At 59.5% G+C, this 56,032-nt stretch carries 54 protein-coding genes and 1 pseudogene (1 of these 55 cut by a window edge); 24 read left to right on the top strand and 31 right to left on the bottom strand.

All coding sequences use genetic code 11. From position 1 onward, the window contains the following. On the top strand, positions 1–1,221 hold the 3' portion of the coding sequence (locus AAFM31_RS13790) for an ATP-binding protein (RefSeq protein ID WP_341708507.1). It extends 1,122 nt beyond the left edge of the window; the window shows 1,221 of its 2,343 coding nt (coding positions 1,123–2,343); its start codon lies beyond the left edge, outside the window; its stop codon occupies positions 1,219–1,221. 1 nt (position 1,222) lies between these two features. Here the strand turns inward: AAFM31_RS13790 and AAFM31_RS13785 are convergent, their stop codons facing one another. The 3 genes from AAFM31_RS13785 to msrB form a co-directional block, all read right to left on the bottom strand. After that, entirely contained in the window at positions 1,223–1,696 is a 474-nt protein-coding gene (locus tag AAFM31_RS13785; RefSeq protein ID WP_341708506.1) for a MarR family transcriptional regulator, read from the bottom strand. Beyond that, the gene (locus AAFM31_RS13780; RefSeq protein WP_341708505.1) at positions 1,693–2,175 is read right to left on the bottom strand and encodes a glutathione peroxidase; all 483 of its coding nucleotides are present in this window, start codon (positions 2,173–2,175) and stop codon (positions 1,693–1,695) included. Before AAFM31_RS13780 ends, AAFM31_RS13785 begins: the two co-directional genes overlap by 4 nt. An 87-nt stretch (positions 2,176–2,262) precedes the next feature. After that, on the bottom strand, positions 2,263–2,661 hold the full coding sequence (gene msrB, locus AAFM31_RS13775; protein ID WP_341708504.1) for a peptide-methionine (R)-S-oxide reductase MsrB: 399 nt from the start codon (positions 2,659–2,661) through the stop codon (positions 2,263–2,265). Between the two features lie 143 nt (positions 2,662–2,804). On the opposite strand from msrB, the gene AAFM31_RS13770 reads away from it, so the two are divergent. The 3 genes from AAFM31_RS13770 to htpX all read left to right on the top strand — a co-directional run bounded on the left by AAFM31_RS13770 (position 2,805) and on the right by htpX (position 5,502). After that, positions 2,805–4,016, top strand: coding sequence for a pyridoxal phosphate-dependent aminotransferase (locus AAFM31_RS13770; RefSeq protein WP_341708503.1), 1,212 nt, complete (start codon positions 2,805–2,807; stop codon positions 4,014–4,016). 5 nt (positions 4,017–4,021) lie between these two features. Next, positions 4,022–4,447 carry a hypothetical protein gene (locus tag AAFM31_RS13765; protein ID WP_341708502.1) on the top strand — a complete coding sequence of 142 codons (426 nt, stop codon included), beginning with the start codon at positions 4,022–4,024 and terminating at the stop codon, positions 4,445–4,447. Between the two features lie 161 nt (positions 4,448–4,608). Next, on the top strand, positions 4,609–5,502 hold the full coding sequence (gene htpX / locus AAFM31_RS13760; protein ID WP_341708501.1) for a protease HtpX: 894 nt from the start codon (positions 4,609–4,611) through the stop codon (positions 5,500–5,502). Positions 5,503–5,571: 69 nt separating this feature from the next. Here htpX and AAFM31_RS13755 read toward each other — a convergent pair whose 3' ends face one another. The 8 genes from AAFM31_RS13755 to AAFM31_RS13720 form a co-directional block, all read right to left on the bottom strand. Next, complete coding sequence (locus tag AAFM31_RS13755) at positions 5,572–5,943, bottom strand: DoxX family protein (RefSeq protein WP_341708500.1); 372 nt, start codon at positions 5,941–5,943, stop codon at positions 5,572–5,574. A 34-nt stretch (positions 5,944–5,977) separates the two neighbouring features. Further along, positions 5,978–6,235: a ribosomal protein L7/L12 gene (locus AAFM31_RS13750; protein WP_341708499.1), complete on the bottom strand. Its 258-nt coding sequence runs from the start codon at positions 6,233–6,235 to the stop codon at positions 5,978–5,980. A gap of 242 nt (positions 6,236–6,477) precedes the next feature. Continuing rightward, positions 6,478–6,870, bottom strand: a complete 393-nt coding sequence (locus AAFM31_RS13745; protein WP_341708498.1) for a DUF6559 family protein — start codon at positions 6,868–6,870, stop codon at positions 6,478–6,480. A gap of 295 nt (positions 6,871–7,165) precedes the next feature. Next, entirely contained in the window at positions 7,166–8,185 is a 1,020-nt protein-coding gene (locus AAFM31_RS13740) for an autotransporter outer membrane beta-barrel domain-containing protein (RefSeq protein ID WP_341708497.1), read from the bottom strand. 16 nt (positions 8,186–8,201) lie between these two features. Continuing rightward, on the bottom strand, positions 8,202–8,633 hold the full coding sequence (locus AAFM31_RS13735) for a hypothetical protein (RefSeq protein ID WP_341708496.1): 432 nt from the start codon (positions 8,631–8,633) through the stop codon (positions 8,202–8,204). Positions 8,634–8,844: 211 nt separating this feature from the next. Then, entirely contained in the window at positions 8,845–9,543 is a 699-nt protein-coding gene (locus AAFM31_RS13730; protein ID WP_341708495.1) for a hypothetical protein, read from the bottom strand. A gap of 12 nt (positions 9,544–9,555) precedes the next feature. Further along, complete coding sequence (locus tag AAFM31_RS13725) at positions 9,556–10,062, bottom strand: hypothetical protein (protein WP_341708494.1); 507 nt, start codon at positions 10,060–10,062, stop codon at positions 9,556–9,558. A gap of 101 nt (positions 10,063–10,163) precedes the next feature. Next, on the bottom strand, positions 10,164–11,321 hold the full coding sequence (locus AAFM31_RS13720; protein WP_341708493.1) for an ATP-NAD kinase family protein: 1,158 nt from the start codon (positions 11,319–11,321) through the stop codon (positions 10,164–10,166). Positions 11,322–11,402: 81 nt separating this feature from the next. Between AAFM31_RS13720 and AAFM31_RS13715 the strand changes: the two genes are divergently transcribed. Next, positions 11,403–11,591, top strand: a complete 189-nt coding sequence (locus AAFM31_RS13715) for a PA1571 family protein (protein ID WP_341708492.1) — start codon at positions 11,403–11,405, stop codon at positions 11,589–11,591. Here the strand turns inward: AAFM31_RS13715 and pdxB are convergent. Continuing rightward, positions 11,581–12,720 (bottom strand): 4-phosphoerythronate dehydrogenase PdxB, encoded by a 1,140-nt coding sequence (pdxB, locus tag AAFM31_RS13710; protein WP_341708491.1) that lies wholly within the window; start codon positions 12,718–12,720, stop codon positions 11,581–11,583. The two genes, AAFM31_RS13715 and pdxB, sit on opposite strands and share 11 nt — an antisense overlap. Before the next feature lie 414 nt (positions 12,721–13,134). On the opposite strand from pdxB, the gene AAFM31_RS13705 reads away from it, so the two are divergent. Beyond that, entirely contained in the window at positions 13,135–14,031 is an 897-nt protein-coding gene (locus AAFM31_RS13705; protein WP_341708490.1) for an alpha/beta hydrolase, read from the top strand. Here AAFM31_RS13705 and AAFM31_RS13700 read toward each other — a convergent pair. Continuing rightward, positions 14,028–14,567, bottom strand: a complete 540-nt coding sequence (locus AAFM31_RS13700) for an elongation factor P hydroxylase (RefSeq protein ID WP_341708489.1) — start codon at positions 14,565–14,567, stop codon at positions 14,028–14,030. The genes AAFM31_RS13705 and AAFM31_RS13700 overlap by 4 nt on opposite strands. Before the next feature lie 144 nt (positions 14,568–14,711). On the opposite strand from AAFM31_RS13700, the gene AAFM31_RS13695 reads away from it, so the two are divergent. Together AAFM31_RS13695 and AAFM31_RS13690 are read left to right on the top strand one after the other, a co-directional pair. Then, complete coding sequence (locus AAFM31_RS13695) at positions 14,712–16,103, top strand: MATE family efflux transporter (protein ID WP_341708488.1); 1,392 nt, start codon at positions 14,712–14,714, stop codon at positions 16,101–16,103. A gap of 20 nt (positions 16,104–16,123) precedes the next feature. Beyond that, positions 16,124–17,194, top strand: a complete 1,071-nt coding sequence (locus AAFM31_RS13690) for a DUF3080 family protein (protein WP_341708487.1) — start codon at positions 16,124–16,126, stop codon at positions 17,192–17,194. A gap of 7 nt (positions 17,195–17,201) precedes the next feature. On the opposite strand, the gene tusA is transcribed toward AAFM31_RS13690, so the two are convergent. Then, entirely contained in the window at positions 17,202–17,435 is a 234-nt protein-coding gene (gene tusA / locus AAFM31_RS13685) for a sulfurtransferase TusA (protein ID WP_341708486.1), read from the bottom strand. A gap of 130 nt (positions 17,436–17,565) precedes the next feature. Here tusA and AAFM31_RS13680 point away from each other — a divergent pair, with 130 nt between their 5' ends. The 4 genes from AAFM31_RS13680 to AAFM31_RS13665 all read left to right on the top strand — a co-directional run bounded on the left by AAFM31_RS13680 (position 17,566) and on the right by AAFM31_RS13665 (position 23,149). Then, the gene (locus AAFM31_RS13680; protein WP_341708485.1) at positions 17,566–17,850 is read left to right on the top strand and encodes an antibiotic biosynthesis monooxygenase family protein; all 285 of its coding nucleotides are present in this window, start codon (positions 17,566–17,568) and stop codon (positions 17,848–17,850) included. A 299-nt stretch (positions 17,851–18,149) separates the two neighbouring features. Then, positions 18,150–18,992 (top strand): DUF4123 domain-containing protein, encoded by an 843-nt coding sequence (locus AAFM31_RS13675; RefSeq protein ID WP_341708484.1) that lies wholly within the window; start codon positions 18,150–18,152, stop codon positions 18,990–18,992. Positions 18,993–19,016: 24 nt separating this feature from the next. After that, positions 19,017–22,409 carry a T6SS effector BTH_I2691 family protein gene (locus AAFM31_RS13670; protein WP_341708483.1) on the top strand — a complete coding sequence of 1,131 codons (3,393 nt, stop codon included), beginning with the start codon at positions 19,017–19,019 and terminating at the stop codon, positions 22,407–22,409. Between the two features lie 32 nt (positions 22,410–22,441). Then, entirely contained in the window at positions 22,442–23,149 is a 708-nt protein-coding gene (locus tag AAFM31_RS13665; protein WP_341708482.1) for a hypothetical protein, read from the top strand. A gap of 55 nt (positions 23,150–23,204) precedes the next feature. Here AAFM31_RS13665 and rlmM read toward each other — a convergent pair whose 3' ends face one another. Both rlmM and AAFM31_RS13655 read right to left on the bottom strand, forming a co-directional pair. Next, positions 23,205–24,260 (bottom strand): 23S rRNA (cytidine(2498)-2'-O)-methyltransferase RlmM, encoded by a 1,056-nt coding sequence (rlmM, locus tag AAFM31_RS13660; protein ID WP_341708481.1) that lies wholly within the window; start codon positions 24,258–24,260, stop codon positions 23,205–23,207. A 61-nt stretch (positions 24,261–24,321) separates the two neighbouring features. After that, on the bottom strand, positions 24,322–25,041 hold the full coding sequence (locus AAFM31_RS13655) for a 5-methyltetrahydropteroyltriglutamate--homocysteine methyltransferase (protein WP_341708480.1): 720 nt from the start codon (positions 25,039–25,041) through the stop codon (positions 24,322–24,324). Between the two features lie 118 nt (positions 25,042–25,159). On the opposite strand from AAFM31_RS13655, the gene AAFM31_RS13650 reads away from it, so the two are divergent. The 4 genes from AAFM31_RS13650 (at position 25,160) to AAFM31_RS13635 (ending at position 28,880) form a co-directional block, all read left to right on the top strand. Continuing rightward, on the top strand, positions 25,160–26,083 hold the full coding sequence (locus AAFM31_RS13650) for a LysR family transcriptional regulator (protein ID WP_341708511.1): 924 nt from the start codon (positions 25,160–25,162) through the stop codon (positions 26,081–26,083). Positions 26,084–26,311: 228 nt separating this feature from the next. After that, positions 26,312–27,190, top strand: a complete 879-nt coding sequence (locus AAFM31_RS13645) for an alpha/beta hydrolase (RefSeq protein ID WP_341708479.1) — start codon at positions 26,312–26,314, stop codon at positions 27,188–27,190. A 106-nt stretch (positions 27,191–27,296) separates the two neighbouring features. Beyond that, positions 27,297–28,058 carry an SDR family oxidoreductase gene (locus AAFM31_RS13640; protein ID WP_341708478.1) on the top strand — a complete coding sequence of 254 codons (762 nt, stop codon included), beginning with the start codon at positions 27,297–27,299 and terminating at the stop codon, positions 28,056–28,058. Between the two features lie 198 nt (positions 28,059–28,256). After that, a complete protein-coding gene (locus tag AAFM31_RS13635) occupies positions 28,257–28,880 on the top strand; it encodes a QsdR family transcriptional regulator (RefSeq protein ID WP_341708477.1) in 624 nt (207 codons plus the stop codon). Positions 28,881–28,943: 63 nt separating this feature from the next. Here the strand turns inward: AAFM31_RS13635 and AAFM31_RS13630 are convergent, their stop codons facing one another. Beyond that, positions 28,944–30,542 carry an ATP-binding protein gene (locus tag AAFM31_RS13630; protein WP_341708476.1) on the bottom strand — a complete coding sequence of 533 codons (1,599 nt, stop codon included), beginning with the start codon at positions 30,540–30,542 and terminating at the stop codon, positions 28,944–28,946. After that, positions 30,539–31,258, bottom strand: coding sequence for a response regulator (locus tag AAFM31_RS13625; RefSeq protein ID WP_371833038.1), 720 nt, complete (start codon positions 31,256–31,258; stop codon positions 30,539–30,541). The genes AAFM31_RS13630 and AAFM31_RS13625 overlap by 4 nt, the downstream gene beginning before the upstream one ends. A 131-nt stretch (positions 31,259–31,389) precedes the next feature. Between AAFM31_RS13625 and AAFM31_RS13620 the strand changes: the two genes are divergently transcribed. Beyond that, the gene (locus tag AAFM31_RS13620; RefSeq protein ID WP_341708474.1) at positions 31,390–31,668 is read left to right on the top strand and encodes a hypothetical protein; all 279 of its coding nucleotides are present in this window, start codon (positions 31,390–31,392) and stop codon (positions 31,666–31,668) included. Positions 31,669–31,689: 21 nt separating this feature from the next. Beyond that, positions 31,690–34,563: a ribonucleoside-diphosphate reductase subunit alpha gene (locus tag AAFM31_RS13615; protein WP_341708473.1), complete on the top strand. Its 2,874-nt coding sequence runs from the start codon at positions 31,690–31,692 to the stop codon at positions 34,561–34,563. 51 nt (positions 34,564–34,614) lie between these two features. On the opposite strand, the gene AAFM31_RS13610 is transcribed toward AAFM31_RS13615, so the two are convergent. Beyond that, positions 34,615–34,770: a hypothetical protein gene (locus AAFM31_RS13610; RefSeq protein ID WP_341708472.1), complete on the bottom strand. Its 156-nt coding sequence runs from the start codon at positions 34,768–34,770 to the stop codon at positions 34,615–34,617. Between the two features lie 4 nt (positions 34,771–34,774). On the opposite strand from AAFM31_RS13610, the gene AAFM31_RS13605 reads away from it, so the two are divergent. Next, positions 34,775–36,028, top strand: coding sequence for a ribonucleotide-diphosphate reductase subunit beta (locus tag AAFM31_RS13605; RefSeq protein WP_341708471.1), 1,254 nt, complete (start codon positions 34,775–34,777; stop codon positions 36,026–36,028). Positions 36,029–36,441: 413 nt separating this feature from the next. Here the strand turns inward: AAFM31_RS13605 and AAFM31_RS13600 are convergent, their stop codons facing one another. Continuing rightward, positions 36,442–37,185, bottom strand: coding sequence for a class I SAM-dependent methyltransferase (locus AAFM31_RS13600; RefSeq protein ID WP_341708470.1), 744 nt, complete (start codon positions 37,183–37,185; stop codon positions 36,442–36,444). 198 nt (positions 37,186–37,383) lie between these two features. Here AAFM31_RS13600 and trpB point away from each other — a divergent pair, with 198 nt between their 5' ends. Further along, positions 37,384–38,592, top strand: a complete 1,209-nt coding sequence (gene trpB / locus AAFM31_RS13595; RefSeq protein ID WP_341708469.1) for a tryptophan synthase subunit beta — start codon at positions 37,384–37,386, stop codon at positions 38,590–38,592. 70 nt (positions 38,593–38,662) lie between these two features. On the opposite strand, the gene AAFM31_RS13590 is transcribed toward trpB, so the two are convergent. Further along, positions 38,663–39,562 (bottom strand): LysR substrate-binding domain-containing protein, encoded by a 900-nt coding sequence (locus tag AAFM31_RS13590; protein ID WP_341708468.1) that lies wholly within the window; start codon positions 39,560–39,562, stop codon positions 38,663–38,665. 115 nt (positions 39,563–39,677) lie between these two features. Between AAFM31_RS13590 and AAFM31_RS13585 the strand changes: the two genes are divergently transcribed. Then, positions 39,678–40,379, top strand: coding sequence for an NAD(P)H-dependent oxidoreductase (locus AAFM31_RS13585; RefSeq protein ID WP_341708467.1), 702 nt, complete (start codon positions 39,678–39,680; stop codon positions 40,377–40,379). Between the two features lie 152 nt (positions 40,380–40,531). Further along, positions 40,532–41,338 (top strand): transporter substrate-binding domain-containing protein, encoded by an 807-nt coding sequence (locus tag AAFM31_RS13580; protein WP_341708466.1) that lies wholly within the window; start codon positions 40,532–40,534, stop codon positions 41,336–41,338. Between the two features lie 42 nt (positions 41,339–41,380). Here AAFM31_RS13580 and AAFM31_RS13575 read toward each other — a convergent pair whose 3' ends face one another. After that, on the bottom strand, positions 41,381–43,663 hold the full coding sequence (locus AAFM31_RS13575) for an OsmC domain/YcaO domain-containing protein (RefSeq protein ID WP_341708465.1): 2,283 nt from the start codon (positions 43,661–43,663) through the stop codon (positions 41,381–41,383). Between the two features lie 154 nt (positions 43,664–43,817). On the opposite strand from AAFM31_RS13575, the gene AAFM31_RS13570 reads away from it, so the two are divergent. Then, positions 43,818–45,146: a diguanylate cyclase domain-containing protein gene (locus AAFM31_RS13570; protein ID WP_341708464.1), complete on the top strand. Its 1,329-nt coding sequence runs from the start codon at positions 43,818–43,820 to the stop codon at positions 45,144–45,146. Here the strand turns inward: AAFM31_RS13570 and AAFM31_RS13565 are convergent. The 6 genes from AAFM31_RS13565 to AAFM31_RS13540 all read right to left on the bottom strand — a co-directional run bounded on the left by AAFM31_RS13565 (position 45,116) and on the right by AAFM31_RS13540 (position 53,176). Continuing rightward, positions 45,116–46,309 carry an alpha/beta hydrolase gene (locus tag AAFM31_RS13565; RefSeq protein ID WP_341708463.1) on the bottom strand — a complete coding sequence of 398 codons (1,194 nt, stop codon included), beginning with the start codon at positions 46,307–46,309 and terminating at the stop codon, positions 45,116–45,118. The two genes, AAFM31_RS13570 and AAFM31_RS13565, sit on opposite strands and share 31 nt — an antisense overlap. 151 nt (positions 46,310–46,460) lie before the next feature. Continuing rightward, a complete protein-coding gene (locus AAFM31_RS13560; protein ID WP_341708462.1) occupies positions 46,461–47,615 on the bottom strand; it encodes a J domain-containing protein in 1,155 nt (384 codons plus the stop codon). Further along, entirely contained in the window at positions 47,612–49,312 is a 1,701-nt protein-coding gene (locus tag AAFM31_RS13555) for a molecular chaperone HscC (protein WP_341708461.1), read from the bottom strand. Before AAFM31_RS13555 ends, AAFM31_RS13560 begins: the two co-directional genes overlap by 4 nt. 167 nt (positions 49,313–49,479) lie before the next feature. Next, complete coding sequence (gene eat / locus AAFM31_RS13550) at positions 49,480–50,880, bottom strand: ethanolamine permease (protein ID WP_341708460.1); 1,401 nt, start codon at positions 50,878–50,880, stop codon at positions 49,480–49,482. Between the two features lie 47 nt (positions 50,881–50,927). Next, positions 50,928–51,773 carry an ethanolamine ammonia-lyase subunit EutC gene (gene eutC, locus AAFM31_RS13545; protein WP_341708459.1) on the bottom strand — a complete coding sequence of 282 codons (846 nt, stop codon included), beginning with the start codon at positions 51,771–51,773 and terminating at the stop codon, positions 50,928–50,930. After that, positions 51,770–53,176: an ethanolamine ammonia-lyase subunit EutB gene (locus AAFM31_RS13540; RefSeq protein WP_341708458.1), complete on the bottom strand. Its 1,407-nt coding sequence runs from the start codon at positions 53,174–53,176 to the stop codon at positions 51,770–51,772. Before AAFM31_RS13540 ends, eutC begins: the two co-directional genes overlap by 4 nt. Before the next feature lie 210 nt (positions 53,177–53,386). On the opposite strand from AAFM31_RS13540, the gene AAFM31_RS13535 reads away from it, so the two are divergent. Next, the gene (locus AAFM31_RS13535; protein WP_341708457.1) at positions 53,387–54,331 is read left to right on the top strand and encodes a helix-turn-helix domain-containing protein; all 945 of its coding nucleotides are present in this window, start codon (positions 53,387–53,389) and stop codon (positions 54,329–54,331) included. 195 nt (positions 54,332–54,526) lie between these two features. Here the strand turns inward: AAFM31_RS13535 and AAFM31_RS13530 are convergent, their stop codons facing one another. From AAFM31_RS13530 to AAFM31_RS13520, 3 genes and pseudogenes are all read right to left on the bottom strand, one after another. Then, positions 54,527–55,018, bottom strand: coding sequence for a GNAT family N-acetyltransferase (locus AAFM31_RS13530; RefSeq protein ID WP_341708456.1), 492 nt, complete (start codon positions 55,016–55,018; stop codon positions 54,527–54,529). 28 nt (positions 55,019–55,046) lie between these two features. After that, positions 55,047–55,529, bottom strand: a complete 483-nt coding sequence (locus tag AAFM31_RS13525) for a hypothetical protein (protein WP_341708455.1) — start codon at positions 55,527–55,529, stop codon at positions 55,047–55,049. Between the two features lie 159 nt (positions 55,530–55,688). Continuing rightward, a pseudogene (locus AAFM31_RS13520) lies at positions 55,689–55,979 on the bottom strand (IS30 family transposase); the annotation flags it as partial. Positions 55,980–56,032: the final 53 nt, after the last annotated feature.

Below are 56,032 nucleotides of genomic sequence, written 5' to 3'. Positions count from 1 at the left end.
AGCCTGCTATCGCAGAACGCCGGCAAGCAGGATATCGAGCTGATCTGCGAAATCGACCCGGCCTTGCCTGGCCTGCTGCTGGGCGACCCGACGCGCATCCGCCAGATCATCAGCAACCTGTTATCCAACGCGCTGAAGTTCACCGAACAAGGGCACGTTGCCCTGCGCCTCACGGTAGAACGCAGCGAGGGCGAGCAACAGCAGGTCTGCATCAGCGTAAGCGACACGGGTATCGGCATCCCGGAGCAGGCAATCAACGAGATATTCTCACCGTTCACCCAGGCCGACGCGCAGATCTCGCGCCGCTTCGGTGGCACTGGCCTTGGTCTGACACTGTGCAAGAGCTTGACCGAGGCCATGCACGGCGAGCTGGGCGTTGAGTCCACCCAGGGACGAGGCAGCACTTTCAGCGTACGTCTGCCACTGTTGCGGCACGAGCAAGCCCCCCGCTACAAGCGCCCTCAGCCCTGCTCCGTACTCATCTGGAACCAACGCGGCCATTTGCAAGGCGGCACCCTGCAACGGCTGCTAGAAAGCTGGAAGATGGCCTGTCAGCGCGTCGACTACTCTGCGGATGAAGCGCTGCCAACAAGGTTACCAAGCGCAGCTTGCTGGCTGATCGATAGCCCGCTGCTGGCTGAACGGTTACGCGAGGTGGCGCCGGATATCCCGCGCCTGCTGATCTGCAGTTACGGTCAGCAGCTCGATGCGGTTAGGGCTGAGGCCTGCCACGTTCGCCAACAAGTCGCAACGCCGCCGCCGCGCCATCGCCTTGCGCGCGCCATCGACAGTCTGTTTGAAGCGCAACCAAGCGGCGAGCAAAGCGCGGCTCAGCAGCCCCTCGGCACCGGTCAGCGCCTGCTGCTGGTAGAAGACAATGCGGTCAACCAGATGGTCGCCAAGGGGATGCTTAGCCGCCTGGGCTTTGAAGTAGACCTGGCCGAGCACGGTGAGATCGCGCTCGCCAAGTTGGCTGAACAGGACTACGCCCTGGTGCTAATGGACTGCAATATGCCAGTAATGGATGGCTACGAAACCAGCCGCCGGATGCGCGCCGACCCACGCTGGCACAACCTGCCGATCGTAGCCCTGACCGCCAACGCCTTGCACGAGGATCGACAGCGCTGCAAGGATGCGGGAATGGACGACTATCTTGCCAAACCGTTCAAGCGCGAAGATCTGCAAGGCGTACTGCAACGCTGGCTGAAGCCCGCCGAGTGACCTACTCCTGCAGATCCATCAACAACTGATCCAGCCCGCTGCGCAACACCCGCACCTGCTCGGCACTCATACCCATACTGCACATCAACGCCCGCGGTACCTCACCGGCCTGCTCGCGCAGCAGCACTCCCGCGGCCGTCAGGCTGACCTGCAGTTGGCGTTCGTCACCACCCTTGACGCGCTCACGCTGAATCAGCCCTTGGGCTTCCAGTCGTTTGAGCAGCGGTGTGAGCGTACCCGAATCCAGCTGCAGTCGCTCACCGAGCGCCTTGACGCCGGGGTGCGCTGGCGGCTCACGCTGCCACTCCCAGAGCACCAGCATTACCAGATACTGCGGATAGGTCAGCCCGAGTGGTTCAAGCAGTGGGCGGTAAGTACGCATCAGCGCGCGCGAGGCGGCATACAGCGCAAAGCACAGCTGGTTATCCAGCGCCAGCAGCCCATCCAGCTCGTCCGGGTTGCGCGTTGCGCTCACGACAACAGCGCCTCGATATCCGCGCGCAGCTGATCGGGTGCAGTAGTCGGCGCGTAGCGCTTGACTACCTTGCCCTGACCATCAACCAGAAACTTGGTGAAGTTCCATTTGATGCCCTTGCTGCCCAGCAGGCCCGGCGCCTGTTTTTTCAGCTCGACAAACAGCGGGTGGGCGTTGCTGCCGTTAACGTCGACCTTTTTGAACAGCGGGAAACTGACACCGTAATTCAGCTCGCAAAACTGGCTGATCTCGTCGCTGCTGCCAGGCTCCTGAGCGCCAAACTGGTTGCATGGAAAACCGGTCACCTGCAGACCACGATCACGGTAATCCTGCCAGAGCGATTCAAGGCCCTTGTACTGTGGGGTAAAGCCACACTTGCTGGCGGTATTGACCACCAAATAGGCCTTGCCGCCCAACTCGGCGAGGGAAGACTCGCGGTTGTCGATCGTGGTGCAGGGAATGTCCAGCAACGTACTCATGAGCGCTTCCTTGGATAACGTGATTTAAGCCCGAGCCTCAAGCGTAGCGGCAAATCAATTTATGTCAACAAAGTTGCGCACAATCAATCAAGCTTCCCGCGGCTCCAATCGCAAGCAAACCGAGTTGATGCAGTAGCGCAAACCGGTTGGCGGTGGACCGTCCGGGAACACATGCCCAAGATGCGCGTCGCACTGCGCACAGGTGACCTCAATGCGGTGCATACCGTGGCTGAAGTCCTCGTGCTCCTCCACAACGTCGGGCCGCACTGGCTGGTAGTAGCTCGGCCAGCCGCAGCCAGCATCAAACTGCGTGTCTGTATCAAACAACGGCGCTTCGCAGCAGATGCAGTGGTACACCCCAGGGGTGCTGTTGCGGTAGTAGGCACCGGTAAATGGTCGCTCGGTTCCTTTCAGACGGCAGACCTGAAACTGGGTATCTGACAACTGCTCGCGCCACTCGGCTTCGCTCTTGTTGATTTTGTTCATGAATAACACTCCGGATAACCATAATCGGGCTTTCACACTCGCCCACGCACCACGTATGATGAGCGCTTTAAGCGCGCTCAGGGAAGTCTCCACCCGCCTCCCCGACACACCCTACTCAGCCCTGGATTGACAAGGTAAGCACCATGCAGGTTAGCAAGTCCAACAAATTGGCCAATGTCTGCTACGACATTCGCGGGCCCGTTCTGCGGCACGCCAAGCGCCTCGAGGAAGAAGGTCACCGCATTCTCAAGTTGAACATTGGCAACCCTGCACCCTTTGGTTTCGAGGCGCCGGAGGAAATCCTCCAGGACGTCATCCTCAACCTGCCTACCGCCCAGGGTTACAGCGACTCCCGCGGCCTGTTCTCGGCTCGCAAGGCTGTCATGCACTACAGCCAGACCAAGAATATCCCCGGCGTCGGCATTGACGACATCTACCTCGGCAACGGGGTGTCCGAGCTGATTGTCATGGCAATGCAAGGCCTGCTCAACAACGGTGACGAAGTACTGATCCCGGCACCAGATTACCCGCTGTGGACCGCATCGGTCAGTCTGTCCGGCGGCAAGCCTGTGCACTACCTGTGCGACGAGCAATCCGACTGGTACCCGGATATCGACGATATCCGCAGCAAGATCACCCCCAACACCCGGGCGATGGTGGTCATCAACCCGAACAACCCGACCGGCGCGGTATACCCGCGTGAGGTGCTGGAGCAACTGGCTCAGGTGGCTCGAGAGCACAACCTGATTCTGTTTGCCGATGAGATTTACGACAAGATTCTCTACGACGGCGCGGTTCATGAGTCGCTGGCTGCGGTTGCCCCCGATGTGCTTTGCCTCACCTTCAATGGTCTGTCAAAGTCGTACCGGGTTGCCGGTTTCCGCTCTGGCTGGATGATCATCAGCGGGCCGAAACAGCACGCCACCAGTTATCTGGAAGGCCTGGAAATCCTCGCCTCGATGCGTCTGTGTGCCAACGTGCCATCTCAGCACGCTATCCAGACTGCGCTCGGCGGCTACCAGAGCATCAACGATCTAATCCTTCCCGGTGGTCGCCTGCTGGAGCAGCGTGACACCGCATGGGAACTGCTCAACGAGATTCCCGGCGTCAGCTGCACCAAACCCAAGGGCGCGCTGTACCTGTTCCCGCGCCTGGACCCGAAGGTCTATCCGATTCACAACGACGAGAAGATGGTGCTCGACCTGCTACTGCAGGAAAAAATTCTCATCGTTCAAGGTACCGCCTTCAACTGGCCGTGGCCCGACCACTTCCGCATCGTCTCGCTGCCACGCAAGGACGATCTGGAAATGGCTATTGGCCGCATCGCCAACTTCCTCAAGAGTTACCGGCAGTAAGCCCGGTGGCAGCCGACCTGCATATCGAGGACTTCCACCAGGATGTTGCCCGCATCCTGGTGGCGCTGTACAACCGCTTTCCCCAGCCGGGCAGCCTGTTTGTCGTCGACCTGATCGGCGAGCATGAACCAGACCCCTTCGGCGTACCCGCACCACGGCACATGGCCTGTTTCAGCACCATGCTGTGGCTCGCAGATGAGGGGTTTCTGCGTTACACCGACACCATTCGCCAGGAAGCCATCGATCAGTGCTGTTTGACCGAGCGCGCTTTCACGTTGCTCTCGGCTCCGGATCCACAGCGCGTGCAGCCCGAACTGCCAGCCAGTGTCGCACGCCAGCGAGCGACGCTTGCCCAACGCCTGCGCGACGCGCTGCACAGCGGATCAAGCAACGAAATATTCGACGCCGTACAGCAGTGCTTCCGCCGCTGACCACAGGCATTCGCCACGGAACCTGGGCACGACACGTTTTGTCATAGAGTGGCCGTTGAAAGACGCCGGCTTTCGCCCAATATAAGCCTCATGCAAATAGCCATGCCCACGAGTGGGTGGCTGTAACACCCTGATTTCATTCGATAGGACTTGATATCCCCATGATGCGCATACTGTTGTTCCTGGCTACCAACGTAGCAGTCATTCTGGTTGCCAGTGTTACCCTGAGTCTGCTGGGCGTTGGTAGCGTCCATGACGGCCAAGGTGGCATGAACCTGCAGTCGCTGCTGATCTTCTGTGCCGTGTTCGGCTTCGCCGGTTCCTTTGTATCGCTGTTTCTGTCCAAATGGATGGCCAAGCGCAGCACCGGCGCCCGCGTCATTGAACAGCCGCAGACTCAGCAGGAACGCTGGCTGGTCAATACGGTAGAAGAACTGGCGCGCACCGCCGGTATCGGCATGCCGGAAGTGGCGATCTTCCCCTCCCGCGCGCCGAACGCTTTTGCCACCGGCTGGAACAAGAACGCGTCGCTGGTTGCCGTCTCAGAAGGCATGCTGCAGCGCTTCAGCCCCGCCGAGGTTAAGGCGGTCATGGCCCACGAGATCGGTCACGTGGCCAACGGCGATATGGTCACCCTGTCGCTAATTCAGGGCGTGGTGAACACCTTTGTAATGTTCTTCGCCCGCATCATCGGTAACTTCGTCGACCGCGCGGTATTCAAGAACGAAGGCGAAGGCCCGGGCATCGGCTACTTCATCGCGACCATCTTTGCCGAACTGGTCCTGGGCATTCTGGCCAGCATCATCGTCATGTGGTTTTCACGCCAGCGTGAGTTCCGAGCCGATGCCGCCGGCGCCCAGCTGGCAGGTGCAGGCGCCATGATCGCGGCGCTGGAACACCTCAAAGCTGAACAGGGTATTCCGGTCGAGATGCCAGGCGAGATGACCGCCTTCGGCATCAACGGCGGCCTGAAGAACGGTTTGGCGGGCCTGCTGATGAGCCACCCCCCGCTGGATGAGCGCATCGCCGCCCTGCGTGCTGGCAACTACCGTTAAGCCATCAGCGCTAAACAAAAACGGGATCAGGTTTACGCCTGACCCCGTTTTTTATTACCGCGCCTGCCGTTACTTGTCATTGAGAGCCCAGATCCCGGGCCCCTTGGTCGCCATATACAGGAAGGCAAAACAGTAAAACGCAGTGATTTCACCACCATTAACAAGCGGAAACGGATGGTTCAAGCCATGCACCATCCAGTACCCCACTGCCATCGTGCCGCTGGCAATAAATGCCGCGTAGCGGGAATAGAACCCCACCATAATCAGCACGCCGGCAACCAGTTCGATCACGGCCGCACTGGTGGTCATCGCGTTGAGCGGATAGGGAAACTCGGCAGGAAAACCGAACAACTTTTGAGTCCCGTGACACAGGAACAGAAACGCGGTCACGATCCGAAACGCTGCGTAACTGTACTCAGAGTACTTCTGCAGAAACGTCATCTTATGTCTCCTCGCAACCTAGTCCCATATCGTATTAACCCGCGGGCGATCCAAGCACATAGCGGTAGACCAGATAGCCAACGACTACCAACACCCCAACCAGTACCAACCCGCCTGCGCCACCCGAGGTCTGCGAAGAACTGCTCAGGCCATGCTCTTCACAATAGCTGTCGACTATCTCTTTCGCCTCCTTCAAGCCAATTCCGCGTTCCTCGCGCAGCAGCTTGATCGCTTCAACCTTGCGGCCAGCCTGCAAAGCGCTCACGACCTGCAAATCCAGATTGTTCTTCATGTTCCCTTCCTTATGCTGATTCTGTGTTACTGAGTACTTGTGGCGCAGCTCTGCTAAACGGCCGCCCGTAGCTCACTTCCCCGCCGACTCCATTGGCAGTCATCTGTCAGCTCTGTCCGAGCGACCTGCATCGCACGCTTCGACAGTGCAGCTTCTATTGCCCCCCCCCCAATCACCTGCCAGTCCTCATCGAACTCAACATAGGTAATCATGGTCGCCCCGAATACAGCCAACAGGAACTACTAAAGACTGATACGCCCCCGACTGTTCTCCAGCCAGTCCGGCACGGGCCCACCCTGCCATCCAGGTTTTGTGCTGAGCGCCAATACCGCTTGGGCGCTGTAGCCAACATCCCCATCGAAGAATGCTTCGGCAATTTCCGCCCTGAGCAGATCAAGAAACGGCTGATCCAGCCGCAGTAGATTGACGGTGTTTTCCGACGCATCTTGCCGATACAGAGCGACCGCATAGGCAATGAAGCGCAGGTCAAGTTTCAGGCTTCCAGCAGTAGCCTGGATTTGCGCAACGGTAAACTGATCCAGCGGACCATAACGTCTAACCAGCGCAGGACCAAGTATTTGGACGTAACGCTGAAACGCCTTGCGTAGTCGGTAGCGACGCCAGAATTCAAACATATACGCGGACTCGCCGGTTGCCTGAAATCAGCAGATTTGGCCGTGCGCAAACGCTGGAAAACAGATCACATGCTGCACCAGTTCCCGCAGAGGGCACCGTCAGCATGCGCTCAGAACCGAATAAAGCTGGAACGTCACCATCCATGCTGCCGATCCATGTGGTGGAGGTCACCCGACGGTAACCCGGCCGAGCATCCTGGTAAAGCGCCCTTGCGCAGGGCAACGGCAGCACTTCGCAAAAAAAGCCGGGCAGCAAAATGCTGCCCGGCTCAAATGCCACACACAACGGGGAATGTCAGAAAAGCAATCGCCCAGTAACGGCCAGGGAGCGGACCTTCAGCTCACTGCCCCAACGCGTATCGGCAAAGCTGGCCGCAACCGAAAAGGTATCCGATAGCGGGCTATAGACGCCGACCTGATAACCATAAGAAAACTCGTCACGTTCACCTTGGTTCGGCACCTCAGTGGCAGACCAGCCGCCGGGGTTCAACACATCGTCAGGGTCGGCAGCATCCGAGTAGAGGTCGTACCCCACATTGACTCCAGCGTACGGAATGAACCACTCATTGACGCGATAGTTCAGGTTACTGGTGACGCCGAGCGTGCCAACCTGATAATCCTGACCGTCATGCCGGCGGTCGAAGACATCATAAAAGCTATCCTGCTCACCCCAAGCATGGGTAAAAGAAGCTCTTGCGTCCAACCAGATTCGCTCGGCTACCGGCAGTACGGGCGCGCTGATACCAACCGCCAGGGCGTAGTCAGTTGAGTCGGTCGACTTCTGAGTGGGGTCGGCGAAAGCGGATCCGTCGGTAATGCTGACGTTGGTGCGAACGTAGCTGAAGCTGCCGTCCACCAACAACCCGTTGTTCAGGACATAACTGCCATAGAGCATCAAGCCGTTACCGTCGTTGTCCACATCCGTGTAGCCGCCAAGAGGTGCAGGGCTAACGTCCGATTCCATTTCTACATCTTGATGCAAAATACCGATGCCCAGCACGGTACGTGAGTTAAGTCGGTAATCGATACCAGTGGCGTAGGTGTCACTGTCAGCCTCTTTGCCAAGCACGCCTCGGTCATCCTTCACGCTACTGCGCTGGTACTGCGCCCACACCGAATACGGATACTGATTGGTGGATGGCGCCACCAATGCGCGCACCTCGCTCTCAGTCAGTGTACCGTTGGTGATGCCGTCGATCAGGGCGTACATGGCGTCAAGGTTGCCGGACCGCTGAGCGGCGTCTTCTGCTGTCGCTACCGGAACAGTGCCAAGAGCAATGGTGAGCACACCAGCGAGCATAACTTTTGAATTCATGGGGATGTCCCCCTCCTCAACCAAGCGACGAACTGCCAAACGAAGTGGTCATCAACTGCTGAAGATATTGCAGCGGAGTCATGCCATCAGGCGTTTTCAGGTTTTTTGCAGCCGCTACACGAGGGTCGTTGTCATTCTCGCTCTGACGCAACTCGGCGAGCGCAGCCACATTCTGACTGAGGTACAAAAGCTCGTAGGTGGTTTTATCTGTCAGCTGTGCCACTAACTCCTGGCGTTCCGAATCGGTCAGCTGCATATTCATCGCCTCCTCCATCTGCCTAGCGATCTTTTCCGGATCCGTCGACGCCTGCTCCATGTAGGCGCCCGAGCCAGGCGGCACGAGGGCGTAACCTGGGCAGCCGGTCATCAACAAAGTCGCCGGCAATAGCAGCACCAACAGCAAACCATTACGCGTCCTTGGAAGGCGCACAAAAGGTCCGATTTTCATAAACGTCACTCCTGTGTAGCGGGTCTATTCCGCCATGTCATAGCTAAAATACCTGCGGCTTAGTCTCCGCGCGGCCCAAATTAACGTGCTGTCTTTCTCGGCACATCACACTTTTGACGTAAATAGACATGCCAACTTGGTCAAGATCAGCTGCCGATCCTGACGCGAGCACTTAATGGGGGGAGTCGAAACGAACTAACCGAAGAGACGCCTAAAGATTGGCGTGATGATCAAAACGACCAGTTTGCAGATAGATAACAACCTGTTCGATAACCTGCTTGTTGCTCATCATGAAAGTGTGGGTGACCGGTAGCTCGATGTAATCGCGCATCCCTCCGAGCTTGGCGTTTTCCGTCGACACCTTACCGTCGTTTGGTCCCGGAATGAGTGTAGACAGGATCAGATTCACGCTGCGCGTACCGGCGATGATGCCGACATCAAAATTGGCCTTACCCAGACGCCTGGGGACACTCAGTTCGCCGGTACCGAGCTGCATTCCGGCATCACCGTTGATGAAGTGAAATCCGGGAACATCGCCAAGCTCATCAACCACCTCGCTGCCACCATTAGGTGGGCCGAGCATGACAACCCGCCCGAGGTTTTCAATATCATGCTCGCTCAGATACTGACGAACCAAAATCCCGCCCAAAGAATGGGTAACAAAGTGGATTGGCTCTTCGGCGGAGCATTTGGCAATAGCAGGCGCGATGGCCAGTTCAGCAAGTTGTTCAACCGCATGATCGCGCGATGGATAGCCATCGTTGACCGTCTGATAACCCTGCTCCGCCAGCGCCTTCTGCACTGTCTCCATGGAATTCGACGTTCTCGCCAGACCATGCAGTAGCACAACGCAGGCGGCGTTGGACGCCACGGGGTACAGCAGACAAAGTAACAACAGCAGCCGCTTCATCACAGCCTCGACTCAGGGAACCAGAAAAAAGTCATGGACCGCGTTATACACATACAGCTCGCTGAACCGGCCATCGTGCTGCCGCCGTACCGCTGAGAGCAGATCAACAATCTGGGTAACCTCGCGCTCGAAGATAAACGGCGAATACAGACCTACCAGTAGGATGCCCGCGCCGCTGCCCTGGTACACCTCGGTAATCGAGGCCTTTGCGTACTTTTTCTCGACTACTGCGACTACCTCATCGGCAAAGTTTTCTTCCGGGTTAACAGCGGCCTCACGCCCGGCAGGAATGTACTCCACATCGTCAGCCGCAAAACTGGTCAAACTGCGGGCGAAGTCGGCACCGATAAAGGCATCGGTTATCTCGATCCAGCACGGCCTGCCATCAAGCACGACGACCGCATCCGGCGGGTCCGGATAGCCAACAATCTGCAACGCCCGCCCGACACCCTCCAGGTAACGCTTGAAGGAGCGCAGGACGCTCTGCTCATGAGCCTTTTTGATATCGCGTCTATTCATTACTGCCCTGTAACGAAAACGTGCCCTGCCAAGATAACGGGCCAGCGTGTCCGCGGACCGGTTAGCGGAACGCTCCCCCATCCACACCATTGTGTCCCAGCTTACTCGGCCTTCCAGCTAACCGGGTACAGCATTTCCTCACGATAACCACTGAGCACCCGGCGTAAGCCACTCAACTCACTGTCGAGCGCGCTGTCCCCGGTGTCGACCAGAAAGGGGCGTCCGGCGAGGCTGCGCAGTTTGGTCTTGGTGGCAACCACCAGCAGGTTTTCCAATCCAACCGCTCGGATAATGCGCGGCGACAGTTGCTGATTTCCCCGCCCCAGGATATGGCCCTGCCCACCGATGGCGGTCACCAAAATGCGCCAGTCGCCGCCCTGCTCGACCACCCCCCAGAGTTGCTGCTCGGTCGCATCCCGCAAAATAAGTTCGCCGTCGCGCAGAACATCGATACCCAGCAGCGTGCCTTCGAGCCCCATGGCCTCAAGCAAGCCCAGGGTGGTCGAGCCCGGCCCGAGAATCCAGCCGGTGCCGTCGTCCTGTTCTTCCTGTAGACCCGCCGCGATATCGTCGAGTACGAGCGTTTCGACCTCGCGCCCTCCCTGTTTGACCTGCTGCACGAAGCGTCCTTCTTCCGGTACCGATAGCTCGCCGTAATGGCGCGTGCGTACCTGGCCATTGCGAAAGGCCTGTTCGTCGATGTCGCGCACATCGGCTTCACGCAAGCGGATCAGTTCGCCCTGCACCAACAACGCAACCAGCTCACCCGCCGCCCGCGGGTTGACCGCATAGACTCCGGAGTGAATCTTCACCCCAGCCGGAATGCCCAGCACCAGCTGGCGGCCATCGAGCTGATTACAGATATTGCGCGCGGTGCCGTCGCCACCCGCGAACAGCAACAGATCAACGCCCTGCTCGCTCATCTGCCGTGCGATGGCTTCAGTATCTTCTGCCGATGTCTCAGGCGGGCGAGACAACGCCCCCACCACCTCGCAATCAAAACCCATATCGGTGAGCAAGTCGGCGCCCATGACGCCCGGCGCAGCCAACAGTTGGATGCGCCCGCGCAGCGGCAGCAACGGCGCCAGAGCCTGCCGCACACGACTGTGGGCCTGCGGCTCGACGCCCATCGCCAACGCCTGCTCCGCGACACCATCCGAACCCTTGAGGGCTGCGCGACCGCCAACACCGGCCAGTGGATTGATGATCAAGCCAATTCGAAAAAGCGTCTTGTGCTGCTCTGCTACGGGGTTTTCCATGTCACAAATCCGTCATGGCAATGCCATATCCTGCGTTCAGCTGCTCAAGCGGCTGAACCTGACTGATAACGGGAGACAACCATGAACGTGCCTGCCCTGAAACCGAGCCGTGAAAGCGCCGAGATTCTGGTTCACCCGGCCCATAGCGTCGGTGGTTTTATCATCGATGACGCGGGTCGCGAAGTCGCCATCACCGAACAGATGATTCAGCAAGCCTGCGAGGCGCTGGACCGTCAATGGGTGGCAGCGCAACCGCGCTTTACACACTGAATCCGGCGGCCGCCAACAACGCGGCCTGCCCTTCTCCCTCCGCCTGCAGAATCTGTACCTGCGGACATTCGCGGCGCAGCGGGTAATCCTTGCGCAGCGCATCAAATGCAGCGCCTGTGCTCTGACCAGCCAGCGGCATCATCACAGCCCGAAACCGCGCATCGTCATCACGCACGTCGTACACCTGCCGCAAGGCTTTTTCCAGCATCCACTGCGCCGGCGTCTGGGCGCTGAACTGCAACTGCGCACATCCGGCGTCCGGCGCCAGTGCCGGCAAACTCAACCGCGGTTCCTCACCACGGTGGCAACACCAAGCTCGATAAATCTGCTCGGTACCACGCAATTTGCCATCCAGACTGTAGCCTGCGATGTGCGGCGTACCCAACGCGCATTGCTTGAGCAGGGCGATGTCCACCTGCGGCTCCAGCTCCCACACATCCAGCGCTACCTGCAGATCAGACCGTTCAGTCAGCAACGCAGATAACGCATGGTTGTCGATGACCGGGCCGCGGCTGCTGTTAATCAACCAGGTGCCGTGTCGCAGGGCCATCAGTCTTGGCGCATCAAGCAGGTGCCAGGTCGCGTGCGAGCCGCTACGGGTCAGCGGAACGTGACAGCTGACCACATCAACCTGCGCCAGCAAGGTGTCCAGATCGACAAAGCCCGACTCACCACGCGCTGCCCGCGGCGGATCACAGAGAACACATTCCACCCCCAGCGCACCGAGCGTCGCGGCCAGACGACTGCCGACCTCGCCGACGCCGACAATACCGACCCGGCGCTCACGCCATGGCTGGCCGGTGCGCTCGGACAGGGTCAGCAGGCAGCTGAGCACATACTCGACCACCCCGCGCGCATTGCACCCAGGCGCGCTGGCGACCTGAATACCGGCCGCCGCCAACCCCGGCAGATCCAAATGATCGGTACCGATGGTGCAGGTACCCACAAACTGCACCGGTGTGCCTTCGAGCAGCGCCGGATCTACGCGTGTCACCGAGCGTACCAGCAAGGCGTCCGCATCCAGCAGGTGCTCGCGACGAATAGAGCGTCCGGGTAGCGTAGTCAGCCGACCTTGATCAGCAAAGAAGGCCTGCAGCAGGGGGATATTTTCATCGGCAACGATATGCATGAAGGATCACTTGGCAAAAAAGAACGCAGAGCATTGTCGAGGGTCTGCGACGGCGCGTCCACCCGGACGCGCATTTTGTCGCCTTGATGCAACAACTGCTTGCGCCGAGACACCGCCCCTGCTTAACTGAAAACCACAGTCCGAATGTGACTTTTCGGTCTGATAATGATTCCAAGCGTTTTTTGAGGCCATGCCTCACCTTTGCAGGACCTGCCTGAGTAACGGGAGCACCGACGCACCACCCACTGCGCCGCCCCCGGGACTGTCCTCACCACCCTGTCGCCATAACCACAATCACAGCGGTCGAGCTACGACCGGCGTGGCGATTTTGCTTGTTTACGGCCATTTGCCTGCAACTGCCCTGTATGACCCGCCAGCGGCGGCCGGGTCCAGCCAATTCCGGAGACAGGGAACATGAAAGCAGAACACAACGTTGTAGAAACACTAGGACAGTTCAGTATCCACACCCACTATTACGCCAGCCCGGCGCCGCGCGGCACGGTCATTCTGGTCAACGGGTCGCTGGCGACGACGGCATCCTTCGCGCAGACCGTGCGCTACCTGCAGCCACACTTTAATGTGGTGCTGTTTGATGAGCCCTATGCGGGCCAATCCAAACCGCTGAACAGCAACCGCCGACCGATTACCAAGGAACAGGAAGCCGGCATTCTGCTTGAGTTGATTGAGCACTATCAGGCCGATCACCTGATGTCGTTTTCATGGGGCGGAGCCTCAGCCCTGCTGGCCTTGGCCCAACGCCCGGCCCGAATCAAGAAGGCGGTCGTGCTGGCTTTCTCGCCGGTAATCAATTCAGCGATGCGTGCCTATCTGGAGCGCGGCATCGACCTGCTGCTCAATGCCGAGCGCCGCCAACTCGGCGACCTGCTCAACTCGACCATCGGCGAGTACCTGCCCTCACTGGTGAAACGCTTCAACTTCCGCCACATCATCAGCCTCGAAGAGCACGAGTATCAGCAGATGGCTTTCCACGTCAGCCAGGTACTGACCCAGGACACACGCTGCTACCTACGTGGCAGCGCCGATATCGACGTGCCGATTCTGTTCGTCAATGGGGATCTGGACCGTTACACCAGCGTCGAAGACGCGCGTGACTTCAACCGCTATGTTCGCCGAAGCCAGTTCGCCACCGTGCACGGTGCCGGGCATTTTCTGGACATGGAAAGCCGCGAGGCCTGGGTGCAGACCCGCGACGCCGTGTTGCAATACCTGGCGCCCGATGCGCTCAGCGCACCTGAGTCGATTGCGCCGCGCATACCACGCGGCGCCCAGGTTATACCGATGACGGTTTAGGCCGCCGCCACTGTCTGAAAAAGACCGAGGTCGAGCGCACGCCCCGGCTGATAGGCGTCGAGCAGCGCCTGCGCAAACCGGGTCGGGCGCTGCCCCATACCCTCACGCAGATACACCTGCGCCTGGGCGTGTACCTTGGCGCGGAAAGGCGCAGGATCGGTCTGTTCGCCGCTGAGGTTGTCGGTGCTGACGTCAAAGCGATGGCCAGCGGCCAAACAGAAGATCATCTCCAACGCCTGCGGTTTGACCTCAACCTGCTCAAACGTACGCTGCTGATCAGCAGTGCGCCCGTCCGGCGCGTACCAGTAGCCAAAGTCCGGCAGCAGCCGGCGTTCGGGGCCGGCGACACACCAGTGGGCAACTTCGTGCAACGCACTGCGGAAATAATCTCGGGTAAACAGAATACGGTGATGCGGATGCTCAGCGTCGGCAGGCAGATATTCCGGCTCGGGGTAGCCGCCCAACAGGCAGGTATTGAGGTCTGCTAGAAAGCATTCGTCGAACAGACGAATAAGGTCCTGACAGTCGTGATGCATGCTGAAAACCATGGGTACCGGATAACTGGGCACAGGCGCCCAAACAGACGCAAGGCGAAACATCGGCAAGCACCGCGCTAGTGCCGCTGGACAATATTCCGCAAATTGCTAGCATGAGCGGTTTTGACGTCAGGTCCAGCCCGAATGACCAGCACTCCCCCCTTCCCCGCTCGGGCGCGCATTGTAACAGAACTGCGCGCACTGATTGCGTTGGTGCTCCCGATCATCGCGGCGCAGCTGGCGCACACGCTGCTGGGCTTTGTCGACACGGCAATGGCCGGACGCGTCAGCGCCGAGGCGCTGGCGGCCGTGGCACTGGGCAACTCGTTCTGGATTCCGACCCTGCTGTTTCTGACCGGGGTGATGATGATCGTCACCTCCAAGGTCGCCGCAGCCAACGGCGCCGGTCGCATCAGCGAGACCGGCGCACTGGTGCGTCAGGGCGCCTGGCTCGGCCTGATCATCGGTTGCGGCTGCATGGTGTTTCTCAACCTGATGCGGCCGGTACTGGGCTGGATGCAGGTCGACCCTGCGCTGGTACCGGTCACCTTGAACTATCTGCTGGCCATTTCCCTCGGCTTCCCTGCCGTGGGCGTGATGTTGGCACTGCGTGGTCTGAGCGACGGGCTGTCACGCACCAAACCGGCGATGCTGATCGGCTTTATTGGTTTGGCAATCAACGTGCCTGCCAATTACGTGTTGGTCTACGGCAAGCTTGGCTTCCCGGCCATGGGCGCTGTGGGCTGCGGCGTCGCTACGGCCATCGTCATGTGGGCAATGCTCGGCTGCCTGTTGGTCTACCTGCGGCGCTCGCCGCTGTATCGCCAGTGCGGCCTGTTCGATCGCTTTGACTGGCCCAAAGCACGCACCCAAGGCGAGCTGATCGGCCTTGGCTTTCCGATCGGGATGGCACTGTTCGCCGAAACCAGCATGTTTGCGGTCATCGCCCTGCTCATCGGCAGCCTCGGCGCCATCGTGGTCGCCGCGCATCAGGTCACCCTCAACTTTACCTCGCTGGCGTTCATGGTGCCCTTTAGCCTAGGCCTGGCCATCACCGTACGCGTGGGCCATAACCTTGGGCGTGGTGGTGCTCGTGACGCCATGCTGGCAACCAAGGTCGGGCTGGTGCTCGCCCTGCTGTTTGCCGCCATCGCGGCCGCCATCATGTTTACGCTGGCCCGGCAGATCCCGCTGATCTATACCCAGGACCCGCAAGTACTGGCTCTCGCCTCCAGTCTGTTCGCTCTGGCTGCGCTGTACCAGTTTTCCGATGCCGTACAGGTAGCCTGCGCCGGCGCCCTGCGCGGCTTCCAGGACACCCGTTTGCCAATGCTGCTGACCATGATTGCTTACTGGCTGATCGGCCTGCCGACCGGCTATGTGCTGGGCCTGACTGACTGGCTTGGGCCTGCGCGCGGCCCAGCGGGATTCTGGATCGGGTTGATCGTCGGCCTGAGCAGTGCGGCACTATTCCTTGGTTTGCGACTGCTCACCGTCAGCCGCAAACCCGTTTACCAGCAGGGGCTTCATCACTGAGCCCATGGCATACTGGCGCCATGCGCCTATTGCCCGCCTTACTCATTCTGCTGTCCATTACCGCGCTCTGTGTCGGCTGCCAGCCAACGCCCGACGCAGAGCGGCAGATGGACAATTATCTGGAACGCGTTGCCCGCGTCCTAAAGCAAGACGTAGCCCCGTTTGATACCAACCAGCTCAGTCAATACCGGCTGCCCGAACGCCGTGAGCGACTCTACGACATCCCCGCCGAACGCATCAGCCTGCTGGATCTGCTGATCGATGTGAATCAATGCAAGCCGCTGCAGCAGCGCATCGCCGAACGTAACAGCGTGCTTGGCAAGGTCATGCCCTGGAGCAGTCGTCTCGGTTATGAGGGCGAACTGATCCGCGCGCTGGACACCTGCCGGCACACCCTGGAAAACGACCCGCAGCAACAAGACTTGCTGACCAGTCTCAACGACATCGCCGAGCGCAAGCGCAGCCAGCTGCCAGCCGTATTCTGGAATGCAATTAACGCCAGCAGCGAAACAGAAAACTACCTGCGCTTCGCCAACGAGCCACTAGCGGTGAGCGAGATATTGTCTGACGAGGCTCTGCCAGCACTGCAGCAGCTGACGGCCATCGGTAATGCCCTGCCAGAACAGCTTCCCCCACCCACCAGCGAACTGGATCCACTGTTTCAAGCGCTGCAGCGCAGCCCACACAGCAGTCAGCTGATCACCGCGCTCGCGCAAACCCGACACGGCCTGCACCAGGCAACCACAATGCTGCGGGCACGCCCGGCCAACTACCTTTGCCCGATGAATCAGCCGTCAGAGCGATCAAAGATCCTGCTAAACGTTTTTGTGTTGTTCTATGCGGGCGAAATCCAACCCTATTTGGCGCAGTTGCAGCGACTCGGAGAGCCCTGGGCGGAGCAGATCAGGCAGTTGCAGGCCGTGCCGCATATTCCGCCTGCAACGGCGCAGGCGCTGGATCAACTGGCGGGTAAGCCGGCGTCGCTGTGGGAGAGTTACCGGCAAGCGGTCGAAGAGCACACGCGCGCATGGCAGGACGTGCTTGGCGCCTGCCAGTCCGCACCGGGTCAAGCTGGCTGGCAGACACCCTGAGCGCGGGTCAGCCCGCCTTGCGGATCAGGTAGTGAAAAACGCCGCCAGTCTCGTGCTGCTCAACCAGTTCGTGCCCAAGGAAACTGCAAAAGCGCGGGATGTCACGCTGGGTTGACGGATCGGTCGCGAGCACTTGCAGCAGATCACCAACCGTCATATCGCGCACCGCATTGTGCAGCATCATGACCGGTTCAGGGCACATCAAGCCCTGAGTATCGAGGGTGGCAGTGGCGTCAGACATGAGGCGAGTCCCGCATTTAAAAAAAGCGATTATCCCGAAATGCTCTAGTCCTTGCCAGAAGCAGTCTGCCGACCGACACTTGAGGTGAAGGTCGTCAACGACGTAACACCCCAGTGGGTAAGGAACAAGCATGATCAAGGTGTTGATTCAACGGGATATCGCAGAAGGTCTGGAGCAGCCCTACGAAGAGGTTGCGCGCCGCGTGTTATCAGCCGCAATCCAGTCACCGGGCTTCCTCTCGGGCGAGTCATTCCGAGATATGGAACACCCGAATAGACGGGTCATCATAGTGACTTGGCAAAACATTCACTCCTGGCAGCGCTGGGAAGAATCGGAAGCCCGCCGCGACGCAATCAGCAACTTCGCCCCCATTCTGCTTGAAGAAGAGCGAATTACGCTGCTTGAGCCGCTCTAGTCTCGCCAGCGCAGCGAACGCCCACGCCAGACAAGGCTCAGCAATTCTGGCGTGACCGCTGCGTTAATGCATTTTCATCAGCAAATGCGCACTGCCTCGAATTTCTCCGCGCTTTTCACTGTCCATCCGCACGAATGTCCCTAAGCTTTGCCACCTGCATCCGAGCACCGTCCCTCGGACGCTGTATGAATCGCATTGCAAGGAACACGGATGTTCGCCCCACTCGCCACAGAGCTGCTTGCTCTATATCCAAATAACGATGGATCCGCGCAGTATGCGCACACCGCTGGTATCGGGCCATGATCTGTCGATACCTGCTGGTCGACGGCGCCCGTTACCCCAATGCTCTGGCCCGCCTGTACAACCGTCATGAGGCACTGGAAGTCGAGCCACTCTATTTCGACACACCCTGGCACGCAGCAGCCGACCTTGGCCCGTTATTGGTCAGCGCTGACGCCGACTCCGCACTCCTTCGTGACATTGAATCGGACGCAGAACTGCACGCCAGCGCCACCGTGATCTGCAGCCAGGCACCAGGTGCTGCGGTGGTCAGTCACCTGCGTGGTTTCAATCGCGTCGCTGACGTAACTGGTGGGGAAACACTGCTCCGCTATGCCGATCCGCTGGTCGCGTGGTTCTGGTTGAGCAGCTATAGCGCCGAAGCCCTTGGAGCGGTTATGGGGCCGATCAGCGAATGGCATATTGCGGAGCCGTCAGCCGTTTCGGTTCAGCAAGAGTCACCTCGCTGGCGTGTTTTTAGTCACGCTGCCAAGCCAGCAGACCCACAACTGCGCATTTCAATACTCGGCCGCGCACAGCTCTCAGCCCTCGAACAAGCCGGCCAGCTTCAGCTTAAAGGCCGGCTTTACCGCTGGCTGCAACAGCATCGACCTGCGGTGCTGTCGAGCATGCCAGAGGGCGCCCTGGATGACTGGCTTAACGCACGCCTTGCGGACGCCTCAGCCTGCGGCCTGACCACCGAGCGCAGTTTCGCAGTCTGGTGCGACGTCAGCCTGTGTGAAGGCAATGACTTTGCCGCCGCCCCGCAAGGGTCTTATCAGCGATGGCTCGCTGAACAGCAAGTTCCGCCAGCGCAAACACCTGATCAGCAGATACAACACTACTACCGCAGCGTCGTATGAACTGTGCCAAGGAAGGACGAAACCATGACGATCTTGCATAGGGACCAAGCACTACTGGAAAGCCTCTGGGCTGCGTTCGAAGACAAACCTGCCAGCGCCACCGGCCAGTGCCCGCTGCAGCAGCGCGAGGTCGCCATCTTCCCGGTGCGGTATGCGCTTGATCAGGCCGCGGAGAGTCCAGATCAGGCCGGCCCCAACCCTATTCCCTCGGACTGGCAGGGCCATCAAACCTTACCCGCTCTCAGCCAACGCTCCTACACCCTGCGGCAGCTGCGCGATGGCTGGCTGTATGTGTTAGACCACACCACGAACACGCTGGACGAATACCAGATAACCGGCGCTGGCTTCAGCAAAGTGACCAGTGAAGCCGAGCCAAGTGATCAACCACTTGCATGCGGCGTGAGCACAAACCACGTGCTGTATCCGCGCCAGCATCAGCTGCACATCGCCTACTCCAACGCGCAGTGGACCGCTCGGACACGCGAGCGCATGCAGGACCCGGCCAATCAGACCAAGTGGATGCGCCCCCTCGATCTCGCTGCCTACGAGAAAACACTTTCCGCCCCCCACTGCGCGCCACTCAGACAGCTTGGCGACGCTGTCGCCGATATCGACAACGGCGCAGCCATCCCCGGTCAACGCTTCGACAGTACGACCATGCCTACTGAGGGCACGGATATCGATGCCACGCACAAAGCCGCCCTCGGCAGCAACACGGTGCTCGCCAGCGTACCCGATCAGGACTCGGCGCTGTTCATCGCACTCGACGACACCCTCGGCATCCTCGACGACCTCAGCATGCAAAGCGCCGGGCCCGCGCTGGAGTTAAGTCAGTTCGAGGAACAACACCTTCACAAACTGACCATCGCCCAGCACGTCGAACTGCTGGCGGGCGTTGATTTTTCGGCGCTGGAAGCACAGAAGGACCTGTCACCAGAGGCCTTTCATACATTCAAACAGACAGCGCAGGATTACCTGACCGCCAAGGCTCGTTACCTGAGGGAGCTGAACAGACCAGGCGAATTCAGCGTGGTCGCCGCACATGCTGCCCTGGAATATCATAAGCAACAGCTAATTACTGCCCACGGCCAGGATGCACCAGCCAGGCTAGAAACGCTGGTTGAACAATGGGGGGCTCGCGAGCCCCTGCGCGACCAGGTCCGGTTTGAGGAATCACAAGCCTTCGCGCTGGAAAAACAGCAGGCGCTTGAGGATATACACGCAAGACTGACACCCGCCCTGCAAGACTTGATCACCTGGCTCAAGCGGCTGGGGCCTGATCCACTAGGGCTGTTCCTCGATCAGACTGACGAACAGCAGTGCCTCAGTCTGCTCAACCACGCTGATGCCTGGCTAGCGTTCCTGACCCAGGACCAGCAGACTCAGCAGTGGATAGTCATGGACTACGCTGCGCCCAGAACCCTGGTCGGTCTGGCCAACTACAACTTTGATGCCGAGCTGGCCTCCGGCATCGAGCAACTGGTCGAAGAGTTCGTCGAGCACGGTGGCATCTCGATAGCCACCGCCGCCTCAGTTGCCAAACGCACGCAGGAAATCAGCGACGTTCTCAGCAATGAAACCATTCGCAACAGCGCGATCTTTCAGCGCCTGAGCAGGCCAGCGCAGAAGGCCTACGAAACCTTGCTGCGCGTCGCCAGCCAGCACTATGAGAGCGTCTGGCACGCATTCGAATTCAAACTGCTGCCTGCAATCAGTAGTCGCCACGCACCCCGATGGAAAACGCTTGCCCACGCGACCATCTCGGTCTCAATACAAAGTCTGATCAACGAAACCCGCCCGTTTCTGGTGATCGACAGCCAGTACCAGCAAAAGCACGCAGCCTGGATGCAAAGGGTCACGCAGCTAACCCGCCGAATCGATGCTCAGACCCGCGTGGCAACAATGGGCAGAACTCACGATCGGATGGCCGCGGTACGGGACGTCCATCAGCTCAAGCGCCAGCTCGAAACCCTCATGCTGGAGATGCCAAACAAAATACTGGCCAGCGGCGAGGTCAACACCCGAACCCTGCACACCCGGACCGAACAGCGTACTTACTCCATTCAGGCCCACGTCCGCGCCGAACTGGCGCAGCAGCTGGAGCTGAAAGCCAGAGACTACGGCGCCTATCTAAAGCGGGTTAACGAATGGACAAAACGCAACGCCACACAGGGTCTCGCAGGCCTGGTCACAGCACTGAACATCTGGAACTTCCACGAAGCCATGACCACCGCCAGCGCCGATGGCGATTGGAACCAACAGGACCAACTGGCGGTAAGCACAGCAGCCAGCAGCATGCTGGCGAGTTTGACCACAATGACGTTGATTCCGGCTTGGTCGAGGATTAGCAGCCTGACCGGGTCAGTTAAAACTGTTTCAGGAAAGCCGCAGGTCATGCTGCTGACCAAGGCAGCGGCAAACAAATGGAACGGAGGCATGGCCTACAAACATCTATTCAAGAGCTTCGCCGCAAGAGTGATTGCTGTATCGGCGCTCTCGGCAATAGCAGCGGTGTCCGAGACTCTGGCGTTACAGGATCAAATTAACGAATCGGAATCACACGGTAGACACCTAGCCTTACGAACAAAGCAAATATCCACGATCGCTATGGCAGGGGTTTCAATCATCCAGCTAGGGATATCCCTTGGAGCATGGACCGGGGCATTTTCCACGGGAGCGGTTCTCGGACCATGGGTGGTAATAGCACTCCTATTAGCTGGTGCGGTGTACTTCGCGGCCTCACTCTTGGCAGATGCTCTAAAGCTGGAGGGCTTCAAGCTCTGGCTTTATCGCAGCAGTTGGGGCAAAGACAGTCCTAGCTATTGGCCGAGCACTGAAGATGGCCGAAGAAACGAACTTCTTGCTCTCAATGAGACACTGCTCCGCCCGACATTATTGGCAAAAAACCAGACCAATGGACTTTGGCTAAAGCTACTTTTACCACCTGACTTAGCCGGAAAAACCGTAACAATCGAGCCAGCGATGATCACCCGCGGAGGTTGGTTCACTGCAGACAGAGAAGCAGACTACCGCTCTGGCATGTATGCCGGTTACTTCTCTCAAGGTTGCTGGGTCAGCTCTAAGGAAGTTGGAGATTGGGGAGCGCAGGGAGTCCGCAATTCCCCTTGGCCCAGCTACCTCACAAACGAATGGCGCGTATGGCTGGTTTTTCTGCCTCGGTCCGCAGGAATGGACAAAATGGAACTCAGCATCAAATACCCACCGGAGGTTTTGCAGCGGCCTGAGAACCTCGGTTACCGATTCAGCATCGAGCTCATTGGCTTGAGTGCGGGCGATCTGCACGAAAATCCCTACATCACCAACTCGAACGCGGTTCCAGAACCAACGGGAGATCCTCTGCAAGTTGACCTGCGCAGCGAGAACTCTCGGTCGAAGTTTTATCTGGGGGTAATCTGATGAGAAGGACTTCATGGCGCAAGACAAGCGATTTGTCGACCCGCATTGACTGGCAATACCCCAATGAAAAAGCAGCGATGACGTGGACAGTCAAAGCAATCGACAAAAGAATAATGAACGAAGGCGCGGTCATCATTGCTGCCATTCTCATAACAATAGTGCTCGGCCTTTGGATAGGCATGGGAAGCTCAGTATTCCTCGCTACGATTCCCATGATTTTTCTCTTTTACAAACAAGCCATGCAAAAAACCGTCTTTGTCTACCGCGCAACCTCCGAGCACCTGGAAGTTTGTCGCTGGCAAGACATCCCAAACATGGTCTTTATCTTCCTGCGTGTATTCCCTTTCCTAATGATTGGGATTGTCTTGATGTTGCTGATCAACAACCCGGCGCTGTCCATCGCGGCACTGGCCGGCCCAGCCTTGGTAGGGATAGGACTCGCGTCGGTGGGTTCTGACTCCAGTTACCAATCCTACTGGCAAGACTTCCAACACGACGTCTATCGGTGGAGTGAAGTCCTTGAGGCCATGCTCGACGCCAAGCAGGGCCTCATCGTGATCACGCTGCCCTATGAGCTTCCTGCTGAGTATGCGGCGGAGATAGAAAACCCGGAGCAGTACAACAGACAGGATGCCCGCCTGTATTTTCGAAAAGATCAGGAGGCGGAGGTAATTGAAATGGTCAAACAGCGCATTCCTGACATCGACATGACGCCCGGGCGGCAGGTATACGAGTTGTAGCCAGTACCAGCCTTCCGAGGAAGGCTGAACAAAGAGCGAAGTATCGGCAATGCGCTTAACGCAACACCCGAATATGGCAGGTCACCTCTTCCCTGTCGGTGTACAACTGCTTGCAGGCAAGCTCTGCTCTGATTCCCGCTTCATCCAGTGCATCCTGAATATGCGCCAGACATTGCATTACTTCGGGGTATCGCTGCTTCATCGGCAACTTGAAGTTGATGATCAGCTCGCGGCACAGCTTCTGGGTGATCCATTTCGCAGCCAAGGCGCTGCTGCGGGCGGGTTTGTCCACGATATCGCAGACCATCCAGTCGACGGTGCGCTTGGGCTTGTACATGTAGCCGTCGGCTTGCACGTGTTCAACCTGGCCGCTGTCCATCAAACGACGGTCCATAGGCCCATTATCCACCGCAATTACCTTCATCAGCCGATTAACCAGCTGCCAAGTCCAACCGCCGGGGGCGGCACCCAGATCGACGGCAGTCATACCGGCTTTAAGGCGCATATCCCAGTCATCACGCGGGATGAAGTGGTGCCACGCCTCTTCCAGCTTCAGTGTCGAGCGGCTGGGCGCTTCTTTCGGCACGCGCAGACGCGGAATACCCATCGGCCAAGGTGCGCCGTTATCAGCCCAGGACCAGCCGACGAAGACCTTCTGGCCGCTCTCAAAGCACAGGTGCAGACGCGGCAGTTCGGTTTTGTTTGGGCGCACGAAGCGCGTCTTGGTCAGCGCGCGCTCAAGCGGCCCTTTGAGCTTTTTGGTGAGCGCCGCGAGCGCCTTGCCGTCGTTGGTATCGGCGGTTTCCAGCCAGATCAGCGAGGCAATCGGGCCTTGAGCGCAGGCTGTGATGATGGGGCTGACGCGGTCTTCCGGGTCCAAGTCGACCCAGCTACCCAGCGCCCATTGGCGAACGAAGATCAGCTGCTGGTAATTGATCGCCCGCATGAGCTGCTCGGCATCCCCGGTCTCAGGGCAGACAAAGCGCACCAGGGCGCTGCCGTCACGGGTCACGGGGTAGCCGGCAATGCCTTGCTCATTGGCCAGTTCCTGCATTTCCGCAGCGGCTTCGCCCTCGAAGCCTGGACGGCAATGAAGTAACAGTTCCTGCATGATTCGCTCCCGAAAGGTAATGGGGCGCTACTCTACAGGCAGACCGGCACAGGTTGAAGCGTCAGGCCGCGATCCGCGACGAGTTGTTAAGGCCTGCGGCCAGTTCGGCAAGCTGATCAGGGTCAGCGGCGGCGAGCCACAGACGCGGGCCCAAGCGCTGATGCGCGCTTTGCAACGGCGCCGCCAACGCCGCCGAGTGGTCAGCGTCAGGCAAGACCAACGACAGCGCCTTGTAGGCGGGAAGCCGATCCAGCACCGCAACCAACTCGCGCTCCGCATCGTGCAATTCGATCTGCAACGCGTCGACCGGCAGACTGCAAGCCAGCCCCAGATTGTCGATCAGCGCGCCACCGCTCACAGCCAGCAGGCGCTTGAGCGCCGTGCGCTGCAGCCGATTGTAGCTGCGCTCGCAGGCAGCAGCCCAGGCAGGCGCCAGCGGCCTTGCCAGCAGAGGCTCATCCAACTCGACCCACTCCACTCCGTGCTTGCCAAGCGCAAGCAGCAGGTCGTCATAGGCATCCAGCAAAGCGTCCAGTTGCTCCAGCCCAGCCTCGTCTCCTGCCGCTATCGACCAAAGCAGCGACAGCGGGCCCGGAATAACAGGTTTGACGCTGAACCCTGAAGCGCGCGCGCTGGCGACTCGACCCAGCAGCGCGCCAAAGGGCGGTATACCCTCAGTGGCCACGACGCTGACCCATGCCATACCGGCCTCAGCCTGCTGCTGCCAGCACGCTGACTCCTGAGCGGGTGATGTGATTTGGCCGGATTGGTGCAACAACATGGGGTGTCTCCTGATAGTTCAAAACTGTCGGCCATGCTCGCGCGAGGCAACCGCTGAATCAAACTCATATTGCTCATGCTATAGTTCGATTTTTCTCATGCAGACTGATCCCGCCGCCATGCTTGAACTCCGCCACCTGCGCACCCTGGCCACCCTGCGCGAGGCCGAAAGCCTTGTAGAAGCAGCCGAGCGACTGCATCTGACCCAGTCAGCCCTGTCGCATCAAATCAAGGACCTGGAAGAGCGGCTCGGCATGAGCCTGTTTGTGCGCAAGAGCAAACCCGTGCGCTTCACCAGCGCCGGATTGCGGTTACTGCGCCTGGCAGACGCCCTGCTACCGCAGGTGCGCCAGGCCGAGCGTGATATTCAACGCCTCGCTGGCGGGCAGGCCGGACGCCTGCATATGGCCATCGAGTGTCACAGCTGCTTTCAATGGCTGATGCCGACCATTGATCAGTTCCGCAACGCCTGGCCTGAGGTGGAAGTCGATTTCGCCTCCGGTTTCTTCTTCGCGCCGCTGCCTGCATTGGCCCGTGGCGATCTGGATCTGGTTGTCACCTCGGACCCGCTCGACATTCCCGGCATCAGCTATGTACCGCTGTTTACCTACGAGGCCCTGCTGGCGGTCAGCAACCAGCACCCACTCAGCACCCGCCAGTACGTCAGCCCAGAGGACCTTGCCGGCGAGACGCTGATCACCTACCCGGTCGAGCGTGAGCGTCTGGACGTCTTCAAGCAATTTCTCGACCCCGCCAGCGTCGAACCGTCAGGCATTCGCACTGCCGAAATGACGGTAATGATGATGCAGCTGGTCGCCTCCGGTCGTGGCGTTTGCTGTCTACCCAACTGGGCGCTCGCTGAATACCTGCACAAGGGCTACGCCAGTGCTTGCCGGCTTGGGCCGGAGGGTTTGTTCGGCACCCTGTATGCCGCTGTGCGGGAAGACATGATGGCCATGCCGTACCTGCAGGATTTTCTGCTGACAGCCAAGGACACGTCCTTCTCGACCCTTGAAGGAGTCAGCGCAAGACCTACCGACTAACCCCATTCGGGTGAGCTGGCACGGTGCCGTATCGCAAGCGGCCCTGGTGTTTTTGTTGCCTCAACAACACGTTGCTGCCGATACCTGAAAAAAACGTCATCTCAGCACTGAGACAAACCGCCTGGCTAACCCATCCGGGCGACTTTACCGCGTTATCCAAGCCCCTACCGTGAGTCTCCTGCGCGACATGCGCAGCTATTCCAAAAACAACAGAAAAGGACTCTCAGGATGAATGCACCTCTGTTCAAGCTGGCCGCGCTGACCCTCGGCCTGTCGCTCTCCAGCCTCGCGCTGGCCACCAACCCCGGTGGTGGTGGTGGCGGTGGCGGCACCGGCAACCCGACTACCGGCACCGGCTTCCCCGGCGTGAGCAGCTTCAGCGCCGATGGCCCTTTTGCTACCACCAGCGGCAGCGCCGGGTTCAGCTGTACCGTGTTCCGCCCGTCCACGCTCGGTGAAAACAACCGCAAACACCCGATCATTGTCTGGGGCAACGGCACCACTGCCTCCCCGGATGACTATGCCGACCTGCTGGAGCACTGGGCCTCACACGGCTTTGTAGTCATCGCCGCCAATACCTCCAACGCTGGTACCGGCGAAGATATGCTCGACTGCGTGAACTACCTGACCACCCAGAACAACCGCAGCTTTGGCACCTACTCCAATAAGCTGGACCTGAGCCGCATCGGCGCCGCAGGCCACTCCCAGGGCGGCGGCGGCACCATCATGGCCGGGCAGGATTACCGCATCAAAGTCACGGCGCCATTCCAGCCCTACACCATCGGTCTGGGCCACAGCAGCAGCTCGCAGTCCAATCAGAACGGACCGATGTTCCTGATGACTGGCAGCGCCGACACCATCGCTACACCCAGCCTCAACGCACTGCCGGTCTACAACCGCGCCAACGTGCCGGTGTTCTGGGGAGAGCTGTCCGGTGCCAGCCACTTCGAGCCGGTCGGCAACGCCGGCAACTACCGTGGCCCGGCTACCGCCTGGTTCCGCTATCACCTGATGGATGACGCCAGCGCCGAAGGCACCTTCTACGGCAGCAACTGTGATCTGTGTACCGACAGCAGCTGGGATGTACGCCGCAAGGGCATCAACTAAGCCCAAAGCCATGCTGACAGCTCGCAAGCTGTCAGCATGGCGACACTTCCTGCCATAACCTCTGGTGTATCCTCTGTACGACTCATACAACAACAGAGGAACATGCATGTCTGCTTCCCCCACCAAGGTCGCGCTGGTAACCGGCGCAGGCACCGGCATCGGCCGCGCCACCAGCATCGCACTGCTCAAGGCCGGCTACCACGTAGCCCTGACCGGCCGCAACGCTGACAAACTGCAGCGCAGCCTTGAAGGCCTCGGCGAGCTGGCGAACAACGCACTGGTCATCACCTCCGATGTACGGGACCCGGCCTCGGTCAAGGCGCTATTTGATCAGGTGCAGTCCACTTGGGGACGACTGGACGTGCTGTTCAACAACGCCGGTACCGGCGCCCCGCCGTTGCCACTGGAAGACCTGCCCTTCGAGCACTGGCAGGCCACCATCGAAACCAACCTGACCGGTGCCTTTCTGTGCACCCAGCAGGCGTTTCGTCTTATGAAGGCACAATCCCCAATGGGCGGTCGCATCATCAACAACGGCTCCATTTCCGCCACCACCCCCCGCCCGAACTCCGCGCCCTATACCTCGTCCAAGCACGCCATGACCGGCCTGACGAAGAGCACATCGCTTGATGGTCGCAAATACAACATCGCCTGCGGCCAGATCGACATCGGCAACGCCGCGACCGAAATGGCTGCCCCAATGGCCCGAGGTATACCGCAAGCCAATGGTGAAATCGCCGTCGAGCCGACCATGGACGTCGAGCACGTCGCCCAGGCAGTCGTGCATATGGCCGAGCTGCCGCTGGAAACCAACGTCCAGTTCATGACCATCATGGCGACCAAGATGCCTTTCATCGGCCGCGGCTGACACGCCCTTGAGACGTCTGGCGCGGGCGTTTCCCGGCCAGACGAAAGCACTCGTTGGCGAGGCAATGAAGCTTGGTTACAAATTCACTCGCATCACCACCAATGACCCACTAACGGGACACTTTCCTTCTTGGTATCAGCATTGCTACCATGCACGGCGATACATAAGAAAAAACCAAAAACGCCAGGAAAGCACCGAATGACCAGTCAGCAGACTCCCCTCGCTATTGCCCTATCCAAACGCAAGTCCGACGAACGCGCTACGCCGATCTCCGCATTTCGCATGGCGCGCAGCTGGTGGCTCGAAGGCCGCCGTCTGAACCTGTCGCAACTGGCCGAGGAACTGGGTATCGGGCGGGCAACCCTGATGCGCTGGGTCGGCAACAAGGATTTGTTGATGGGCGAAATCTTGTGGTCGCTGTATAAGCGCATCTACGACGAAGCCATCGCCCGAGCCGAACAGACGCCCAACCTCAAAGGTATTGAGTACCTCACCCAAATCTATGAGGACATCAATGTAGCGCTGATCAATGCGCGACCGATGTACGACTTCCTGCAGGCCGAACCACAGTGGGGCCTGCAGCTCCTGACCGCGCGCGCCTCAGGGCTGCAGGAGCGCCTGATCAGCACTTGGCAGAAGATGTTCGAAGAGGCAATCGCCGCCGGTGAAATCAAGCCGGAGATGGACGCCCAGAGCCTCGCCCTGTACATCGTGCGTATCGGTGAAAGCGCCATATACTGCGACCTGATCTGCGGTCGAAAACCCGAACCGGGCCCGGCAACCACCGCATTCCGTTTGCTGGTAAACGGCCATCAGCCCTGAGTAGAAACGAAAAAGGGCACAGCTTGCTGTGCCCTTTTCGGTATTCGACCCGCCCTTAGCGCCTCAAGACTGCTGCCGCAACGGCCAGTCAACAATGAACGCCGCACCGCCCAGCTCCTTTGACGTCTCCACCCGCGCGTAACCGCGATGCCAATAGGCAATCCGACGAACGATGGACAACCCTAGGCCGTATCCACCGCTCGCCCGCGTGCGACTGTCGTCCAGGCGCAGAAACGGCGTAAAGATCCGCTCACGATAAGCCTCGGGAATCCCGGGACCGTCATCCTCGACCGTCAACCGGCAACGTCCGTTGGCGACTCGGGTGGTAACCTTCACCCGCGAAGCAGCATGGCGCACCGCGTTGCTGACCAGATTGGTCAGGGCCCGATGCAGATAACGCGCCTCGGCATCCACCACATGGGCACGGCCGTTAGACAGGTCTTCATGCTGCAACTGCACACTGGCCGCCAGAGGTAAAAGCTCGGCCATAACCTGCTCAACCGTGCCGAGCACATCGACCGGCTGCAGCACCAGTGCCGGCGCCCCCTGCTCGAGACGGGCATAGGTAAGAATCTCGTCGACCAGCTTGTCCAGCTCGGTGAGATCGCCGTCCATGCTGTCGAGATAGCGCTTCATATCCGCTTCGCTGGCCGCGGTCTCGACCATCTCCAGACCGAAGCGCAAGCGCGCAACCGGCGTACGCAGTTCGTGCGAAACCGCACGGATCATCTCCTGCTGAATCCGCATCATGCGTTGCAGGTGCCCGGCCATGTCGTTGAATGCCCGGGCCAGACTGCCGACCGAGTCACTACCGATCGCCTGGGCCCGCGCATCCAGATTGCCGCGCGCAAGATGGGTAGCCGCTGACTCAAGGTTCATCAGGCGCTGCTCCAACTGCCGCACCAGCAGATAGATCAGCAGACCACTGAGCGTCAGCGCCAGCAGGCCCGTCATCAGCAGCATTTCCGGCGGATACTCCTGCATCTGATAAATCGGCCCGAGACTGATCACCCAGTTAGTATCCGGGATCTTCATGTACATCATCACCGCATCGCCATCAGGACCGAGGCTGAGCACGGTGTCGAACTCGTCCAGACGCCGGCGTTGGTCCGCGTCCAGATCGGTTTCGTTCAGACGGGTCAGGTTAAGCGGGAAGCCGAACCCCTTGTCGCGCCGCAGCCGCTGCAACCAGGTCGGCATGTCGCCTTCAGGGTGTCGCACCAGTTCATCGGCGATCAGGAACAGCGTCGCGCGGCCAAGCTGCTCGGAGATCTTCTCGATATCGGCGGTGAGCACCTGCTGCTGACTTAGATCCACCAGACTGTAAACGCGCACTTCCGACGGCGCGCGACTGAGCACCAGCACCCGCCCCTGGATCAACCGCGACCAGTTACTCGACTCCAGCCCCAGATCATCCAGCCGACGCAGTTCCAGCGGCACGCCGATCAGCCGCATCCAGACGGCCAATGCCTTCTGCCGCTCAGCCTCATCCATCGGCTCGAGGTTATCAGCCATCAAACGAAAGGTGCCGGTAGCCATGCGCTCGCGGTAATCCTCGGCGCGCACGTCGTTGATCATCCGGATGCTGACCAGGGCCAGGCAGGAGACGGCGACCAGCACCAGCAGCATGCCGCCGTAGATACGCAGAAAAATCGAATTCACAGCTGATCAGGACCGGGGCTGACGAACAGATAACCCTTGCTGCGAACGGTTTTGATCAGTCGAGGCAGGTCGGGATCGTCACCAATCTTGGGACGAATGCGCGAGATTCGCACGTCGATCGAGCGGTCCTGACCGTCGTACTCGATACCGCGCAGGGCGATAAAGATCTCCTCGCGGCTGAGAATGCGGCCAGCGTTGCTGGACAGCAGCCAAAGCAGATCAAATTCAGCACCGGTCAACTCGATCAGCTCACCACGCAACCACGCCTCACGGCGGTCGTTATCGATGACAAGCTCACCAAACTCGAGCCGTGTCGGCACACTCTCCGCCTCTGGCTCGCTGGTGCGTCGCAGCAGCGCGCGGATGCGCGCGAGCAGCACCTGCGGACGTACTGGCTTGTGCACGTAGTCATCAGCGCCGAGTTCCAGGCCGCGAATCTGCGCCTCATCCTCACTGCGCGCAGTGAGCATCAGAATCGGCCGCAAGAAACCTGCCGCACGCACCCGCTCACAGATGGAAAGACCATCCTCGCCCGGCAGCATCAGATCAAGAACCACCAACGCCGGCTGGGTGTCGAGAATGCGCTGCACCGCCGCACCACCATCCGCTTCGACCTCAACCTGCAGCCCCTGCGCCTGCAGAAACTCCGCAATCAGGCCGGCCAGCTTCTGGTCGTCCTCGACGATCAGGATGTAACCGCTGTCTGTCTCCACCATCGCCTCCCGCTCGCTGAACCACTCAAATCAGCCGGCGATTGTAGCACTGGCCCGTTGTCAGGCCACAGCCCCTAATCCAGAGCAGCGGAAACAGTTCTTTTCCCGCTCGGAAACGGCGGGAACGCAAGCGCATGAAAAACACCAGATATAGTGAAAAATGTTCTATGACCGCAAACCCGCACCAACGCTGCGCTAGCGCCAAGGTCAAGCAGGAGCAGCAAAAAAATCCGCAAATAATCGCCTTGCCACATCAAAAAACACACACTATCTTGTGCCGAACACAAAGCAGACACCTAGATATTGATCAAATAGTCATCAACGGCCACAAGCCCGCATTGACCGTCTGCCGCTTGCAAACCCGCACGAAGTGGGCCGTGCAAGCAAAACCAAACATCTACATATTGTGTTGACGACCAAACAAGGAGCATGTCATGCAGGTCACCCCTTCCGCCGCCGGCGCCACTTCATCCCCCCTGCAGACAGATAGCCCGCAGAACCCGGACCTGCAGCTCAGCGCTCCCGGTCAGTTGCGCGTCATCAAGCGCAACGGCACGCTGGTTCCCTATACCGACGACAAGATTCGCATCGCCATGACCAAGGCCTTTCTGGCCGTCGAAGGCAGTCAGGCTGCGGCGTCCTCACGCATCCGTGCGACCGTCGATGAGCTGACCGATGTGATCAGCGCGATCTTCAAGCGCCGCCTGCCCTCCGGCGGCACCCTGCACATCGAAGAGATTCAGGATCAGGTCGAACTGGCGCTGATGCGCTCCGGCGAACAGAAAATCGCCCGCGCCTACGTGCTCTACCGTGAAGAGCACGCCCGCCAGCGTCAGGCGCGCCAGAGCGTCGCCGAAGCCCACCCGAGCATTCGCATCACCCTGCCCGACGGCAGCCGCGAACCGCTGGATCTGGGCCGCCTGCGCACCGTCATCGCCGAGGCCTGTGAGAGCCTGCCGGAAGTCGATGCCAATCACATCGAGCATGAAACGCTGAAGAACCTGTACGACGGCGTGACCCAGATTGACGTCAACACCGCACTGGTGATGACCTCCCGTACCATGGTCGAGCGCGAACCGAGCTACAGCCAAGTCACCGCTCGCCTGCTGCTGGACAACCTGCGTGCCGAAGCGCTGAGCCACCTCGAGATTGCGCCCAGTGCCACCCACGGCGAAATGGCCGAGCTGTATGCCAAGACCCTGCCCGCCTACGTCAAGGCCGGTATCGACTACGAGCTGCTAGATGCCAAGCTGGCCGACTACGACCTGGAGCAACTGGGGGCCGCGATTGACCACAACCGCGACCAGCTGTTCGGCTACCTCGGCTTGCAGACCCTGTACGACCGCTACTTCCTGCACCGCGACGGCACCCGCATCGAACTGCCGCAGATTTTCTTCATGCGCGTGGCCATGGGCCTGGCCATTGAAGAGCCGCAGAAGAACGAGCGCGCCATCGAGTTCTACAACCTGCTGTCCAGCTTCGACTACATGGCGTCCACGCCGACCCTGTTCAACGCCGGCACCTTGCGCCCGCAGCTGTCCTCCTGCTACCTGACTACCGTGCCGGACGAGCTGTCTGGCATCTACAAGGCAATCCACGACAACGCCATGCTGTCCAAGTTTGCTGGCGGTCTGGGTAACGACTGGACGCCGGTTCGCGCCATGGGCGCCTATATCAAAGGCACCAACGGCAAGAGCCAGGGCGTGGTGCCCTTCCTCAAGGTGGTCAACGACACCGCCGTTGCGGTCAACCAGGGCGGCAAGCGCAAGGGCGCGGTCTGCGGCTATCTGGAGACCTGGCACCTGGATATCGAGGAATTCCTCGAGCTGCGCAAGAACACCGGTGACGACCGTCGCCGCACCCACGACATGAACACCGCGAACTGGATTCCGGACCTGTTCATGAAGCGCGTCTTCGAAGATGGCCAGTGGACCCTGTTCTCACCTTCCGACGTGCCGGACCTGCACGACCTGACCGGCAAAGCCTTCGAAGAGCGCTACGAGTACTACGAAGCGCTGACCGAGTACGGCAAGCTCAAGCTGCACAAGAAAGTCCGCGCCGCCGACCTGTGGCGCAAGATGCTCAGCATGTTGTTCGAGACCGGCCACCCGTGGCTGACCTTCAAGGACGCCTGCAACCTGCGCAGCCCGCAGCAGCACGCCGGCGTGGTCCACAGCTCCAACCTGTGTACCGAGATCACCCTGAACACCAGCGCAGACGAAATCGCTGTCTGTAACCTCGGCTCGGTCAATCTGGTCAACCACATTGTTGACGGCAAGCTCGACACAACCAAGCTGGAGCGCACAGTGCGCACCGCCGTGCGCATGCTCGATAACGTCATCGACATCAACTACTACTCGGTACCGCAGGCGCGCAACTCCAACCTCAAGCACCGCCCGGTTGGTCTGGGTCTGATGGGCTTCCAGGATGCGCTGTACCTGCAGCACATCGCCTACGGCTCCAACGAAGCCGTTGCCTTCGCCGACCAGTCGATGGAAGCCATCAGCTACTTCGCCATCCAGGCCTCCTGTGATCTGGCCGACGAGCGCGGCAGCTACTCCAGCTTCGACGGCTCGCTGTGGTCACAAGGCATCCTGCCCTACGATTCGCTCGACATCCTCGCCGAGCAACGCGGCGCCAAGTACATGGAAGTCGATCGTAGCGTCACCCTCGACTGGGAGCCGGTGCGCGAGCGGGTCAAGAAAGGTATCCGTAACTCCAACATTATGGCCATCGCGCCGACCGCGACCATCGCCAACATCACCGGCGTATCGCAGTCGATCGAACCGACGTACCAGAACCTGTACGTCAAATCGAACCTGTCCGGCGAGTTCACCGTGATCAACCCCTACCTGGTTCGCGACCTCAAGGCGCGCGGCATGTGGGACGCGGTCATGGTCAACGACCTCAAGTACTACGACGGCTCGGTGCAACAGATCGACCGCATCCCGGACGACCTCAAGGCGCTGTACGCCACCGCGTTTGAAGTGGAAACCAAGTGGATCGTTGAAGCCGCCAGCCGTCGCCAGAAGTGGATCGATCAGGCCCAGTCGCTGAACCTGTACATCTCCGGCGCCAGCGGCAAAAAGCTGGACGTGACCTACCGCATGGCGTGGTTCCGTGGTCTGAAAACCACCTACTACCTGCGTGCGCTGGCAGCGACCAGCACCGAGAAGTCGACCGTCAGCACCGGCAAGCTGAACGCCGTTGCCAACGGCGCAGAGCCCCTGAGTGCAGCCCCTGCTGGCCCCGCACCGGTGCCAAAGGCCTGTTCTATCGACGATCCGGACTGCGAGGCGTGTCAGTAAACGCACGTATCTGAGCGGCGCCCGCGTTGTTGCCGGGAGCCGCTCACTCGCTCAGCTACGCGCGTAGGCCGCAGCAAAACACAGCATCATCCCCGCGAAGACGGGAATCCAGAAGAACTCAAGCGCAGCGCCGACACCCTCGCCGCCGCACAGAACAACCGGCCGGTTGCAGCCCACCGCTTGCAGCTGGCGACCAAAGGGAGCCACAACCATGCTCAGCTGGGACGATTTCGACAGCGAAGACACCACCATCGCACCCGCCGCCAAGGCAGCCGCCAAACCGAGCGTACCGCTTGCCGACAGCCCGGTCATGGAAAACATCGCCGAAGGTTCGGTAGAAGACGCGCGCCAGATCAGCGCCGACGACTCCGACGCCATCGCCCGCGCAAAGGCCGCGCTGGATGAGCTGGATATTCAGGAAGGCCTGGACGATCTGGAAGGCTCCGCCGCCCGCGTTCAGGTTGGCGACAAGCAGATGATCAACGCCCGCGCCGACCTCAACCAACTGGTGCCCTTCAAGTACGAATGGGCCTGGCAGAAGTACCTCGACGGGTGCGCCAACCACTGGATGCCGCAAGAGGTCAACATGACCGCCGACATCGCTCTGTGGAAGAGCGCAGACGGCCTGACCGAAGACGAGCGCCGTATCGTCAAGCGCAACCTCGGCTTCTTCTCCACCGCCGACAGTCTGGTCGCCAACAACCTGGTGCTGGCCGTGTACCGCCTGATCACCAACCCCGAGTGCCGCCAGTACATCCTGCGTCAGGCCTTCGAAGAGGCGATCCACACCCACGCCTACCAGTACTGCATCGAGTCACTGGGCATGGACGAAGGCGAGATCTTCAACATGTACCACGAGATCCCCAGCGTCGCGAAAAAGGCCTCATGGGGCCTCAAGTACACCCGTTCGATCTCCGACCCGACCTTCACCACCGGCACCGTCGAGACCGACAAGGAACTGCTGCGCAACCTGATCGCCTACTACTGCGTACTGGAAGGCATCTTCTTCTACTGCGGCTTCACCCAGATCCTGTCCATGGGCCGCCGCAACAAGATGACAGGCACCGCCGAGCAGTTCCAGTACATCCTGCGCGACGAATCCATGCACCTGAACTTCGGCATCGACGTGATCAACCAGATCAAGATCGAAAACCCGCACCTGTGGGACGACGCCATGAAGGACGAAGCAACCCAGATGATTCTCCAGGGCGCGCAACTGGAAATCGAATACGCCCGCGACACCATGCCCCGCGGCGTACTCGGCATGAACGCCGCGATGATGGAGGACTACCTCAAGTTCATCGCCAACCGCCGCCTGACCCAAATCGGCCTGAAGGAGCAATACCCCGGCACCACCAACCCCTTCCCGTGGATGAGCGAGATCATGGACCTGAAGAAGGAGAAAAACTTCTTCGAAACCCGCGTGATCGAGTATCAGACTGGTGGCGCGTTGAGCTGGGATTGATTTGATTACTGAGCGCCTTGACCCCAAAAAAATGAGGCATGAACGCTCAAGAAACCAGATAGGAAAGAAGACGAGAAGCAGAAGTAAAAACGCCCAGAGTTCGTGGCTCTGGGCGTCGAATCTCCTTCACGACAAGCAACCATCGTCGAAGGAGTGTGGACAGATAACTGCCCTTCAGCACGACGCAGTTTACTTGGGAATCTGCCACCGTCAAGCGGCTTGCTATTTGCGAGGAACAGCTCATGGCCAAGACTCAAGAGGGGAAGAAAAAGGTACATGTACCTTCTCACACCCGTAAGACTCCCAGCGGCAAAACCGTGACGGTGCCTGAACACTACCGCTCAACGCCCAACTAAGCAGGCTGAAGCCCCGGTAGCGATACCGGGGACTTCCCAGCCGCACTACCAGCAAACTCAGCGCTTCACACCGACAACCAACGCATTACCAGACGCTTCGTTCCAAGGCACCAGTCGCTGGTAGTCATGCTCCAGCACCTGCAGCTCGAAATACGGTTCCAACACCTCGATCAGCTCACTGAAGGTCACCGCCACCATCGGGTGCTCGTCTTTCCACAACTGGGTGCCACTGCCATCGGTCCGCTCGATGCGCAGACGCAAGCGCTGCTGCTCGCCCTCGCCTGCGTAATACCAGCCCGAGCTGAAACGAAACGCCGCCCCATCCTGATGGGCAGTGTGGGACACGAAGGAGCTATTATCGATTTGGCTTTTGTCGACTGCGTTGAAGCAGAACACCCCGCCATCAGCCAGCGCAGCGTGAACGCTGGCGATGCACGCGCGCAGCCGCTCGATGCTGCCGCTGTAGTGGATGGAGTAGAGAAAGCAGGTAATCAGGTCGAGCGGCTGCGTGATGCTGAAACCGCACATATCCTGCTGCGAAAACGTCGCCTCCGGGCAGCGCTGCTGCGCGAGATCTAGCATCGGCTGGTTGATGTCCAACCCGCTGCTTTGGAATCCCGCATCGAGAAAGTGCCGCACGTGCGGACCGGTGCCACAGGCCAGATCCAGATGGCGCTTGCCACCGTTACCGAACAGCTGATGAATGCGCTGCACGCACTCGCTTTGCGCCTGATAGTCGATATCGGCGCACATCAGGTCGTAGTAACCGGACAGGTCGGTGTAAATGGCGTTGTGGGACATGGCGACCTGAGGCGGCAGTTGCGGTGGCGCATGATATATCCAAGCCACAAAAAGTCATCCATAAATCCGCTGACCGGCAGCCTTAAGGCAGGGCTAGCATCATCAATCCGGGTATGGATGCGAGTGCAGAGCACTGCGTCACTGGTTACACTACGCCCCTGCCTGAATACCCCTTTAATCTGCAAGGACACCCACACCATGACCCAAGACCTGCTCTCCACTCCGATGCCTGACGCCAACGGTTACTTCGGCCCCTACGGCGGCCAGCTGGTGCCGCCGGAGCTGAAGCAGGCGATGGATGATATCGATGCGGCGTATGAAGAGATCCGCCAGCGCGAGGACTTCCAGCAGGAGCTGGCCAGTCTGTTTGCCGACTACGTCGGTCGCCCTAGCCCGATCTTTCATGCCAAGCGTCTGTCGGAGAAGCTCGGCGGTGCGCAGATTCATCTGAAGCGCGAAGACCTGAACCACACCGGCGCGCACAAGATCAATCACTGCCTGGGCGAAGCGCTGCTGGCCAAGTTCATGGGCAAGAAGAAAGTGATCGCCGAGACCGGCGCTGGTCAGCATGGCGTGGCGCTGGCCACCGCCTGTGCGCTGGTAGGCATTCCCTGCGAGATTCACATGGGTCAGGTGGATATCGAGAAGGAACACCCGAACGTCACCAAGATGCGCATTCTCGGCTGCAAGCTGGTACCGGTTACCCGTGGCGCGGCGACCCTGAAAGAAGCGGTCGACAGCGCCTTTGAGGAGTACCTCAAGAACCCGACGGACTACATCTACGCTATCGGCTCGGTGGTTGGCCCGCACCCGTTCCCGAAGATGGTGCGCGACTTCCAGTCAATCATCGGTAATGAGGCGCGCGAGCAGTTCCTCGCCAAGTACAACCGCCTGCCTGACCACACTGTGGCCTGTGTCGGCGGTGGTTCCAACGCGATGGGCATGTTCACTGCCTTCCTCGGCGACGACAGCGTGCATCTGGTGGGCGTTGAGCCCGCAGGTGAAGGCGTCGACAAGGTCGGCCGCCACGCGGCCACGCTGTCGGTCGGCAAGCCGGGGGAACTGCACGGCATGGCCTGCTACGTACTGGAAGATGAACAGGGCAACCCGTCTGCCGTGCACTCCATCGCCTCCGGCCTGGACTATCCCGGCGTTGGCCCGCAGCACAGCTTCCTGAAGGATATTGGCCGCGTTGATTACCAGTCAGTGACCGACCAGGAGTGTCTGGACGCCTTCATGACCCTGTCCCGTACCGAAGGCATTATCCCCGCGCTGGAAAGCGCACACGCTGTGGCCTGGGCCATGCGCGAAGCGCCGAAGCTGCCGAAAGACAGCCATATTCTGGTCAACCTGTCCGGCCGTGGAGACAAGGATGCGGACTACGTAGCGCAGAAGCTGGGGCTGTAACCGCCCCGTTCAAGAGCCGCTCCGAAGAGCGGCTCTCCCCCTTCAACAACAAGCGCAACGCAGGCAGCTTTCACAGCGTGCACACACCGCCCGGCACCGCCATCACCCAATCCCTGACCGCCTGAATTGTGGGTTCATTCTTGCGGCTTTCGGGATAGACCAGATAAAACGCCTTGCCCTTGATCTCGGGGCCGAAGGGCACCACGAGGCGTCCCGCGGCCAGTTCATCTTCGATCAACTCACGGCTCATCAACGCCACACCCTGCGCACCGACCGCCGCCGACACCCCGTGCGTCTCATCGGAGAACACCAAACCCGCGCTCACATCCAGCCCCGGCACTTTCGCCAGTTTCTGCCAGCCCGCCCAATCCACCGGCCCGGAGCCAACCGACGGGCTGCGGAAGTGAATCAACGGGTGCTTTGGCAGATCCGCCGCATCGCGTAAACCGAGCAGCGGACTGCAGGCAGGCACAAAGGTGTTATCCAGCAGCTTTTCCGCCAGCATGCCCGGCCAGCGGCCATCGCCGTAACGAATGGCGATATCTGCCGTCACACCATCCAGCGCCACGGCCTCGTGGGAAGCGTGGATACGCAGATCAATATTGGGATGGGTCTCGCGCAGCATGCAGACCCAAGACAACAGCCAACGGGACGCAATGACCGGCGTGGTAGTCAGCGTAATAGCGTGGCGCTGCGGCGCGCTGCGCAGCCGCTCAACCGCAACGCTGATGCTGTCGAACGCGTCTTCCAACACATCCTTCAGTTCGCGCCCGGGGGCGGTCAGCTCCAGCTTGCGTGGCTTGCGCACGAAGAGCGAAACGCCGAGCGACTCCTCCAGCGAACGGATCTGATGGCTGATCGCCGTTGCGGTAACCGACAGCTCCTCTGCCGCCTGTTTGGCGCTCTCGTGTCTGGCAGCTGCCTCGAACGCACGAAGGGCTGCTAAGGGAGGTAATTTGCGCTGCGCCATAGATGAATCCCTTTCACCCATATCTCAAAATATTCATCGTTTGTCGCCCTGATCAGGCGAATTTAGGCTGAGTCTGCTGCCATTTTCAGATGAATTCAACTTCAGGAGACTTACCATGCCGCACATTCTTCAACTGGACGCCAGCGCCCGCCCCGGTCTGGCGGGCAAGGACTTGCACGGGTCGCACAGCCGTAACCTCAGCCAGCGCTTTGTCAGCCAGTGGCTGGCGCAACGCCCGCAAGACACCACCACCTACCGCGATATCGGCCAGAAGCCGCCAGCATTTATCAGCCATGACTGGATCGCTGCCAGTTTCACACCTGAGGCGCAACGTGAGCCCTGGATGCACGACACGCTGGCTGAAAGTAACCAGCTGGCTGACGAGTTGATCGCCGCCGACATCCTGGTTATCGGCGTCCCGCTCTACAATTTCGGCATGCCCGCCGCACTGAAAGCCTGGATCGACCAGATCGTACGACCGGGCAAAACCGTCGATATCGACACCAGCAACCCGGACGATCCGTACACCCCGCTACTGGCAGACCGTCCACGCCACGCCGTTATTCTCACCGCTCGCGGCGGCGTCGGCTTCGGCCCCGGCGGTGAACTGGAAGCACTGAACCACCTGGAGCCGGCGCTGATCACGGCACTCAATTTTATCGGTATCAACCAGATACATCAGATTGCTATTGAAGGTCATGAGATCGGCGGTGAAGTGCTGGCCAACTCGGTGGCACTGGCGCAGCGTCAGGTCGACGCACTGGTACAGGAGCTGAGCCGACAGCTGCAATCCACGCCGATTGCCGAACCTGCCTGACGGGCAGACAGCCGTGCGCGGCTTTAGCGCAGGACTATGGGCCGCGCGGGCAATCTTGTCGAAACATGGCATTTGTCCGCTCAGCCCCCTTTTCGCACCCGGGGCTGGTGCTGTTAGACTCCGGAAATCGACGATTGAATATCGAGCAACGGATGCAGTGGATTCCAGCCAGCCAGCGTAAACCCAAGGTGCCTCAGCGCAGCCTGTGGCTCGGCCTGTTGCTGTTGCTCAGCTCGCCCGCGATGGCCGACCCGCAGTGCGAGAAAACCCTGCGCTGGAATGACGATCCGCCGCTGAGCATGGAGCTGCCAGACGGCCGTGTCGGTGGTATTTACGTCGAGTTGAACGAGGCCGCACTGGAGCGGCTCGGCTGCAAAACAAGATTACGCAAGCTGCCCTGGGCACGGGCCTTGAAGGAGCTGGAACTTGGCCGTCTCGATATTTTGCCCGGCGCCTTCCGCCGCCCCGAGCGCGAAGCGTATGCACACTTTTCCGGCACCGTGCTGCCGCCCTCACGCAACATCCTGTTCGCTCGCACCGACACCATTGAGCGCTGGCCAATAACGCGACTGCCTGAGCTGGCCAATCTGCCCTTTCGCCTGGGTGCGCAAATCGACGTCCAATACGGCCCGGATTATCAGGTACTGATGAGCGACCCGCAGTACGCCGATGGCGTGTTTATGGCCAACAACCGCTCCAGTTTGTGGAACATGATCGACAAGGGCCGTATCGACGGCGCGATCGCCGATGAGCACACCGGCGCTTGGGAGATTCAGCAGCTGGGTTTAGGCGACGCTATCACCGCGACGGATGTGGTTGTTTCCGATGACGCGGCGGAAGTCGCCTTCAGCAAACGCTCCAACGACCTGAACTTCGTCAGAGCCTACGCTACGGCGCTGCAGGAGCTGGTGAGCGACGGCAGCTATCAGCGGATTGTTCGGCGTTATCTGCAGCACTGATACGCCTGCGCACGCTGCTCCCCATTCCGCATTACAACCCGATCACTTTCTCCGCCAACCCGCACCAACGCGCGGGCGCGTCGGCTGCAGCAACGGATTACGCTCCTCAACAGCCTCGGTGGGCGCAGCATTGGCAGCTGCCTTGGCCCGCGCGGCGTGGAGCTTCTTGTAGCTGTCGATGAGGCGTAGATGGCGATCCAGCCCTTCCAGCTTCAGGCTGGTGGGTGTCAGGCCATAGAAGCGCACTTCACCGTTCACCGAGCCAATAACGGCGTCCATACGCTCGTTGCCGAACATGCGACGAAAGTTGGGCTCAAAATCTGCCAGCTCCAACTCTTCGTCCAAAAGCACTTCCAGAACCACATTGACCGCCTGATAAAACAGCCCGCGCTCGACGGTGTTGTCGTTGAACTGCAGGAAGGCTTCGACCTGTTCCTTGGCGTCCTCGAAGCGCTGCTGCGCCAGGTAGATCAGCAGCTTGAGTTCCAGGATGGTCAGCTGACCCCACGTGGTGTTGTCATCGAACTCGATGCCGATCAGCGTCTTGATGTCGGTGTAGTCGTCCAGCTCGCTCTCTTCCAGCCGCTCGACCAGCCCCTGCAGCTGCTCATCGTCGAGGCTGTGCAGGTTGAGAATGTCAGCGCGGAAATCCAGCGCCTTGTTGGTGTTGTCCCAAATCAGATCCTCAACCGGGTAGATCTCGGAGTAGTCCGGCACCAGAATTCGGCAGGCGTTGGCACCCAGGTCGGTGTAGGTCGCCATGTAGGCTTCCTTGCCAATGTCCTTGAGGATGCCAAACAGGGTATCGGCTTCCTGCTGGTTGGAGTTTGCCCCCTCGCCGGAGAAGTCCCACTCGACAAAGTCGTAGTCGGACTTGGCGCTGAAGAAGCGCCAGGAGACCACGCCGCTGGAGTCGATAAAGTGTTCGACAAAGTTGTTCGGCTCGGTCACCGCCTGACTTTCAAAGGTCGGCTGCGGCAGATCGTTCAAGCCTTCGAAGCTGCGGCCTTGCAGCAGCTCAGTCAGACTGCGCTCCAGCGCCACTTCAAGGCTCGGGTGCGCGCCGAAGGAGGCGAACACGCCTCCGGTGCGCGAGTTCATCAGCGTCACGCACATGACCGGGAAGCGACCGCCGAGCGAGGCGTCCTTCACCAGCACCGGGAAGCCCTGCTCTTCCAGCCCCTTGATGCCGGCAACGATGCCCGGATACTTGGCCAGCACGGCGTCCGGCACATCAGGTAGCGCCAGTTCGCCTTCCAGAATCTCGCGCTTGACCGCTCGCTCGAAGATCTCCGACAGGCACTGCACCTGCGCTTCCGCCAGCGTGTTACCCGCACTCATGCCGTTGCTGAGGAACAGGTTTTCGATCAGGTTGGAGGGGAAGTACACCGTCTTGCCGTCGGACTGACGAACGAAGGGCAACGCGCAGATGCCGCGCTCGGCGTTGCCGGAGTTAGTGTCGATCAGATTTGAGCCACGCAGTTCGCCTTCCGGGTTGTAGATCGCCAAACAATAGGAATCGAGCAGCCCCGCAGGCAGGTCGTCATTGCGTCCGACCTTGAACCAGCGCTCGTTCGGATAATGGACGAACTCGGCATTGGCGATGTCTTCGCCCCAGAACTGGTCGTTGTAGAAGAAGTTACAGTTCAGCCGCTCGATGAACTCGCCGAGCGCCGAGGCCAGCGCCGCCTCCTTGGTGGAGCCCTTGCCGTTGGTAAAGCACAGCGGCGACTGCGCGTCGCGGATGTGCAGCGACCAGACGTTGGGCACGATGTTGCGCCAGGAGGCAATCTCGATCTTCATGCCCAGCCCGGCGAGGATGCCGGACATGTTGGCAATGGTCTGCTCCAGCGGCAGGTCCTTGCCGAGAATCCGCGTGCCCTCGCCTTCGGTCTGCACCGGCATCAGCAGCGACTGGGCGTCGGCGTCCAGGTTCTCGACCTCTTCGATGACAAAATCCGGGCCGGTCTGCACCACCTTCTTGACCGTGCAACGCTCGATTGAGCGCAGGATACCCAGCCGATCCTTCTCGGAGATATCGGCCGGCAACTCCACCTGAATCTTGAAGATCTGCTTGTAGCGGTCTTCCGGGTCCACGATGTTGTTCTGCGACAGCCGGATGTTGTCGGTCGGAATATTGCGGGTGTTGCAATACAGCTTCACGAAGTACGCCGCACACAACGCCGACGATGCCAGGAAGTAATCAAACGGCCCCGGCGCAGAGCCATCGCCCTTGTAGCGAATGGGCTGGTCCGCCACCACCGTGAAGTCGTCAAACTTGGCTTCAAGTCGGAGGTTATCGAGAAAGTTGACCTTGATTTCCATTGCGGGCACCAGAACCGGGGGCAGAGTGAATAGCCCGCCATTATCCGGCTTTTGTCGAGAAAGTCATGCGAGCGCCGACGGACCATCAGATCAGGGCAAAATTTCACACCGCCGCGGTAGCAAGACACGGCCATCTGCCACTATATTGAACGGCATGACAACCACCCCGAATATCACCCACGACAGGCTGCTGGATCTGCTGCTGGATGTCGTCTGCGTCGTAAACAAGGATGGGCGCTTCTTATCCGTTAGCGCGGCCAGCGAACGGGTTTTTGGTTATTTGCCGGATGAGATGATTGGCCGCACGGCCTTTGAGTTCGTCCACCCGGACGACAAGCTCGCCACCCAGGCGCGCGCTGCACGCATCAGTGCCGGCGAGCCCGCCCCCGACCACGAAAACCGCTACATCCACAAGAACGGCCAAGTCGTTCATATCATGTGGTCTACCCAGTGGCTGGAAGAAGAGCAAGTTCGCGTTGGGGTCGCCCGGGACATCACAGCGCGCAAGCTGGCCGAGGCCAGGCAGGCCGCGATCTATGCCATCTCAGAAGCGGCTCACCTGTCTCAAGACCTGCCCCTGCTGTACCAGCGGCTGCATGAGTTGATTGCGGCACAGCTGTCGATGAGCAGCTTCGCCGTGGTACTGCATGACCCGGAAACCAGCCAGCTGAGCTACCCGTTCCAGACTGCACCAGAGAACGAGCCGCTACCCGACGCACTGTACGCCGACAGCCTGCTGGCATACGTCATTCAGCGCCACAGCCCTGTGCGGCAGACCGGAAGTGACGAGAAGCATCCCCACTGGCTGGGCGTGCCCCTGGTTTACGATACGCAGACGCTTGGCGCGCTGGTTGCGCGAAACCATGCCGATGCTCCGCCTTACAGCCCCCAAGACGAGGAATTCCTGCACTTTGTTGCAGATCAGCTAGCCACCGCAATCAACCGCCAGCGCACTCACGCCAGACTGTCGTTCCTGGCCCAGCATGATCAATTGACCCAGCTGGCCAACCGCGCCCGCTTCCTTGATCAGCTGCAAAGCGCGGTGCAGCGCGCGCAGCGTAATAGACAGCTTCTGGCCGTGCTTTATCTCGATCTGGATAACTTCAAACAGATCAACGATAACCACGGCCACGCCGTCGGCGATCTGGTTCTGCAGGAAGCCGCCCAGCGGCTGCGCCGAAGCGTGCGCGAATCAGACTGCGTCGGGCGCCTGGGCGGTGACGAGTTTGCTGTGCTGGTAGACAACATCAGCAAACCCGAAGATGCCGCGATGGTTGCGGAGAAGATCTTGGCCGCCCTCAGCGCACCCTGCCAACTGGAAGGCCATACCCTGACCAACACACCCAGCATCGGCATCGCCATCTACCCCGAGCACGGCCAGAACGAGCTGCACCTGATTCGCCGCGCCGACGACGCCATGTACGCAGCCAAGCGCGAAGGCGGCCGCCGCCATCAGTTCTTCGCAGAAGAATCAGCGCTCTGACCCGCCAGAAACGCGAGCAGCCTGTCGACAACCTGTTGCGGCTGCTCCTGTTCCAGCCAGTGCCCAGCACCGTCAATCAACTCGCAGAAGCGCATATCGGTGCAAACTCGGCTCTGCATCGCCTCCAGCGCACCCGGACTCTGATAGGTTCCCCAGTCTTTAGCGCCTGACAGAAAGCACGACGGCACGGTAATCTGCCGACCATCAAACAGCAACATCTCTGCCTGCCCCTGCGCTGAACCCAACGCCCGGTAGTACTGCAGCCCACCCTGCAGGCCAGTGTCGGCAAAGATCCCGGTGTACACCGCCAGCTCGGCATCCGACAGCCAGCCGCAGGCTGCCACCTGCTCGCGCGACGGCATCGCCGCCCCCACGCTTTCAGCAATAGTCTTGCCCTGCTCCAGAATGTAGTAAGTCGGCATAGTCGCCAGATCGGCGGCGCTGGCCGATGACAGCGGCGCAGGATTGTTGCCTGCCCAGTCGGCGCTCTTCATATGGAAATAAGCACGCAGAAAATCGCTCAGGCCCTGCTCGCACTCCAGCATGTGTGCATTGGCATCGGGCTGACAGAAGTAGCGCTGATAGTGCAGCCGCGGCGGCGTCAACGCGGCCAGATCGGCATGTACCTTGGCGATGGCCTGCGCGCTGCTCTGACCATCGAAACGGTACTCCGGCGTCCCCGGATAGGGTGCACTCATCAACGCCACGGAGCGAAATACATCCGGCCGAGTCAGCGCACAGGTGCCGGCAACCGGTGAGCCCATATCGTGACCGACCACCGCCGCGACCGAGTCGTAACCCAACGCAAACACCACCCCCAGCGCATCGCGCACCAGATTGAGAAATCCGTACTGGCTGAGGTCGCCGTCGTAACGGGCATCACCGCCTTCGGTCAGGCCATACCCGCGCTGGTCAGGCGCCACCACGTGATACCCCGCCTCAGCCAACGGCACCATCACCTTGCGCCAACTGAACGCCAACTCGGGAAAACCGTGCAGCAACAGCACACACTCGCGGCCCGGCTGCTCAAAGCCAGCCTCGAGGATGTGGACGTTCAAACCATTGCCGTTGTTAATCTGGCGGGAGCGAATGCCTGGCGGCAACTGTGCAAGCATCGCAGCACGAGCAGCATTGCTGACCGCGCTGGCTTTAAATTTGGGCATGGAGTTTCTTCTTGTTTTAGTCGTTATGAAGACGCGGAAGGCCTAAACCTAGCTCGACCGCCCAGACAAGACAACCGTCAGGCAGACAGCGTGAACCTGGCGAATTTAACGACATTGGCAAAATAGATTGAGCCCAAGACAACTCACCCGCTCACACAAACAGGACTGTCAGAGCAGCAGTGCCAAAAATCGCCAGCATGCCCCAAGCCAGGGGCGGCGTCATACTCATGGCAAAACGACGCGATCGCTGCAAACCACCATGGCGGAAGCCCCCACGAAACAATGTGTTTACCGCTATCACGAGTGGATCCACAAAGGCGGTGCGCGGATCGCCTGAGGTCAAGTCCTTTTTGGGGCTAACAAAAGCGTAAAAAAGGTACACAAATGGCACAAAGATACCGATGATCAGCATCAAAACAACATTGCGGCCAGAGTCGGCTATGCGCTTGCAGTAAGCATTCACAAGAACGTACGCAGACATCAGCGTCAATCCAGAACCCAAGAGAGCAAAACCGTCTCTGGGCAAAACCCAGAAACCGGCTAATCCAATCAACCACACGATGGCAACCGTGAGAGCCAGGCCGACAAAAAATTCGGTACGGCTCAAGCGCCCACCCGTGTCCAGCATTGCTTTGAAAAACCATTTCCATCCGGTCCTGGGTGGTGCGCTGGCAATACTGCTGTGGGCAGCCGCCAACAACAAACAGAGCCGCTGCATCGACTCTTCCGACACTGGCAAGGTGACGCACTGATCCTGAGTCCAGTGGAAACTGTCGTCCAATAGCACAAGGACCTTGGCGGGCAGCGGTTGTTGCTGCTTATCAGAGAGCAATTGAATCAGGGCAGGTAGAAGCAAGGCTCCGTGGCGCAATCGGATATCTAGATTGGAGAGCTCCGGGGTACCTAACAACGCTTGCCAGTTACCCAACTCGTTACGTCGCTGGGCGTCTTGCAACAGCTCCTGAAATGCATCGGCCAGCGCCTGCATTCGCCGGGCAAAGGCTTCATTCTCGGCAATCGCAAGGCGCTCCTGATCAATCTTTGCCTGCTGCCGAGCATCGGGTTCTAGCGGCACGACGGGCTGTTCTGACGCGTCGCGATCTTCGATGACGGGGGAGCGCGAATGGACATTGGCCTGAGCTGCCCTAGCCGTAAGCCCTTGCGCCGTTTCGTATGCTTCACGCAACGCCATGAACTGCTCTGGATGCTCTTCCGGATGCACCTCTTTAAGTAGCCGCGCATAAGCACGCTTGAGGGCCCGCAGATCACTGTAGGGTTCGACGCCGAGCGTCTCCCAGCAGTTCACCAGCGCCCCCTGCTGGCACGCAGTTCTGCGAGACGCTCCTCGACCAGCCTGCGCGCGTCGGCGCAACGCTGCAGATCCTGCGAGTCCATTGCGGCCTCAAAATACTGAATCAACTCCTCCAGGTAGTTGCGCTCATCACCGAGCGCCTCAGCCCACATCCGCTCGGCCTCGCCCAACAGTGCAATATTGGCGCTATCTTCGCGTGGGTGAAACTTGAGTTTCTCCATTTCCTTGAGCAACTTGGCCAGGGTTTGCTCGTCAATTTCGCTGGTCGTGTTCTGGATCACCAAGCTGCTGCGCATACCCGTACTAACTACCCCTGCCTGCACTTCCAGCACACCGTTGATGTCGTAGGTGAAGCGCACATCGACCGCCTCCTCACCCGCCTTGGCTCCGGGCACCTGGACTATCAGCTCGCCAATTTTTACGTTGTTGCGCACCATCCGCTGCTCACCTTGATACACCGACAGATTAACAACCCGCTGGTTGTCGGCAACCGTGTAGAAGCGGTCCATGCGGCTGGTCGGGATCACCGTATTGCGCGGAATAATCACACTGAAGAAGCCCGAAGAGCGCTGCTCGCCCACCTCTTTAGCCACCTCGATGCCCAATGAGAACGGACAGACGTCTGTCAGCACCGTGTCGCGCAGACTGGCGTTACGCTCTTTAAGCGCGGCCTGCACCGCGGCGCCCATAGCGACCACCAGATCAGGATCAATGGTGGTCGCCGGAATGCGGCCGAACAGGCGGCCTACATGACTGCGCACCACAGGCATGCGCGTTCCGCCACCCACCAGAATCACCTCGTCAAAATCATCCCGGCTCATCCCGGCGTCCAGCACCGCGCGTTCGATTGGCCCGCGAATGCGGTCCAGCAGCACGGTGCACGTCTGCACAAAAGCGTCACGGCTGAACGTCAGACTGTGTTCCCGCCCCCCAATGCTGAGCAGCATCGGCACCTCGTGCTGATCGGCCAGCGCCTTCTTCGCTTCGTCACAGACACGGTAAAGATGCGCGCGCTCCTCGCGACTGAGCGCGTGTCGCTCGCAACCAATCTGCTCGCAGACGGCTCCGAGCATCGCTGCGGTAAAGTCTTCCCCACCAAGAAAGCTGTCGCCGCTAGTGGCGTGCACTTCAAGCAGGTCTTCAAACTTTTCGAGAATGGAAACGTCGAGCGTACCGCCACCCAGATCTATGACAATGAAACGACATTCTTCTTCGTTTTCCTGAATGCCGTAGGCCAGTGCGGCAGCCGTCGGCTCATTGATCAGCCGCTCGGCCTTGAGACCCGCCAACCGTGCAGCGTTTAGGGTGGCTGTGCGCTGGTGATTATTAAAGTAGGCAGGAACGCTGATGACAGCTTCGTCTACCGGCTCCCCGAGAAAGGCTTCTGCATCTGCCTTGAGCTGCTTGAGCACCAGCGCAGAGAGTTCCTCGGCAGTGAACTGGCGTTTGCCCAGCGTGGCCTTTTCGCTGGTGCCCATGAGACGTTTGAACTGTGCAACGGTCTGCTCGGGATGCGTGACCAATCGGTCTTTGGCAGCACGACCAACCATCACCATGCCGCTGTCGTCGACGCTGACTACCGAAGGGGTCAACAACTCACCCAATGCGTTGGGAATGATGATGCTCTTGTCATCACGCCAGACGCTGACCAGGCTGTTTGTTGTGCCCAGATCTATCCCTACAACGGCCATGCCCCAATTCCTTCTGTTGGCTTTTTTGGGGCCAGTATATACAGCGCAATTACGCAAGGAACAGTCCGAAAACGGCCTATTGCCTACCTGCGCTCCAAGCCGAACAGGTCTTCCCGAAACACAAAAGCCGCCCGAAGGCGGCCTTTGCGTTACTACTTAGCGTTGAATCAGGCAGCAGCCAGATCCGACTCCGCTTCTGCCAGCATGGCGAACTCTTCGTCGGCCGACTTGGCGACCAGATGCTTGCGGCTGTAGCCGAAGTAATAGGCCGCTCCAATCACAAACAGGCCCATGGTGAAGAAGAACGCGCGCGGGTCGAAAGCGTAGACACCAGTCAGCGCGATCAGCGACAGCACCAGCGCGATACCCGAAGTCACTACACCGCCCGGCGTTTTGTAGGGGCGCGGCAGGTCAGGTTGCTTGACGCGCAGCAGGATGTGACTGAGCGCCATCAGCGCGTAAGACACCGTCGCCCCCACTACAGCCATCGCCAGCATCAGGTCGCCCTCACCACTCAGGGAAGCGACGAAACCGAAGATGCCCGGAACGATCAGCGCACGCGCCGGCACCTTGCGCTCAGTGGTCAGCGACAGTGACTTGGGCAGATAACCTGCGCGGGACAGGGCGAACACCAGGCGGCTGTAGCCGTAGATGATTGAGAAGAATGAGGCGACCAGACCCGCCAAACCCAGCACATTCACCAGCGTCGCCAGGCTGGCGTTACCGGTTGCGTTCAGCGCATCCACCAGCGGCACCGCGCTTTCGCCCATGGCTTGCGCCCCGGCGGCGCCCGGCACCAGCACTACTACCATCAGCGCGGTAAACAGCAGAAAGACCATCGCACCGATGATGCCCTTGGGTACGTCCTTGCCCGGGTCCTTGGCTTCCTCAGCGGCCAGCGGCACGCCTTCAACAGCCAGGAACAGCCACATGGCAAACGGCAGCGCCGCCCACACGCCGTACCAGCCCAGCGGCAGCATCTCGCTGGCACCAGCAGCATCGGTCATGGCGATGTCGAACAGGTTGTTGATGTCGAAGTGCATGACCAGCGCCACGCCGGTGGCAACGATGGCGAATACCGCCAGACCGCTGATCACCATCATCACCTTCAGCGCTTCACCCACACCCGCCAGGTGAATACCGACGAACACCAGATAGAAGATCGCGTAGACCCACGGGCCGTTGAAGCCGAGCAGCGCTTCCACCGCAGAACCAATGAAGATAACGATGGCCGCCGGGGCCAGCGCATATTCAATCAGCACCGCAAGGCCGGTCAAAAAGCCACCGGTCGGCCCCATCGCCTGACGGGCAAAACTGTAACCGCCGCCCGCCGCCGGAATGGCCGCCGACATTTCCGCCAGCGACAGTACCAGGGTCAGATACATCAACCCCATGAGCACGGCGGCGATCGCAAAGCCCGCCCAGCCCGCCTGCGCAATACCGAAGTTCCAGCCGGCAAAATCGCCGGAAATAACATAAGACACGCCAAGACCTGCGAGCAGAATCCAGCCCGCAGTCCCGCGCTTGAGTTGCCGTTTGGCAAGGTACGCCTGATGGTCGTTAGACATGAGAGATCCTCAATGGTGTTGCAGTTGTGAATGACGCCTCCCCGACGTCACTCGGAAACCAGAAAATTGCGGCCGCTGCCGCCGTGTTCGATCACCGCGTCTTCGGTGCGGTCTTTGAGGTTGACCCCCGAGAGCTTCAGCCGCTGCGCCTCACGCAGCAGATACAGCGCCCGTTTGGCACCCTCGACATGCGGCAGACCGGCTGGCCGCACGTTGGAAATACAGTTGCGTGATGCATCGGTGAGCCCCGGCTTGGGCGACCAGGTCAGGTAAAGCCCAAGGCTGTCAGGCGAGCTCAGGCCCGGACGCTCGCCAATCAGCAGCAGCACCGCACGGGCGTTCAGCAACGCGCCCACGTCGTCACCCACCGCCACGCGGCCCTGCTCGACGATGGTCAGCGGCGCCAGCGAGCACTCCGGCAGCTCACTGGTGAGCAAGCCCATAAAACGCTGCAGAAACGGCACGGCGTTCTGCGCGATGGCGCGCGATGACAGACCGTCGACAATCACGATGGCCAGATCACTCGGCTGCTCGCAGCCCAGCCCGATCAATTGCTCGCGCGAGGCGTCGTCCAGCAGGCGACCCAAGTCTGGGCGTTGCAGATAGGTCATGCGGTCAACGGCCTGACTGTGCAGGCGAGTCGGCTCGCCCAATGCGGCCAGCTGCGGGTCAGCGGCCAGATCAGCGCACAGCGCGTCGATATCGAGCGGCAGATGCACCGCGTCGCGGGCCTGCGCGTGGGACAGCTGAAATGCCAGCAGCTCGCTGGTCGGCAAGCTGATACCGGCACGGCCCAGGCCAATACGCGCATCGGTAAACTCACGCAGTCGACGCCAGGGGTTCTCGACCACTGCGCCCGGCTGATTGCAGGTTTTGTCGTTGGAGGAACTCATGCCCGACCTCCCAGCAACGCCTTGAGTGAACGGGCAAAGGGTTCGGGTAGCGCGTCGTGCAGAATGTGGCGGTCGGCGTCACGCATGATCTGCATGCGGGTCAGCCACTGTTCAAACTCCGGCGACGGCCGCAACCCCAGCGCGCGACGGGCATACAGCGCATCGTGGAACGAGGTGGTCTGATAATTGAGCATGATGTCGTCCGAGCCGGGGATGCCCATCACGAAGGAACAGCCCGCGACGCCCAGCAGGGTCAGCAGATTGTCCATATCGTTTTGATCGGCTTCGGCGTGATTGGTGTAGCAGACGTCGCAGCCCATCGGCACGCCGAGCAGCTTGGCGCAGAAGTGATCCTCCAGCCCGGCGCGGATGATCTCCTTGCCGTCGAACAGATACTCCGGGCCGATAAAACCGACCACAGTGTTGACCAGCAGCGGCCTGAACTTGCGTGCCACCGCGTAGGCGCGGGTCTCGCAGGTCTGCTGATCCAGGCCATGCTGCGCATTGGCCGACAGCGCACTACCCTGCCCGGTCTCGAAATACATCACGTTGTTACCAACGGTACCGCGGCCCAGACTCAACGCCGCTTGCTGCGCTTCGGCCAGGGTAGCGAGGTTGAAACCGAAGCTGCTGTTAGTGGCCTCGGTGCCGCCAATCGACTGAAACACCAGATCGACCGGCGCCCCGGCCTCGATGCACTCAATGGTGTTGGTCACGTGGGTCAACACGCAGGACTGGGTCGGGATCTCGTATTTCTCGATCACCTCACCCATCAATTTCATCAACTTGATCGCCTGCGCCACGTTGTCGGTAGCAGGGTTGATACCGATCACCGCATCACCGTTACCGTAGAGCAAGCCGTCGAGGATGCTGGCGGCGATGCCGTTCACGTCGTCAGTTGGGTGATTTGGCTGCAAACGGGTCGACAATCGACCGGGCAAACCGATGGTGTTACGAAAGGCCGTGGTCACATGGCACTTCTTGGCAACCAGAATCAGATCCTGATTGCGCATGATCTTGCTCACCGCCGCCGCCATTTCCGGCGTCACACCCGCACGGATCGACTGCAGCACTTCGGGAGTCGCATGGTCGCTCAACAACCAGTTGCGAAAATCCCCGACGGTCAGATGCGAAATGGGCGCAAACGCCGCCGGGTCGTGCTCGTCGATGATCAAACGGGTGATTTCATCCGCCTCATAGGGCACCAGCGCCTCGTTCAAAAAGGTCTTAAGCGGCACCTCGGCCAGGGCCATCTGCGCGACCGCGCGCTCCTCGGCAGACAGCGCAATAACGCCAGCCAGTCGATCACCGGAGCGTTGCGGCGTTGCCTTGGCCATGAGATCGGCCAGATCGCGGAAGCCGAAGGTTCGGCTGCCCAGCGTGTAGCGGTATGAATGATTCATCGTGTTACCTCAGGCATGCAAATTGCTGCGAATGTCGCGTAAGTCACGCGAAGCAGCGTCAGTTGCCTGAAATAGATGCGATGCCTGTTCCAGCGGACTATCAAGATTTGGCAAAAGCGGCCCAAGGGGCCGATTTACGCCCTTTGAGGCATATTCCACCTAGGCATCCTGCGTTAGGATGCCGCCAATCGAACACGCGAGCGCTCGCTAATGCAGCCCATAACTGAGCACAACGCACCAGGAAGGAGCACCCGTGAGGCACAGGACGCCGACGAACACGCTCACAACCTGACCAACTGGCAGCAGGAATACGACCAGTTGGGCGGCGGGCGTTTCTATGGGCGTATAGATGAAGTGGCGCTGGACGGCTGCCAGCTGTTCAAAGAGCACACCAACCGCTCCCTGCGGCAGCAATGCAACGTTTGGAAGGATGCGCTCTGGCTGGGCATCCCGGCCCGCGCCTCAGACTGCCGCATCAACGGCCTTGAGGTCGGCAGCGATCAACTGATGTGCCGCCCCGGCAGCCGCGACTTTGAATTGATGACCCCGGATGCCTTCGACATCTACGGCATCGTCATCAAGGAAGAGATGTTACTGCGCGCAGCCGAGCGCGAAGAGCGCACGCTGGATCTGCAGTCACTTGAACACAGTCCGCGCCTGACCGTGCCGCAGGAGCAGCTAGATCAAGTCCGCGGTCTGCTGGAGCAGGTGCTCTACCGCGGCGCCCTCGGGCTCGACAGTGAACACCAACAGCAACTCGCCAGCCAGGCCCTGCTGGAATTGGTTGCCAATGCCGCACAACCTGCCGCAGCCCCCAGCTACGCGCATCGCCGCAAAGTAGTCGAACAGGTCAAAGCCTATCTGGCCGAACACCCAGACGCACCGCTGAGCATTCCCGAGTTGTGCGAGCGCGTACACGTCAGCCGCCGCACCCTGCAATACAGCTTCGAAAGCATCCTGGGCATCAGCCCGCTGCAATTCCTGCGCAGCGCCCGCCTCAACCAAGTCCGCCGCGCCCTGAGCGACCCACAGCAAGCCAACCCCATCGCCGTCGTCGCCGCCGACAGCGGCTTCTGGCATCCGGGGCAGTTTGCGCGGGACTACAAAGCGTTGTTTGGGGAGAACCCGTCGGAGACGGTTAGAAGGAGTCGGTAGCTCAGCCCCGAAATGGGGCCAGTGTCAGGTGAATACTTGATCTGTACAGCTCGTTAAATATTCGGGATTTCCAGGATCCTTATAATTGTTCATGAGTTTCCTCAGTTTTAAGGAATAGCCTAACGCCGCCAACACAAGCGGCTTTGCTGTGGTGGCCAAGCTAAAACGGGAAACCTGTCGCTGTGCTTGGCCTGGTTATGTTTTGACATTGCGCGCAACCATAATCACTTCGTCTGCCGAGTACAGATTTTCTAGGCTAGCCTCCACTTCGGCGCCCAGAACATTTTTGTATAGACTTTGCGCGTAGTTGTCAGCTCGCGTCGTTACCATAATATGCTTCAACACGGCACCCTGCTGCTTCAGTTTTCGAGTAACATCAGGCAATGTATCTGTGATAAGAATTTTACCGATACCATTCCCCTGAAAGTTTGGAGACACCGCAACCTGCTCCAACTCGAGTACCGCGCTCGGTCTAAACCCCGCTTTCTGAGACCAGATGATATACCCAACGCAGGAATCGTCAGCGTAAGCTACGTAGCAGAACGTTTTGGGAGTTGCATTAAGGTTGCTTTCCAGCCACCTGAACGAATGTTGCTGTCTAATAAATGCTAGACGATGAACTTCGGCCGCCGCATCCAAGTCCCCCGACTCCATTGCTCTTAATGAAATATCCCTGTCAGTTTTCACCTACTTCTCCATAAAACATAACGCTTGGTTAAGGGGCGGGCTTTACCCCGTCCCGAGTGAGCGAAGCGAACGCCTTTAAACCAATTGTTAGAGGAAGATCCTCTTGCCTAATTTCGATTGGCCCTGCGACTTTGATTTTCTCCAGTGCGCCATTCAATATCTCATTTCTTTTGATGGCAAAAACATCTTGAATATAAATACTGCTTAAACACTGGGTTAATGAGCTCCAGATCATAGCTTTAGGCTGTTTAATTAGCAGGTTAACACCCTCGACAATTTCGTTTTTTGATTCGATTCGTTCTAGACGGAGATTTAAGGCGGAATAGAGACTTTTCTGCTTTTCCTTGGTTAGGCTTGAGAAGTGGCTTTCTAGGGAAAAATTTACATTGGAGGCGTTGTGGACAAGCATATTCCTGAGCTCCGAGAGCTCGGATATAAACCGCCTTTCTGCTTTGCTTAGCAGTTTAAGGGTCGAGATAAAGGAAATTTTTCCATATTTTTTATTACTCATATCAAGATGCGCAAATATATCACCGAGTTCGTATTTCCCAAAATAATGGCAAAGCATATCTGCGCACGCGGATTCCAATAATGCGTGCGACTTGATGATGAGAGACCAGTCATCTTCATTTATAAGACTGGGCGGTTGCAGGAGCTGAGTGCAACACGGTTATTGAATTGACGCAGGAGCATCATATTGCATAGCCAAGGCTTTCTGCATCACTTCGCTCATGACTTCGATAGGACATTTGAAATCGAAGCGCTTACGTGGACGCATGTTCAGTTGAAACGCAATGGCATCCAGTTCTTCTTGGCTATGTACCGACAAGTCAGTGCCCTTGGGCAGGTACTGGCGGATCAGGCCATTAATGTTTTCGTTGCTGCCGCGCTGCCAAGGGCTGTGCGGGTCACAGAAGTAGATCGCCACACCGGTTCTCTGGGTGATCTCGGCGTGCTGTGCTGAACCGCCCCGGGTTTCGCGGAGGCTTCAACTCCTGAGAAGATGAAGCCATG

The organism is Halopseudomonas sp., assembly GCF_038130085.1.
GTDB lineage: Bacteria > Pseudomonadota > Gammaproteobacteria > Pseudomonadales > Pseudomonadaceae > Halopseudomonas.
Note: the sequence above shows the minus strand (reverse complement) of the source record. Positions and strands in the feature narration are given on the sequence as shown.

Excerpts from the sequence above, each read along its gene's own strand:
- AAFM31_RS13780 (WP_341708505.1), bottom strand. The coding sequence starts at position 2,175 with ATGAGTACGTTGCTGGACATTCCCTGCACCACGATCGACAACCGCGAG.
- msrB (WP_341708504.1), bottom strand. The coding sequence starts at position 2,661 with ATGAACAAAATCAACAAGAGCGAAGCCGAGTGGCGCGAGCAGTTGTCA.
- AAFM31_RS13770 (WP_341708503.1), top strand. The coding sequence starts at position 2,805 with ATGCAGGTTAGCAAGTCCAACAAATTGGCCAATGTCTGCTACGACATT.
- htpX (WP_341708501.1), top strand. The coding sequence starts at position 4,609 with ATGATGCGCATACTGTTGTTCCTGGCTACCAACGTAGCAGTCATTCTG.
- AAFM31_RS13755 (WP_341708500.1), bottom strand. The coding sequence starts at position 5,943 with ATGACGTTTCTGCAGAAGTACTCTGAGTACAGTTACGCAGCGTTTCGG.
- AAFM31_RS13750 (WP_341708499.1), bottom strand. The coding sequence starts at position 6,235 with ATGAAGAACAATCTGGATTTGCAGGTCGTGAGCGCTTTGCAGGCTGGC.
- AAFM31_RS13745 (WP_341708498.1), bottom strand. The coding sequence starts at position 6,870 with ATGTTTGAATTCTGGCGTCGCTACCGACTACGCAAGGCGTTTCAGCGT.
- AAFM31_RS13740 (WP_341708497.1), bottom strand. The coding sequence starts at position 8,185 with ATGAATTCAAAAGTTATGCTCGCTGGTGTGCTCACCATTGCTCTTGGC.
- AAFM31_RS13735 (WP_341708496.1), bottom strand. The coding sequence starts at position 8,633 with ATGAAAATCGGACCTTTTGTGCGCCTTCCAAGGACGCGTAATGGTTTG.
- AAFM31_RS13730 (WP_341708495.1), bottom strand. The coding sequence starts at position 9,543 with ATGAAGCGGCTGCTGTTGTTACTTTGTCTGCTGTACCCCGTGGCGTCC.
- AAFM31_RS13725 (WP_341708494.1), bottom strand. The coding sequence starts at position 10,062 with ATGAATAGACGCGATATCAAAAAGGCTCATGAGCAGAGCGTCCTGCGC.
- AAFM31_RS13720 (WP_341708493.1), bottom strand. The coding sequence starts at position 11,321 with ATGGAAAACCCCGTAGCAGAGCAGCACAAGACGCTTTTTCGAATTGGC.
- AAFM31_RS13715 (WP_341708492.1), top strand. The coding sequence starts at position 11,403 with ATGAACGTGCCTGCCCTGAAACCGAGCCGTGAAAGCGCCGAGATTCTG.
- pdxB (WP_341708491.1), bottom strand. The coding sequence starts at position 12,720 with ATGCATATCGTTGCCGATGAAAATATCCCCCTGCTGCAGGCCTTCTTT.
- AAFM31_RS13705 (WP_341708490.1), top strand. The coding sequence starts at position 13,135 with ATGAAAGCAGAACACAACGTTGTAGAAACACTAGGACAGTTCAGTATC.
- AAFM31_RS13700 (WP_341708489.1), bottom strand. The coding sequence starts at position 14,567 with ATGCATCACGACTGTCAGGACCTTATTCGTCTGTTCGACGAATGCTTT.
- AAFM31_RS13695 (WP_341708488.1), top strand. The coding sequence starts at position 14,712 with ATGACCAGCACTCCCCCCTTCCCCGCTCGGGCGCGCATTGTAACAGAA.
- AAFM31_RS13690 (WP_341708487.1), top strand. The coding sequence starts at position 16,124 with ATGCGCCTATTGCCCGCCTTACTCATTCTGCTGTCCATTACCGCGCTC.
- tusA (WP_341708486.1), bottom strand. The coding sequence starts at position 17,435 with ATGTCTGACGCCACTGCCACCCTCGATACTCAGGGCTTGATGTGCCCT.
- AAFM31_RS13680 (WP_341708485.1), top strand. The coding sequence starts at position 17,566 with ATGATCAAGGTGTTGATTCAACGGGATATCGCAGAAGGTCTGGAGCAG.
- AAFM31_RS13675 (WP_341708484.1), top strand. The coding sequence starts at position 18,150 with ATGATCTGTCGATACCTGCTGGTCGACGGCGCCCGTTACCCCAATGCT.
- AAFM31_RS13670 (WP_341708483.1), top strand. The coding sequence starts at position 19,017 with ATGACGATCTTGCATAGGGACCAAGCACTACTGGAAAGCCTCTGGGCT.
- rlmM (WP_341708481.1), bottom strand. The coding sequence starts at position 24,260 with ATGCAGGAACTGTTACTTCATTGCCGTCCAGGCTTCGAGGGCGAAGCC.
- AAFM31_RS13655 (WP_341708480.1), bottom strand. The coding sequence starts at position 25,041 with ATGTTGTTGCACCAATCCGGCCAAATCACATCACCCGCTCAGGAGTCA.
- AAFM31_RS13650 (WP_341708511.1), top strand. The coding sequence starts at position 25,160 with ATGCTTGAACTCCGCCACCTGCGCACCCTGGCCACCCTGCGCGAGGCC.
- AAFM31_RS13645 (WP_341708479.1), top strand. The coding sequence starts at position 26,312 with ATGAATGCACCTCTGTTCAAGCTGGCCGCGCTGACCCTCGGCCTGTCG.
- AAFM31_RS13640 (WP_341708478.1), top strand. The coding sequence starts at position 27,297 with ATGTCTGCTTCCCCCACCAAGGTCGCGCTGGTAACCGGCGCAGGCACC.
- AAFM31_RS13635 (WP_341708477.1), top strand. The coding sequence starts at position 28,257 with ATGACCAGTCAGCAGACTCCCCTCGCTATTGCCCTATCCAAACGCAAG.
- AAFM31_RS13625 (WP_371833038.1), bottom strand. The coding sequence starts at position 31,258 with ATGGTGGAGACAGACAGCGGTTACATCCTGATCGTCGAGGACGACCAG.
- AAFM31_RS13620 (WP_341708474.1), top strand. The coding sequence starts at position 31,390 with ATGAAAAACACCAGATATAGTGAAAAATGTTCTATGACCGCAAACCCG.
- AAFM31_RS13615 (WP_341708473.1), top strand. The coding sequence starts at position 31,690 with ATGCAGGTCACCCCTTCCGCCGCCGGCGCCACTTCATCCCCCCTGCAG.
- AAFM31_RS13605 (WP_341708471.1), top strand. The coding sequence starts at position 34,775 with ATGCTCAGCTGGGACGATTTCGACAGCGAAGACACCACCATCGCACCC.
- AAFM31_RS13600 (WP_341708470.1), bottom strand. The coding sequence starts at position 37,185 with ATGTCCCACAACGCCATTTACACCGACCTGTCCGGTTACTACGACCTG.
- trpB (WP_341708469.1), top strand. The coding sequence starts at position 37,384 with ATGACCCAAGACCTGCTCTCCACTCCGATGCCTGACGCCAACGGTTAC.
- AAFM31_RS13590 (WP_341708468.1), bottom strand. The coding sequence starts at position 39,562 with ATGGCGCAGCGCAAATTACCTCCCTTAGCAGCCCTTCGTGCGTTCGAG.
- AAFM31_RS13585 (WP_341708467.1), top strand. The coding sequence starts at position 39,678 with ATGCCGCACATTCTTCAACTGGACGCCAGCGCCCGCCCCGGTCTGGCG.
- AAFM31_RS13580 (WP_341708466.1), top strand. The coding sequence starts at position 40,532 with ATGCAGTGGATTCCAGCCAGCCAGCGTAAACCCAAGGTGCCTCAGCGC.
- AAFM31_RS13575 (WP_341708465.1), bottom strand. The coding sequence starts at position 43,663 with ATGGAAATCAAGGTCAACTTTCTCGATAACCTCCGACTTGAAGCCAAG.
- AAFM31_RS13570 (WP_341708464.1), top strand. The coding sequence starts at position 43,818 with ATGACAACCACCCCGAATATCACCCACGACAGGCTGCTGGATCTGCTG.
- AAFM31_RS13565 (WP_341708463.1), bottom strand. The coding sequence starts at position 46,309 with ATGCCCAAATTTAAAGCCAGCGCGGTCAGCAATGCTGCTCGTGCTGCG.
- AAFM31_RS13555 (WP_341708461.1), bottom strand. The coding sequence starts at position 49,312 with ATGGCCGTTGTAGGGATAGATCTGGGCACAACAAACAGCCTGGTCAGC.
- eat (WP_341708460.1), bottom strand. The coding sequence starts at position 50,880 with ATGTCTAACGACCATCAGGCGTACCTTGCCAAACGGCAACTCAAGCGC.
- eutC (WP_341708459.1), bottom strand. The coding sequence starts at position 51,773 with ATGAGTTCCTCCAACGACAAAACCTGCAATCAGCCGGGCGCAGTGGTC.
- AAFM31_RS13540 (WP_341708458.1), bottom strand. The coding sequence starts at position 53,176 with ATGAATCATTCATACCGCTACACGCTGGGCAGCCGAACCTTCGGCTTC.
- AAFM31_RS13535 (WP_341708457.1), top strand. The coding sequence starts at position 53,387 with ATGCAGCCCATAACTGAGCACAACGCACCAGGAAGGAGCACCCGTGAG.
- AAFM31_RS13525 (WP_341708455.1), bottom strand. The coding sequence starts at position 55,529 with ATGAGTAATAAAAAATATGGAAAAATTTCCTTTATCTCGACCCTTAAA.